Raw genomic sequence first — 56,911 nt, forward strand, 5'->3', positions numbered from 1 at the left:
CTCCCGGGTCTGCACCTTCAAGCAGGTCTCCCGGATGCTGGCCGGCTTCGAGGACGGCCTGGCCGATGAGGGGGTGGGCGCGGGCCCGGCCTCCCTCGAGGGGCTCAAGCTCGCCAAGGAGCGCGGCTGGACCGCGCCCGACGCGGAAGAGACCACGGATCCCTCCACCGAGGACACGACCAGTGACCCCGAGCCGGAGACCGGTGAGGAACACAGCTCGGCGGCGCAGCCGGGCACGGGCGAGGAGAAGGACGCGTGAGCACCCAACTGACTCCGATCCTGACCAAGTTCTGGGACCACCCCACGAGCTGGACCCTGGAGACCTACGAGGCCAACGGCGGCTACCAGGGCCTGCGCAAGGCGCTGCAGACCGAGCAGGCCGACCTGGTCCAGATGGCCAAGGACTCCGGGCTCCGGGGCCGTGGTGGTGCCGGGTTCCCGACCGGGCTGAAGTGGAGCTTCCTGCCCCCGCCGGACGGTGGCCCCCGCTATCTCGTGGTGAACGCCGACGAGGCCGAGCCGGGCACGTGCAAGGACATTCCGCTGCTGTTGGCCGCGCCGCAGTTCCTCATCGAGGGCATGGTCATCACCTCCTTCGCGATCGGCTGCCACCACGCCTTCATCTATCTGCGCGGCGAGGTCGCACACGTGCACCGACGGGTCCAGCGGGCCATCGCCGAGGCGTATGCCGCGGGCTACCTGGGCAAGGACATCCTCGGCACCGGCTTCGACCTGGACATCACCCTGCACTCCGGCGCCGGCGCCTACATCTGCGGCGAGGAGACGGCGCTGCTGGACTCCCTGGAGGGCCGCCGCGGGCAGCCCCGGCTGAAGCCGCCGTTCCCGGCGGTCGCTGGTCTGTACGCCCGGCCCACCGTGGTCAACAACGTCGAGTCGATCGCCTCGATCGCACCGATCGCGGCCAACGGAGCCGACTGGTTCGCCGACATGGGCACCGAGAAGTCCCAGGGCTTCGGCATCTTCAGCCTGTCCGGGCACGTCACCAGGCCGGGGCAGTATGAGGCGCCGCTGGGCATCACTCTGCGCGAGCTTCTCGAGATGGCCGGGGGCATCCGCAACGGCCGGAAGCTGAAGTTCTGGACCCCCGGCGGGTCCTCGACCCCGCTCTTCACCGACCAGCACCTGGATGTGCCGCTGGACTTCGAGTCCGTGGCCGCCGAGGGCTCGATGCTCGGCACGCGCGCCCTGCAGATCTTCGACGAGACGGTCTCGGTCGTGCGCGCGGTCTCGCGGTGGACGGACTTCTACGCCCACGAGTCCTGCGGCAAGTGCACGCCCTGTCGCGAGGGCACCTTCTGGCTCAAGCAGATCATGCACCGACTCGAGGCGGGCACCGGCAGCCAGGACGACATCGACAAGCTCGTGGACATCTGTGACAACATCCTGGGTCGCGCGTTCTGCGCCCTGGGAGACGGTGCGACCAGCCCGATCACCTCGGCGGTGCAGTACTTCCGCGAGGAGTTCGAGGCCGGCATGCACACCCCGGCGTCCGAGCTGTTCCCGCCGGGGCGCTCGACGTTGTTCGCGAAGGAGACGCAGCCAGCATGACCGTCAACACCTCACCCGCATCCGGGGGCAACGCCGTCTCCGACGGCGGCAACGCCGAGGTCCCGGCCGAGCCCGACGTGCCCATGGTCTCGCTGACCATCGACGGGGTCGACGTCAGCGTGCCGGAGGGCACCCTGGTGATCCGCGCCGCCGAGCAGATCGGCGTCCAGATCCCCCGGTTCTGCGACCACCCGCTGCTGGACCCGGTCGGCGCCTGCCGCCAGTGCATGGTCGAGGTGGCCACGCCGGACCGCGAGGGCAACGTCCGGCCGATGCCCAAGCCGCAGACCTCCTGCACCCTGACGGTCAGCGCGGGCATGCAGGTCAAGACCCAGCACACCTCCCCGGTCGCTGACAAGGCGCAGCACGGGCAGATGGAGTTCCTGCTGATCAACCACCCGCTGGACTGCCCGGTCTGCGACAAGGGCGGCGAGTGTCCGCTGCAGAACCAGGCGATGTCCAACGGCCGGCCCACCTCGCGCTTCGAGGACATCAAGCGGACCTACCCCAAGCCGATCAACATCTCCTCCCAGGTGCTGCTCGACCGGGAGCGCTGCATCCTGTGCGCCCGGTGCACGCGCTTCTCCGACCAGATCGCCGGTGACCCGTTCATCGCGCTGATCGAGCGGGGTGCCCTGCAGCAGGTCGGCATCTACGAGGAGAAGCCGTTCGAGTCCTACTTCTCCGGCAACACCGTCCAGATCTGCCCCGTCGGCGCCCTGACCGGCGCGGCCTACCGGTTCCGCTCCCGGCCGTTCGACCTCGTCTCGACGCCGAGCGTCTGTGAGCACTGCGCCTCGGGGTGCGCGATCCGCACCGACCACCGTCGTGGCGTGGTCCTGCGCCGGATGGCGCTGGACGACCCGGAGGTCAACGAGGAGTGGAACTGCGACAAGGGTCGCTGGGCCTTCCCGTATGCCGTGCAGCCGGACCGCCTGCGCGATCCGGTGGTGCGTGACCAGGACGGCAACTACCAGGTCGCCACCTGGGGCGAGGCGTTCGCCGCCGCAGCCGCTGGTCTGGCCGCTGCCCGGGCCGATGGTGGCGCCGGTGTGCTGGTCGGGGGCCGGGCCTCCGTGGAGGACGCCTACGCCTACAGCAAGTTCGCCCGGGTCGCGCTCGGCACCAACGACATCGACTTCCGGGCCCGCCCGTACTCCGAGGAGGAGACCACCTTCCTGGCCTCGCAGGTCGTCCGCCGCTCGGACGTCACCTACTCCGACATCGAGGCCGCGGACACCGTGCTGCTGGTCGGCTTCGAGCCGGAGGAGGAGAGCCCGCTGGTCTTCCTCAGACTGCGCAAGGCCTTCCTGTCCAACTCCACGAGCGTCTACGGCCTGGCGCCCTTCGCCACCCCCGGTCTCACCAAGGCCGGTGGGACGCTGATCCCCGCCGCCCCGGGCACGGAGGCGGAGATCCTGCGTGCGCTCGCCGACGGCCACGCGTCCGCCGACACCGGGGCCGCCTCCGCCGACACCGATGCCACCTCCGCCGCAGCTGACCCGGTGGCGGCTGCCGCAGCCGGGTTGAGCGAGTCCTCGGTCATCCTCGTGGGCGAGCGCCTGGGCCTGGTCCCCGGCGGGCTGTCCGCCGCAGCGGCTCTGGCCGAGGCCACCGGGGCCGGTCTGGCCTGGGTGCCGCGCCGCGCCGGTGAGCGCGGTGCGGTCGAGGTCGGGGCGTTGCCGGGCCTGCTGCCCGGTGGCCGCCCGGTGGCCGACGAGAGCGCTCGCGCCGCCGTGTCGGACCTCTGGGGCACGGGCCTGCCGGAGGCCGGCGGCCGCAGCACCGACGAGATCCTGGCCGCCGCCGCAGACGGCGAGCTGTCCGCCCTGGTGGTCGGTGGCGTCGACCCCGACGACACGGCCGACCCGGCCCTGGCCCGCGCCGCGCTGGCCAGCGCCTTCGTCGTCTCCCTCGAGTTCCGGGAGTCGGCCGTCCACGAGTACGCCGACGTCATACTCCCGGTCGCCCCGCAACAGGAGAAGGCCGGTGCCTATGCCAACTGGGAGGGCCGACTGCGTCCCTTCGAGCAGGCCCTGGAGTCCAACGCGATGAGCGATCACGTCGTGCTGGATCTGCTGGCCGGCGAGATGGGTGTCCACCTGCAGGCCCGTGACCTCACCGCCCTCCGCACCGAGCTGACGGCCCTGGGGTCGTGGGACGGGGTCACCGACCTGCCGCGCGTCGCCGCGGCCGAGCCGGCCCGGCCCGCGCAGGGCGAGGCGGTCCTGGCGACCTGGCACACCTTGCTCGACAACGGGTCGATGCAGGACGGCGAGCCGTTCCTGGCGGGCACCGCGCGCAAGGCGGTGGCGCGCATCTCGGCGGCCACGGCCGCAGCGGTCGGTGCCGCCGCCGACGGGCTGCTGACGGTGAGCACCGACCGCGGCAGCATCACCCTCCCTGTCGACCTCACCGAGATGCCCGACCACGTCGTCTGGGTCCCGACCAACTCGCCGGGGTCCGCGGTGCGGGCCACCCTCGGCGCCGAGGCGGGTGCGGTCGTGCGGATTGCGGCAGCTGACGAGCTCCGGGGCGTCGACAGCACCGGAGGCCACGCCCTCACAGGAGGTCAGGCATGAGCGCGGTGAGCGTCCTCAACGACGTGACGACCCAGGCGCCGACCCTGCTCGCGGCGGTGCCCCTGCCGATGGCGGACGGCCCGCGGGCCGACTTCAGTGACACCCCGTGGTGGCTGTCGCTGATCAAGGCCGTCGGCATCTTCGTCTACCTGCTGCTCTCGGTCCTGGTCGTGATCTGGGCCGAGCGCCGCATCATCGGCCGGATGCAGCAGCGTCCCGGACCCAACCGGTTCGGTCCGTTCGGTGTGCTGCAGACCCTGGCCGACGGGCTCAAGCTGATCATGAAGGAGGACGTCACCCCCAAGAACGCCGACAAGGTGATGTTCATCATCGCCCCGCTGATGGTCGGCTCGCTGGCGTTCGTCTCCTTCGGCATCATCCCGATGGGTGGCGAGGTGTCGATGTTCGGGCACACCACCCCCCTGCAGCTGACCGACATGCCGGTCGCCACGCTGCTGGTGCTGGCCGTCGCCGGCGTCGGCGCCTACGGCTTCGTGCTGGCTGGCTGGTCCTCAGGCTCGACCTACCCCCTGCTGGGCGGCCTGCGCTCGACCGCGCAGGTGGTCTCCTACGAGATCGCCATGGGCCTGTCCCTGGTCGCGGTCTTCCTCTACGCCGGGTCGATGTCCACCAGTGAGATCGTCGCGGCGCAGGACCGCTGGTGGTTCGTGTTCCCGCTGTTCTTCTCCTTCATCGTCTACATCATCACGATGGTGGGCGAGACCAACCGGCTGCCGTTCGACCTCGCGGAGGGCGAGGGCGAGCTGGGTGGTGGCTTCCACACCGAGTACTCCTCGATGAAGTTCGGCATGTTCTTCCTCGGTGAGTACATCAACATGTTCACCGTCTCGGCCCTGGCCACCACCCTCTTCCTCGGGGGCTACAACGCACCCTGGCCGATCGGCGCCATCAACGACGGCATGTTCAACGAGGGCTGGTGGGGTCTGCTCTGGTTCACGGCCAAGATGTGGCTGTTCATCTTCTTCTACGTCTGGCTGCGCGGGTCGCTGCCGCGCGTCCGCTACGACCAGTTCATGAAGTTCGGGTGGAAGGTGCTCATCCCGTTGTCCCTGATCTGGGTGATCGCGGTGATGCTGATGCGGGCCGCCGACCCGAGCATCGGCTACTTCGGTGAGGGCCGCCTGCCGGTCATCATCACCACGGCGCTGATCATCGTCGGCGTCGTCGGCGGCATCATGCTGCTGATGTCGCGGCTGGAGAAGAGGGAGGCCCAGCGACAGGAGGACCGGCGACCCCCCGCTGAGGTCGACCCGTTCGCCGGTGGCTTCCCGGTCCCGCCCATGCCCGGCCAGACCCTGCGGGAGCCGGCGCCCAGGCAGCGTGCCGTCGCCCCGGCCCAACCGTTGTCCGGTGACACGGGCGCCGGTGACGCCGGAGCGACCGAGGCCGGGAGCACGACGACCACCACCACGACCGCCGTCGCGGACCGCGAGGATACGGACGAGACCACAGGCCACACGACCGGGGAGGACACCCGTGACTGAGCGCAAGCAACCCAAGCACTCCCGGGGTGCCGACACGACGCCGGAGGCCGAGCCCGGCACCGAGGTGGCCAGGCTCCCCGAGGAGGAGAAGGCACCGGCGCTGGTCACCCGGCCCGACGGCACCCGGGAGAAGCCCGGCTTCCTCGAGGAGCTGTTCGCTCCCGTCGCCGGCTTCGGCGTCTCCTTCGGCACGATGTTCCGCAAGGTCTACACCGAGGAGTACCCCGAGAAGCCGCGTCCCACCGCGGCCCGGTTCCACGGGCGCCACCAGCTCAACCGGCACCCGGACGGCCTGGAGAAGTGCGTCGGCTGCGAGCTGTGCGCGTGGGCCTGCCCGGCCGACGCCATCTACGTCGAGGGAGCCGACAACACCGACGAGGCACGCTTCTCCCCCGGGGAGCGCTACGGCCGCGTCTACCAGATCAACTACCTCCGCTGCATCTTCTGCGGCCTGTGCATCGAGGCGTGCCCCACGCGCGCGCTGACCATGACGAACGAGTACGAGCTCGCCGACGAGGAGCGGGCACCCCTGATCTATGAGAAGCACCAGCTGATCGCCCCGCTGCGGGACGGCCAGCTGCCCCCGCCGTTCCCGATGGCCGAGGGCGCGAGCGAGCGCGACTACTACCGCGGCACGGTCACTGCGCCGACCCGCGCCCAGCGCGACTACGTCTTCGCCCGCGACAAGGCGGCCCAGCGCGCCGCCGAGGCGGAGCAGGAGCACGACAACGAGGAGGTGACCCGGTGAGCGGTGGTGAGGCCCTGCTCTTCTGGGTGCTCGGACCGACCTGCGTCCTGGGGGCCCTCGGGCTGCTGTTCGCCCGCAAGGCGGTGCACGCAGCGATGGCGATGGCCCTGGTCATGGTCGGCCTGGGCATCTTCTACATCGCGCAGTACGCCGAGTTCGTCGGGATCATCCAGATCTTCGTCTACTCCGGCGCCGTGATGATGCTTTTCCTGTTCGTCATCATGACGGTCGGCACCGAGTCCTCCATCTCCCCGATCGAGACGATCTCCGGACAGCGCGCCTGGGGCTGGATCCTGGTGCTGCTCTTCGGTGGCGTCGCGATGTACGGCGTGGCCCGCGTCACCTTCCCCGAGCCGGTCGGACTGGGGGGCGCGCAGGCCGAGGGCACGGTCACCGCCCTGGCCCGCGAGATCTTCAGCCGTCAGGTGATCAGCTTCGAGGTGCTCGGCTCGCTCCTGGTCATCGCGGTCATGGGCGCGATGGTGCTCGCACACCGGGAGCGGCTGGTGCCGCGCGCCACCCAGCGCGTGCTGGCAGCTGACCGGGTCCGGCGCAACACCTTCGTGGCCGGCAAGCCCGCCCCGGGCGTCTACGCCCGCCACAACGCGTCCGACGTCCCGGCGCTCCTGCCCGACGGGACTCCCGCCGACGTCTCCGTGCCGCGGACCCTGGTCGCCCGCGGCCAGACCGTGCCCGTGCCCTACCGGGGCGTGGACCCGGCCGGGACCCCACCTGACGCCGAGGCGGCGGACACCGCCCCGCCCAGCACCCGGCGGGGGGACCAGGCATGAACCTGACCGCCTACATCTACCTGGCCACGCTGCTCTTCGCGATCGGCGCCCTGGTCGTCCTGCTGCGCCGCAACACGATCATCGTCTTCATGGGTGTCGAGCTGATGCTCAACGCCTGCAACCTCGCGCTGATCACCTTCGCCCGGATGCACGGCTCCCTCGACGGCCAGGTGTACGTCCTGTTCGTCATGGTGGTCGCCGCGGCCGAGGTGGTCGTGGGACTCGCCATCATCATGTCCATCTATCGGGCGCGCCGCTCGGCCTCGGTCGACGACGCCAACCTGCTGAAGCTGTAAGGAGCGAGCTGCGTGTCTGTACTCGAGACATCGGTCGGCCTAGCGCTCGCCGACCCCAGCGCGGTCCGGGCCGTGGAGGCCACGGGGACCTCCGCCCTGGCCTGGCTGCTGATCGCCCTGCCCCTGCTCGGAGCGGCGCTGCTCCTGATCGGCGGTCGCGCCACCGACTCCTTCGGTCCGCTGCTGGCGACCCTGCTCTCCTGGGGCAGCTTCGTGGTGGGGGCGCTGATCGTGCTCCAGCTGTCCGGCCTGGCCGAGGACGAGAGGGCGATGTCGGTCCCGCTCTGGGACTGGGTCACCGCGGGCGACCTGTCGGTTCACGCGGGGCTGCTCATCGACCCGCTCTCGATGGCGTTCGTGCTGCTGATCACCTTCGTCGGCTCGCTGATCCACGTCTACTCCCTGGGCTACATGGAGCACGACCCCGACAAGCGCCGGTTCTTCGCCTACCTGAACCTCTTCGTCGCGGCGATGCTGATCCTGGTGCTCGCCGACTCCTACCTTCTGCTGTTCGTCGGGTGGGAGGGCGTCGGTCTGGCCTCCTACCTGCTGATCGGGTTCTGGAACCACAACCCGGCCTACGCCAGCGCCGCCAACAAGGCGTTCGTGGTCAACCGCATCGGTGACTTCGCCCTGATCATCGCGATGGCCTACATGCTGGCCACCTTCGGCGGGCTGGACTTCGCGACGGTGCACGGCAGCGCCGGCTCGGCGAGCACCACGATCCTGACCATCATCGGGCTGCTCCTCCTGCTCGGCGCCTGCGGCAAGTCCGCCCAGTTCCCGCTCCAGAGCTGGCTCGGTGACGCCATGGCCGGCCCGACCCCGGTCTCGGCGCTCATCCACGCGGCGACCATGGTCACCGCAGGTGTCTACCTCGTGGTCCGCAGCCAAGCGATCTTCGACCTCACACCCGAGGCCCGCCTCGCGGTGGCTGTCGTCGGCGCGATCACGCTGCTCTACGGCGCCATCGTCGGCTGCGCCAAGGACGACATCAAGAAGGCCCTCGCGGCCTCGACCATGAGCCAGATCGGCTACATGATGCTGGCCGCAGGGCTCGGACCGATCGGCTACGCCTTCGCGATCTTCCACCTGATCACCCACGGCTTCTTCAAGGCCGGCATGTTCCTCGGCGCCGGCTCGGTCATGCACGGCATGGCCGACCGGGTCGACATGCGCCGCTTCGGTGGCCTGTCCGGGATGATGAAGATCACCTGGCTGACCTTCATGGCCGGCTGGCTGGCCATCCTGGGGGTGCCGCCGTTCGCGGGCTTCTGGTCCAAGGACAAGATCATCGAGTCCGCCTTCGTCGACCAGGGCAACGGCGCGTGGCAGGCATGGGTCTTCGGCCTCGTCGCCCTCATCGGTGCCGGGATCACCGCGTTCTACATGTCGCGCCTGTTCTTCATGACCTTCCACGGCAAGGCGCGGTGGGAGGACGACGTGGACCCGCACGAGTCACCGCTGACGATGACCGTGCCGATGATCGTGCTGGCCGTCGGCTCGGTCGCCCTCGGCTTCATCCTCAGCTGGAGAGGCACCTTCGCCTCCTGGCTGGAGCCGGTGACCGGACACGTCGAGCACCACGAGCCGGTCCTGTCCGTGCCGGTAATCATGGGCCTGACGCTCGTCCTGGTCATCATCGGCGGGGCCATCGCCTGGCTGCGCTACGGACGGGACGAGGTGCCGGTCGTGGCGCCGGTCGGGTCCTTCGCGACCCGGGCCGCCCGCCAGGACCTGTTCCAGGATGAGTTCAACGAGAACTTCCTCCGGCGCCCCGGTGCCAGCCTGGTGGCTGGCCTTGAGGTCGCCGACGACGACGTGATCGACGGCGGGCTGGTCGGCGGCACCAGCCGCGGCCTGGCCGGTGTGGCCGACGTCGTGCGGAGAGCCCAGAACGGCTTCGTCCGCACCTATGCCCTGACGATGCTGGCCGGCATCGTCGCCATCCTCGGTGCTGTGTGGGTGATTCAGTGATGTCCGACGTGCCCTGGTTGTCGATCCTGCTCGCGGTGCCGGCGCTCGGCGCCCTCGCGCTGGTCCTGATGCCGCGCGGCTTCGCCCGTGCCCGCGAGTTCGCCCTCGGCGTCTCGCTGCTCACCCTGGTGCTGGCAGTCCTGGCCGCGCTCCAATTCACCGTCGGCAGCGGCGGCGAGCTGCAGCTGACCGAGGTCTACAGCTGGATCCCGCAGTTCGGGGTGAGCTTCGCTCTCGGTGTCGACGGGATCGCCCTGTCGATGATCCTGCTCAGCGTGATCCTGGTGCCCGTCTGTCTGGTGGCCGCCTGGAACGACGTGCCCGCCGACGGCACCCGCCGGCTGCAGGGCTACGTCGCGTGGATGCTGCTGCTCGAGGCGATGATGATCGGGGTCTTCGCGGCCACAGACGTCTTCCTCTTCTACGTCTTCTTCGAGGCCATGCTGGTCCCGGTCTACTTCCTGATCGGTCAGTACGGCGGACCGGACCGGGCCCGGGCAGCGACCAAGTTCCTGCTCTACTCGCTGCTCGGCGGGCTGATCATGCTGGTGGCCGTCATCGCCCTGTATGCCGAGGGGCCGGGCGGGACCGACGGGTTCCTGCTGGCGAACCTGACCGGTCTGGAGATCGGTGGTGTCACCGAGAAGCTGCTCTTCCTCGGCTTCTTCATCGCCTTCGCGATCAAGGCACCGATGTTCCCCGTCCACACCTGGTTGCCGCACGCCGCCACCGAGGCGCGACCGGCGACCGCGGTGCTCCTCGTGGGTGTCCTGGACAAGGTCGGCACCTTCGGGATGCTGCGCTTCTGCCTGCAGATGTTCCCCGAGGCGAGTCGCTGGGCGACGCCGGTGGTGCTCGTGCTGGCCGTCGTCTCGATCATCTACGGCGCCCTGCTGGCGATCGGGCAGAAGGACATGATGCGCCTGATCGCCTTCACCTCGATCAGCCACTTCGGCTTCATCGTGATGGGCATCTTCGCGATGACGACCGTGAGCCAGACCGGGTCGACGCTCTACATGGTCAACCACGGCTTCACCACGGCGGCACTGTTCCTCGTGGCCGGCATGCTCGTGGCCCGCAGAGGCTCCCGTCTGATCGCCGACTACGGCGGCTGGCAGCGGGTCACCCCGCTGATCGCGGGGACGCTGCTGCTCTCTGGCCTCTCCGCGCTGTCGCTGCCCGGACTCAACGCGTTCGTGTCCGAGTTCATGGTGATCGTTGGCACCTTCCAGCGCTACCCGGTCTTCGCGATCGTCGGTGCCACGGGTGTCATCCTGGCGGCCCTCTACATCCTGCTCTGGTACCAGAAGATCGCGACCGGTCCGAAGCCCGAGGAGGTGGCGGCGCGCACCCACGACATGTCGGTGCGGGAGAAGTTCGTCATCGCCCCGCTCATCGCGGCCTTCCTGGTGCTCGGTTTCTACCCCAAGCCCGTTCTCGATCTGTTGGAGCCCGCGGTGACCACCACCCTGCAGCACGTCGGCGTCACCGACCCGGCGCCCACCATCTCGGCCGAGGGGAGTGAGGGCTGATGTTCGACGTCCCCGAGATCGACTACCTGGCGATCCTGCCGCTGATCATCGTCTTCGCCGGCGGCCTGATCGGCTGTCTGCTGGAAGGCTTCCTGCACCGCTCGCGGCGCCCGAACGCCCAGCTGTGGCTCAGCATCGTGACCCTGGTCGCGGCACTGGTCGCGGTCGTCTGGGTGGCCCGCGACAACCAGGGCATCACCGCGGCCGGCGCGGTCACCATCGACGGCCCGACCCTGCTGATCCAGGGCCTGGTGCTCATGCTGTCCATCATCGGCCTGCTCGCCATGAGCGAGCGGCTCGGCGGCACGAACCCGGACGCCTTCACCCAGGCCGGTGTCTCTGTGCCTGGCTCCGTGGAGGAAGCCGACGCCGTGCGGCTCGGCGGCACCACGACCGAGGTCTACCCCCTCACCCTGCTGTCCGTCGGCGGGATGATGCTGTTCCCGGCGTCCAACGACCTGCTGCTGATGTTCATCGCACTGGAGGTCCTCTCCCTGCCGTTGTACGTGCTGTCGGGCCTGGCCCGGCGCCGCCGACTGCTGTCGCAGGAGGCGTCGCTCAAGTACTTCCTGCTCGGTGCCTTCTCCTCGGCCTTCTTCCTGTTCGGTGCCGTGCTGCTCTACGGCTACGCCGGCTCGATGCGACTGGACGTGATCGCCGAGGCGATCGGCACCCAGACGGTGATGGACGGGCTGCTCGTGCCCGGCATACTGCTGCTGGCCGTCGGTCTGCTCTTCAAGGTCGGAGCCGTGCCGTTCCACTCCTGGGTCCCGGACGTCTACCAGGGTGCACCCACCACGGTCACCGGCTTCATGGCGGCCTGCACCAAGGTCGCCGCGTTCGGCGCGATGCTGCGGCTCCTCTACGTCGGGGTGGAGGCGGCCCGGCTGGACTGGCAGCCGGTCCTGGCCGCGGTCGCCGCCGTCACGATGGTGGTGGGTGCCGTCCTGACGATCGTGCAGACCGACGTCAAGCGGATCCTGGCCTACTCCTCGATCGCCCACGCGGGCTTCGTCCTGACGGGCCTGATCGCGATGCAGCAGGTCGGGGCGTCGAGCACCATGTTCTACCTCATGGCCTACGGCTTCATGACGATCCCGGCCTTCGCGCTCGTTGCCCTGGTTCGATCGGCCGGCAGCGAGGCGACCCACATCAGCCAGTGGGCGGGCCTGGGCCAGCGCGCTCCGTGGATGGCCGCGGCGTTCTCCTTCCTGCTGCTGGCCTTCGCGGGCATCCCGCTGACCTCCGGGTTCACCGGCAAGTTCGCGGTGTTCGCGGCGGCGATCGCCAACGACTATGCCTGGCTCGCGGTGATCGGTGTCCTGGCGAGCGCGGTCACGGCCTACATCTACTTCAAGCTGATCGTGACGCTCTACTTCGGTGACCGCAAGAACGACACCGTCGTGGTGACCCCGTCCGCGCTGACCACCTTCGCCGTGGTCTCCGGCGTCCTGATCACGCTCGGCCTGGGGATCGCTCCGGCCCCGCTGCTCGACCTGGCGGCCAACGCCGCGCACTTCCTGCGGTGACCGGGCAGGACGTGGCCCCCCAGGTCGTCCCGGGGGTTGACCCCGCCCTCAACGACCGCCTGCTCGCGGGCCTTGACGCGGTCCAGCGCCGGCTGGAGGAGGTCGTGGACCACGACGACGAGTTCATCGCCGGAGCCGCCCGCTACCTGAGCGACGCCGGGGGCAAGCGGTTCCGGCCCCTACTCACGCTGCTGGCCGCCGAGGTCGGTCGCACCTCCCCGGACCAGCCGCTGGCCCCGGAGGTGGTGGACGCAGCCGTCGGCGTCGAGCTGACCCACCTGGCCTCGCTCTACCACGACGACGTCATGGACGTCGCCGAGCTCCGCCGCGGGGTCCCCAGCGCCAACGTCGCCTTCGACAACTCGACCGCGATCCTCGTGGGTGACCTGCTGTTCGGCACTGCTTCCAAGGTGATCTCCCGGCTCGGGGCCGAGGCGGTCGGCATCCAGGCGGACACCTTCGTGCGCCTGTGCGCCGGTCAGATTCGGGACGACCGCCCGGTCCCTCCGGACGTCGAGCCGGTCGACCACTACCTCGGCGTGCTGGCCGACAAGACGGGGGCGCTCATCGCGACCGCCTCGCGCTACGGTGCGATGTTCGCCGGGTGCGACGCCGACACGGTCATCCTGCTCACGGAGTATGGCGAGAAGGTCGGCATGGTCTTCCAGCTCGCGGACGATCTGCTGGACATCGCCTCGGACTCCGAGGACTCCGGCAAGACGCCGGGCACGGATCTGCGGGAGGGCAAGGCCACCCTGCCGGTCCTGATCGCGCGGAGTTCGACCGACCCGGCCGACGACCGGCTCAAGCAACTCCTGAGCGGACCCATCGCCGACGAGGCGGACCTGCAGGAGGCCCTCGGGCTGCTCCGCGCCCACCCGGCCATGGACGCGGCCCGGGCCCACACCCTCCGTGTCGCTGACGAAGCCCGCGCCACCCTGGCTCCGCTGGGCGAGGGCCCCGCGGTGCAGGCGCTGCGCGTCCTGGTCGACGGAGTAGCCCTCCGCTCCACGTAGTCCCCGGCTGCCCGCGACCGCAGACCCAGCTCGGTGTTCTTGCTGGTCAGACCACTGTCAGTGGTCTGTTCTAGCGTGGGCAGTAGTTGGCGAGGAGACTTCGGAGACGGAAGGGGGTGTGGTGCCGTGGAGGTGCTGGAGAGGCACGTCGAGCTGCAGCTGGCTGCGGCGACGGGTGAGTGCCGGCCATCGCGGCTGCGGGCAGAGCGGCAGCGGCGGATCGGGTTCCGGCTGTGCCGCCCCCGACCGGGGGTGCACGTCCTTGTCGAGGGGCCGAGCCTGACGCCCGGGGCCCCCGAGTCGTCTGTCGATGGAGGCGGGGCGCCACGACCGTCCTCCTCGCCCTCGTCCTCCTCGCCCTCGTCCTCCTCGCCCTCGTCCTCCTCGCCCTCGTCCTCCTCGCCTTCGAACTCCTCGCCTTCGAACTCCGCGCCTTCGTCCTCCTTGTCGTCCTCTGCCGAGGGGGAAGTTCGGTTGCGGGCGGCGTTGGCGGGAGTGGGGGTCTCGCCGGAGCTGGTGGAGGACCTGACTCAGGTGGCGCTGGCGTGTGCTGCCGTGGATGGGGTGGATGCGGTGGATGCCTGGGGCCAGCCGTCGGGCTCGGCACCGAAGGCATTGGCGCCGGTGTCTGACGCACCGGCCGTCAGGACCCGGGCACAGGAGTTGCTGTCGGTCGTGGAGGTGGTGACCGGGTTCGGGTGCCGGTTGGACGGGGTGCGGCTGGCCGCCACCCGGCAGCTGACCGAGCGGCTGGGGGTGCTGGCACTTCTCGACCAGGGCAAATCAGATCCGGACGAGCTGTCCAAGACAGCCCGGGCACAGTTGGTTGCCACGGCGCGACGGTTGACCAGGCACGAGATCGAGGCCGCGACCGGGTGGGGAGCTGGTGATGTGACCACCCTGGTAGCAATGGCCAACGCTCCGGCGGCGGTGCGTGGCCCGGTCCACCAGGGACTGGCCAGGGGCGAGGCGTCCTGGCCGTTGGTGCGGTCCTTCTACCGCGCCGCCTCGGGGCTGGACCATGAGGACAGCGCGGCGATCGCTCACGGCCTGTTCGGGGATGACCCGCAGTCGGCGGTCACCGAGCGGACCACTCGGCAGGGGGAGTTCACCGGTGACCCGTGGCGGGCCAAAGAGTTCTACCGCGCCCTCGACCGAGAGGTCCACAAGGTCAAGAACCGCGACCCCGAGGCGGCCAGGAAGACCCGGGACCGGGCTCGGCACGCCGCAGACGTCCGGGTCAGGATCGATGGGGACGGCACCGCCGAGGTGCTCATCGGCACCCGCGCGGCCCACGCCGCTGCCGTCGCCGACCGGATCGAGCGGGCCGCACGTGGAGCCCGCAAGGCGGGGGACAAGCGAACTCTGCGCGAGCTACGGGCCGCGGTCGCGATGTCGCTGTTGCTGCACGGAACCCTGGACTTCTCCGGCATCGGTGATGACCAGGCCACCCTCACCGTGGAACAGTCCGACCAGCTCACCAAGCTGATGTACGCCCTACCCACTGCCGACCTGCAGGTCATCCTGCCCCTGGAAGCCCTCTTCGGCTCGTTCACGCCGAACGCCAGTCCCGACGACACCGGACACAGTCCTGGCTGTCGTCCGGGCACGGGTGGCGACCGGCCAGGCCCGGGCGACGGCACAGCCGACCCTCCCGGCGACGGGCACGATCCCAACGACCGGCACGATCCCACCGACGGGCACGATCCCAGCGACGGGCGCGATCCCAGCGACGGGCACGATCCCAACGACCACGATCTCAACGACCACGATCCCAGCGGCGCTGGGCACGATCCCAGTGCCGTGGGTGAGGTGATCGGGCGTCATCCCTGCTTCCTGGACAGCCGTCAACTGTGGGAGCTGCTGCTGACGCCGGGCTCGAGCCTCTATCGGTTGCTGACCGACCCGGTCACCGGGCGGTGCGTGGAGAAGTCGGCCAAGGGGTACCGGTTCACCGCCGCGCAACGTGCCCAGATCGTGGCAGCCGACGTCTTCTGCCGAGCCGCGGGGTGCCTGGTCCCGGCGTGGTTGTGCCAGATCGACCACGTCCAGGAGTACGGCACCGCCGGCGGGGACACCAGTGAGGCGAACGCCCAGTCGGCGCACGATCCGCATCACGACCTGAAGACGAAGAAGGCTTGGGACGCGACGATCAACGCTCAGCGCGAAGTCACCTGGACCACGCTCCTCAGGCGGATCTACACCACCAAGGCCCATGACCACACGCAGTACACCAAGCTGCTAACGGCCGCCACCGGCTTCGTCACGGCCGCGGAGGGTCCGGACATCTCCACTGGCCTGACCCAGCTCACCGGTGCCGCCGAGCCAGCCAATCCTGCCGACCCAGCCAGTCCCGCCGACGAGAATGTCGCCGACCGCGCCGAGGGCAGGGTGGTGCCGGTGCAGGAAGCCACCAGCGACGGGGCCGACCGCCTGGACCTGGCCGTCTACCAGGCACTGTCCTACCTCCCGCCGGGTGCACCGCTGGAACGCCCCGCGGACTGGGACGACTCTGACGACGTGTTCCACGGGTGGGAGCTCATCACCCTGACCCACCGCGACGCCAACGGCCGACGCGTCTGGCGACCCGATCCCGCCACCGTCCAGGCGGCGCGCCGGGCTCACCACGACAGCGGCGAGGACGCCACCACGACCGGCACGGCGTCTGGTCGGGCATGCACCGACACGAAGGGTGACCAGGCCGACGGGGACCACGCCCTGCTTGAGGGCATCGACCTTTCCCAGTCCATCGACCTGACCACCCTGGACCCCGCCACCCCAGCGCAGGACGACACCCACGGCACGACCACCGACCCCTTTGGGCCTGTGCGCTACAGCCACTGGAGTCTGCACGACGACGACCCCCCGTTCTGACCGCGAGTCAGGTCCCGCGAGTGTGGGGCCGGGTGGAGGCCTGGTGCGTCGGCGCCGTTTATTGTTGCCCTTCGGGGGATTGGGGCCGTCGACGCACACAAGCGGGCGGACATCTCGTGGCGTCACGGAGGACAATGCGTCTGGAGTTGGTATGCCGGGGGCCCGGTTAGCCTGTGCCGGTGACCTCTGTGCGTGCCACCCGCGTGATCGCCGGCATCTGGGCGATGTTCCCGTTCCTGCTCCTGCTGATGGGTGCCACCCTCTGGCAGGCGCCGGAGCGGGTCCCCACGCACTGGACCAGCGACCTGCCGGACGGGTTCAGCACCGGAGCGGGTGTCTTCGCCGTCGCCCTGTCGGTCGCGGGCTTCTGTGCGGTCGGCGCCGCGCTGCTCACCCTCCTGACCGCCTTCCTCCCGGCGGTGCTGAGCCGCTGGCTCACTACCATCCTCGCCGGCGTCGCGGCCACGGCTGCCGGGACCTACGCGGCAGCGGCGTGGGGCACACACCTGGCCGATGGGCCCGAGCACGTCCACGTCGTCTGGGCGCTCGCCCCCTTCGTCGTCGGACCGCTCTGGGCGTGGCTCGCCTACCTGCTTTACCGCCCCGACCCGGTCGACCGCCAGGCAGTGCTCGACACCGTGCCAGAGCGCTCCCGCGTGGTGCCGGTCGGCGCAGGAGACGGAGCGCCGTGGGCGACCCTCGTCACGTCGAGCGTGCTGAACGGGACCGCGGTATTCGTGGGTGTCGTGCTCACGGTGACCACTGTGCTGGCCTGGTGGAGCTCCATCTGGTTGGGGGTGGCGACGGCACTGTTCGCGGTGGCGATGACGCTGTTCGTGCTGGCCTGGTCCCGCGTCGAGGTGCGGGTCGACCGACGGGGCCTGGCGATCCGCTCCACCCTTGCGCTCCTGCCGGTCCACCTGCTGCGGGTCGCGGCCGAGGACGTCGTGGGCGTCGAGACGCGCGACCTGGACCCGATGAAGTGGGGTGGCATCGGGCTGCGGTGGCTCCCTGGCCGGACGGCCTACATCGTCCGCGGCGGACCGGGGATCGTGGTGCACCGGGTCAACGGCCGGGTGCTGGGGGTGGAGGTCAGCGAGGGCGAGGAGGTCGCTGCGGCCGGAGCCCGTGCCCTCCTTCGCTCGGCCGGTCAGGTGATGTCTGCGGGGCGCTCCTCGTAACCGACCAGCACTCGACAGCGGGCAGGAGCCACGGGACGGACGGGGCCTGACCCGCCGAGCGGGGTCTGACCCGCCGAGCTCAGACCGCAGCTCCCTCGGCCGCGCGGGCCAGCCGACGGGACCGGCCAGAGGACACGACGGAGTCCACCGAGAGCACGACGAGGGCCACCCAGACCAGCCCGAACCCGACCCATCGCGAGCTCGGCATCACCTCGCCCAGGACGAGCACGCCGGCCAGCAGCTGGAGGACGGGCGTCAGGAACTGCAGCAGGCCGATGGTCACCAGCGGGACCCGCTTGGCGGCTGCGGCGAACAGCAGGAGCGGGACGGTCGTGGCGACCCCGGCGCTGACCAGCAACAGCGTGTGGCCGGTGCCATGGCCGGTGAAGGTCTGCTCGCCCATGGCCGCGAGCCAGACCAGCAGCCCGATCGCGAACGGGGTCAGCACCACGGTCTCACCGGTCAGTGACTGCAACGCCGACAACGAGGTCCCGAGCCGCTTCTTCAGCAGCCCGTAGCAGGCGAAGCTGCAGGCCAGCACCAGCGAGATCCAGGGGGGTGCGCCGTAGTCGACGGTGAGGTAGACCGCCGCCGCCAGCCCGATCGAGACGGCCACCCACTGGGCCGGGCGCAGGCGCTCACGCAGGATGAGCACGCCGAGCGCCACCGTGACCAGCGGGTTCAGGAAGTAGCCGAGAGCCGCCTCGGTGACGCGCCCGTTGAGGACGGCCACGATGTAGACCGTCCAGTTGACCGCGATCAGCAGCCCGGCCAGCGCCAGGGTGCCGAGTTGTCGCCCGTCGCGGAACATGTCGATCACCCAGCGGGCACGCCGGGTGACCGCCAGGATCAGCAGACACAGCACCAGCGACCAGATGATCCGGTGCGCCAGGATCTCCAGGGCGCCCGCCGGCTTGAGGGCCACGAAGTAGAGCGGGAACGCGCCCCACAGCAGATAGGCCAGGAAGCCGTAGACCGTGCCGCGGCGGGTCGCCGCGGCCTCGCCGGGCGTCGGGGCACCGGCGGTAGTCGGGGCCTCGCCGGGAGTCGGGGCACCGGCAGGAGTCGGGGTCGTCGGAGAGATCGGGGTGCCGGAGGAGGCTGTCGACCTCGGGGACGCCGGTGACCCGCCGGCCGGGACGGGGGTCCCGGCGGCTCGGCTCAAGCCACGGTCCAGGTGTCGCGGCCGCGCAGCAGGGCAGCCAGGTCCTCGTCGTCGGCGGGGCCTCCGGCGCTCGACCGGGCTCCGTCGACCTGGGCCCGCACCTGGTCGTCATAGGTGGGCCGGGAGACGGAGCGGAAGATGCCCATCGGGATGTGCGTCATCGACCCGTCGTCGAGCCGGGACAGGGCGAAGGCCAGCGACGGGTCCTCGTCGCCCGCGTCGTGGACCAGCACCGAGCCGGGCTCCGCCTCGCTCTCGGCCACGACCGCGAGCGCGCCGTCGGCGCGTCGCACCACGACGTGGTCGTTGCCGGCGCGCACCGGCTCGCCGTGGACCAGGTTGAGCACCCTGGCCTCCTTCTCGTCGCGGTCCTTCAGCAGCTGGAAGGCGCCGTCATTGAAGATCGGGCAGTTCTGGTAGATCTCGACCAGGGCGGTGCCCCGGTGCTCGGCGGCGGCCTGCAGCACGGTGGTCAGGTGCGCCCGGTCGGAGTCCATCGTCCGCGCCACGAAGCTGGCCTCGGCACCGAGGGCGAGAGAGACAGGGTTGAACGGGTGGTCCACCGAGCCCACCGGCGTCGACTTGGTCACCGAGCCCACGTCGGAGGTCGGGGAGTACTGGCCCTTGGTCAGCCCGTAAATCTTGTTGTTGAACAGCAGGATCGTCAGGTTGACGTTGCGGCGCATCGCGTGGATCAGGTGGTTGCCGCCGATGCTCAGGGCGTCGCCGTCACCGGTGATCACCCAGACCGACAGATCCTCCCGGCTGGTCGCCAGGCCCGTGGCAATCGCCGGGGCACGACCGTGGATCGAGTGCATGCCGTAGGTGTCGAGGTAGTAGGGGAAGCGCGAGGAGCAGCCGATGCCGGAGACGAAGACGATGTTCTCGCGCTTCAGCCCGAGGTCGGGCAGGAACCCCTGGACCGCCGCGAGCACGGCGTAGTCGCCGCAGCCAGGGCACCAGCGCACCTCCTGGTCGGAGGTGAAGTCCTTCTTGGTCTGCCTCGGGGTGTCCTCCGCCAGCCGCGGCACTCCCTGCGTGCCGCCCAGGGCGGGTATCCCGAGATCTGTGCCGGTCGACATACTCACTGCACTCCTTCCAGGGTCTGCGCGATGCTCTTGTGCAGCACCTCGGCCAGGTCGGCGGCCGGGAACGGCAGGCCGCGGACTGCGGTGTGCGACTGCACGTCGACCAGGAAGTGCCCCCTCAGCAGCAGCGCTAGCTGGCCGAGGTTCATCTCCGGGACGATCACCCGGTCGTAGGCGCGCAGCACCTCGCCGAGGTTCTTCGGGAACGGACTGAGGTGACGCAGTTGGGCCTGGGCGATCGGCAGGCCGGTGGCCCGCACCAACCGGGTCGCCGCGGCGATCGGCCCGTAGGTCGACCCCCAGCCCAGCACCAGGACGCGTGCCTCACCGGAGGGGTCGTCGACCTCCAGGTCCGGGATCGTGTCGGCGATGCGGTCGATCTTGCCCTGCCGCAGGCGGGTCATCTTGTCGTGGTTGTCCGGGTCGTAGGAGATGTGCCCGGTGACGTCGGCCTTCTCGATGCCGCCGATGCGGTGCTCCAGGCCGGCCGTGCCCGGCACCGCCCAGGGGCGGGCCAGCGTCTCGGGGTCGCGCAGGAACGGGTGGAAGACCGGCTCGCCCTTGTCGTCGGTGTCGTTCGGTCCCGTGGCGAACTCGACCTCGAGATCGGGCAGGTCCGCCACGCCGGGCACCCGCCACGGCTCGGACCCGTTGGCCAGGTAGCCGTCGGAGAGCACGATGACCGGGGTGCGGTAGGTCGTGGCGATCCGCACCGCCTCCATGGCGATGTCGAAGCAGTCCGAGGGCGACTGCGGCGCGATGACCGCGACCGGCGACTCCCCGTTGCGGCCGTGGATGGCCTGCAGCAGGTCGGACTGCTCGGTCTTGGTCGGCAGGCCGGTGCTCGGTCCGCCGCGCTGGATGTCGAGTATGACGAGGGGCAGCTCCGTGGACACGCCCAGGCCGATCGTCTCGGCCTTGAGCGCCAGGCCCGGGCCGGAGGTGGAGGTGATGCCCAGTGCGCCGCCGAAGCTGGCGCCCAGCGCCATGCCGACCGCGGCGATCTCGTCCTCGGCCTGCAGAGTTGTCACGCCGTAGCGCTTCATCCCGGACAGCGTGTGCAGGATGTCCGAGGCCGGGGTGATGGGATAGCTGCCGAGCACCAGGGGCAGGCCCGCCCGGTGCGAGGCGCTGACCAGCCCCAGCGCCATGGCGGCGTTGCCGGTGATGGTGCGGTAGGTGCCCGGCGGCATGGTCGCGGGCGCGACCTCGAAGCGGACGGCGAAGTCCTCGGTCGTCTCGCCGTAGTTGTAGCCGGCGCGCAGCGCGGTCAGGTTGGCCTCGAGGATCTCCGGGGCCTTGGCGAACTTGGCCTTCAGGAACGCCTCGGTGCCCTCCAGCGGCCGGGAGTACATCCAGGACAGGAGCCCCAAAGCGAGCATGTTCTTGGCCCGCTCCTTCTCCTTGCGGGTCAGCCCGAAGTCGGCCAGCGCCTCCACCGTGATCGAGGTCAGCGCGATCTCGTGCACGTGCCAGGACTCCAGGCTGCCGTCCTCAACCGGGCTGGCTGCATAGCCGACCTTGGCCAGGTTGCGCTTGGAGAACTCGTCGGTGTTGACGATGATCGTGCTGCCGCGCGGCAGGTCGGCCAGGTTGGCCTTCAGCGCCGCGGGGTTCATCGCGACCAGCACGTCCGGTCGGTCGCCCGGGGTCAGCACGTCGTGGTCGGCGAAGTGCAGCTGGAAGCTGGAGACACCAGGCAGGGTGCCGGCAGGGGCCCGGATCTCGGCGGGGAAGTTGGGCAGGGTCGACAGGTCGTTGCCGAGCGCTGCCGTTTCAGAGGTGAACCGGTCGCCGGTCAGCTGCATCCCGTCGCCCGAGTCGCCGGCGAACCGGATCACCACCCGGTCCAGGCGCTGCAGGGGCTTGCTACTCATACGGTGCGGGTCACCAGATCTCGTGTCGCGGGTTATGTCCTCTCATGGTAGGCCCGTTCGGCCCGCCGATATTCCTTGACCCCGGCGTGGCACGGATCCGCCGCCCCATGTGATGAGGTAGTGCGCATGACCGGATGGGCACGAGGGGATGGGCTCGACGGGACGGACATGAGGGGATGCGCATGAGGGGAATCGTGGCGACTGGGACGGTCGCCGCGCTGCTGGCGCTCACCGGGTGCAGCGCGGACGAGCCCGCCGACCCGGTGACCAGCGACGCGGCGGAGTCCACGGGGGTGCCCGACACGTCCGGCGACATCGCACCGAGCACGTCCGACGACGCGCGCAGCACGCACGTCGCGCCCAGCACGGACGACGCGCCCAGCACGGACGTCGCGCCCCGCGCCGTCGACCTCAGCGCCCTCGACGGTGCCCTGGGTGAGCAGGCCCGCTGGGTGCTGGACCACCTCGACCCCGCGGCGACCGGGCCTGCAGCGAGTGACGTGGAGGAGCGGTTCCACCCGGACTTCCGCGCCGAGGTCCCCGCCGAACAGATCGAGCCGGTGCTGGCGCAGTTCCGGGAGGGGCCCGCGCTGACGCTGACGGCGGTCGGGCCGGTCCAGGAACAGTCGGACGGCGTGCGGTCGGCCGAGCTCACGCTCTCGGGTGACCAGCCCCTGCGGATGACCCTCGCCGTGGACGCCGACGGGCTGATCACCGGCCTCCTCTTTCGGCCGGGGCCGCCACCGGACCTTCCGGAGGTCGCCTCGTGGGAGGAGCTGGACGAGGAGTTCGCAGCCCTCGGCGGGACCACCTCGCTCTACGTCGGCGAGGTCGCCGACGGCAGCTGCACCACGACATACGGCGCCGGCAACGAGCCGGCACCCTCCGGCTCGGTCTTCAAGCTCATCGTACTCTCCGCGGTGGTCGACGCGGTCGCTGCCGGCGACCTGGCCTGGGACGACGAGCTGACCATCACGCCCGAGCGCAAGAGCCTGCCCTCGGGGGAGCTGCAGGACCGACCGGACGGGGATCGGGTGCCGGTGGAGGAGGCCGCCGGCCTGATGATCTCCATCAGCGACAACACCGCCACGGACCTGCTCATGGACGCGGTCGGGCCGGACCGGTTGCGGGACGCGGTCGAGCGGGTCACGACCGACCCGGACCGGCTCATGCCCCTGCTGACCACCAGGCAGTTCTTCGTCCTCGGCTGGGACGCGCCCGAGCTGCGCGAGCAGTGGGCCGGGTCGGACACGGCCGAGCGCACCGCGATCGTGGCCGATCTCCCGGACGACCTCTCCGCGCTGCGCGGCAACCCCTTCGCGGTGACCGACCCCGCCTGGCCCGACGGCGTCGGCTGGTTCCTCACGGGCGAGGAGATCTGCGCTGCGCACGCCGTGCTCCAGGAGCAGGCCCAGACCGAGGCCGGCGACCCGGTGCGCGGGATCCTCAGCGCCAACCCCGGCCTCGCGGTGCCCGACGGTGCGACCTACCAGGGGTTCAAGGGCGGCTCGGCCCCCGGCGTGCTGGCCTACACCTTCTACGTCGAGGCCGGGGACGGCCCCGGTCGCGTGCTCAGCGTCCAGGTCTCCCACGACGGCCAGATCCTGCCCACGGCCTACACCGAGCTCACCCAGGCCGGCCTTGCGCACCTGGTGGAGGACGGGGGCGGCTGAGCGTGCCGGACCGCCGCCACGTCCTCCTGCGCGGGGACTGGCCTGCGCGTTAGGCTCCCAGATGATGACCGACTACCTCGTGGTGCTCGCCGTGACCATGACCGGGATCCTCCTGGTCGTGGCTGCTGCGGGTGCCCGACGGGTCATGGCCCCGCACGACCCCCAGCCCCGCAAGCTGACCACCTACGAGTCGGGGGTCGATCCGGTGGGCTCCGGCTGGGCCCAGGGGGCGGTCCGCTACTTCGTCTACGCCCTGCTCTACGTCGTCTTCGCCGTCGACGTGGTCTACCTGTTCCCGTGGGCGCTGGTGCTGCGCAGCGAGATCGGTCCCGCGTCCCTGGTCGAGATGGGCATCTTCCTCGGTGTCATCCTCGTCGGTCTCGGCCACGTGTGGCGGCGCGGTCTGCTGAGGTGGGTCTGATGACGGTCGACCTGCCCACCCCCCGCGTCGGGCGGGCGGCGGAGGCCGCCCCGCAGGCCGTGCGCGTGGTGCTCAACTGGGGCCGCCGCTACAGCCTGTGGGTGTTCAACTTCGGTCTGGCCTGCTGCGCCATCGAGTTCATCTCCGCCTCGATGGCTCGGCACGACTTCATCCGCCTGGGCGTGATCCCGTTCGCTCCCGGTCCGCGGCAGTCCGACCTGATGGTTGTCTCCGGCACGGTCACGGACAAGATGGCGCCGGCGATCCGCCGCCTCTACGACCAGATGCCCGAGCCGAAGTACGTCATCTCCTACGGCGCCTGCTCCAACTCCGGCGGCCCCTACTGGGACTCCTACTCGGTCACCAAGGGCGTCGACCAGATCATCCCGGTCGATGTCTACGTACCCGGCTGCCCGCCCCGCCCCGAGGCGCTGCTCCACGGCATACTCACCCTGCAGCAGCAGATCGCGGCCGAGACCCCCGGTCACGCCCGCGCCAGGTCCCGGCCCCGCCCGTATGCCGAGGTGCCGGCCTCCGCCGGCGAGGTCACCCGAGGCCTCGTGTCACCTCCCGACACCTCACCGAGCGCACCTGGCGAGGACCGGTCATGACCCCCCAGGACGTGGCGAGCGCCGCGTGGGCCGACCGGGTGCGCGAGGCACGCGACGAGGGCTATGACTTCTTCGACTGGCTCTCGGCCGTGGACCAGACCGACGCCGAGGAGGACCCCGGTTTCGACGTGGTGTGCCACCTGATCCGCACCGACCCGTGGGACCGGGTGCTGCTGCGCACCCGGGTCGGCGAGGACACCCCGCTGGCCAGCCTCACCGCGCTGTTCCGCGGCGCTGCGTGGCACGAGCGGGAGACGCACGAGATGTTCGGCATCGACTTCACCGGCTTCGACGACGGCACCGGTCACGGCCTGCGCCCGTTGCTGCTGCCCGACGGGTTCGAGGGCACCCCGCTGCGCAAGTCCTTCCAGCTGGCGGCCCGGGCCTCCAAGCCCTGGCCCGGTGCGAAGGAACCGGGCGAGGGCGGCGGCGAGCGGCAGGGCGCGGACACAGAGACCCCCGCGCCGCGCAAGCGCGCCCGCCGCCGGCTCCTGCCGCCGGGCGTCCCCGACGAGTCGTGGGGGCCCCGATGAGCGACAGGACTCGCGAGGACACGAGCTTGCGAGGCCCGGAGCGGGTCCGCGGAGCTCATCAAGGAGTGCCACCGATGAGCGACAGGACTCGCGAGGACACGAGCTTGCGAGGCCCGGAGCCCATCAAGGAGGCGCGCTGATGGAGCTCCCGCTGACCGTCGAGATCATCCTCAAGGCCGTGGTCGTCCTGGCCGCCTTCCTCACGCTGCCGCTGGCCATCGGCCAGACCGAGCACAAGGTCATGGCACACATGCAGGGCCGTCTCGGGCCGATGGAGGCCGGACCGCACGGCATCGCCCAGCTCGTGGCCGACGGCATCAAGTTCGTCCAGAAGGAGGACGTGACGCCCGCCGCCGCCGACCGCTGGGTCTTCCGCCTGGCACCGGCCGTCGCGCTGATCCCCTATCTGATCGCGCTCGCCGCGATCCCGTGGTCCGCTGCGTGGGTCGCCGCCGACGTGCCGGCCAGCCTGCTGTTCGTGCTGGCGGTGACCTCGGTCGGCATCTTCGGCACCCTCATGGCGGGGTGGGGCAGCGGCAACAAGTACTCCCTGGTCGGTGGCATGCGCGCCGGGGCGCAGCTGGTCAGCTACGAGCTGCCGATGGTCCTCGCCGCGGCGTCGGTGGCCATGGCGGCCGGCACGCTGTCGTTGACCGGGATCGCGCAGGCCTGGTCGTGGTGGTGGCTGGTCTGGCAGCTCCCGGGCGCCCTGGTCTTCCTCATCGCCGCGGTGGCCGAGCTGCAGCGCGTGCCGTTCGACGCACCGGTCGCCGACGCCGAGGTCGTCTTCGGTCCCTACACCGAGTACTCCGGGCTCGGCTTCGCCTTCTTCCTGCTGGCGGAGTATGCCGGGATCGTGGTCATGTCGTTGCTGTTCACCGTGCTCTTCCTCGGAGGTTGGTCGGGGCCCTGGTCCGACACGCTCGGGCCGGTGTGGACCCTGCTCAAGGCGACCATGGTCGCCATACTCATCCTGTGGTTGCGGATCGCCTGGCCCCGGGTGCGCGAGGACCAGCTGCAGCGGCTGGCCTGGGTCGTGCTGGTGCCGGTGGCGCTGGTCCAGCTGGCCCTGACCGGCGTCGGGGTGGTGGTGTGGGGATGAGCACCCAGGAGAGCCGCGAGCGTGCCCCGGGCGCGCTGGACCTGCTCAAGGGTCTGGGCAAGGGGCTGGCGACCACCGCTCGCACCCTGGCGCGGCCGGCGCACACGCGGCAGTACCCCCACGCCGAGCCCGACCTGCCCGAGCGCTCGCACGGCGTGATCGCGCTGCTCGAGGAGAACTGCACCTCCTGCATGCTGTGTGCCCGCGAGTGCCCCAGCTGGTGCATCTACATCGACTCGCACAAGGAGACCCTCGAGCCCACGACCGAGGGCGGCCGGGCCCGGCAGCACAACGTGCTGGACCGCTTCGACATCGACTTCTCGCTCTGCATGTACTGCGGGATCTGCATCGAGGTGTGCCCGTTCGACGCCCTGTTCTGGGCGCCCGACTTCGCCTACGCCGAGGGCGACATCCGCAACCTGCTCCACGACAAGCCCAAGCTCGGGACGTGGATGGAGAACGTCCCCGACTCGGCGCTGCCGGAGGGCTACGTCCGGCCCGGCGACCCCGCGACGCCGGAGACCGAGGAGTGACCAGTCGCGACGTCCTGTTCGTGGCAGTCGGGTTGATCACCGCTGCCGCGGCCGTGCTGTCGGTCACGAACCGGCGGGTGCTGCACGCCGGGCTCTGGCTGGTGGTGGCACTCGGGGGCCTGGCCGGCTGCTACCTGGTGCTGGGGGCGGAGCTGGTGGCGCTGGTGCAGCTACTCGTCTACGTCGGTGCCGTGGTGGTGCTGGTGCTCTTCGCCCTGATGCTGACCCGCTCAGGGGCCGGTGAGGTCGACACCTCCTCGGCGCACCGCTGGGTCGCCGGGGCCGTGGGCGCGGGGGTGACGGTCCTGCTCGGCGGGACGCTCGTCGCGGCCTACGGCTGGTCGGAGCGAGAGGTCGCCGGGCCGTCCAACGACGCGATCGGTGAGCAGATCTTCGGCACCTGGGTCTGGCCGTTCGAGCTGCTCTCGCTGTTGCTGCTCGCCGCACTCGTGGCCGCGGTCGCGGTCGCGACGACCGGCCACCGGCGCCAGGAGGGGGAGCGGTGAGCCCGGCCCTGCCCCTGCTGCTCGCGGCCATCCTGGCCGGCGTCGGGACCTATGGCGTCCTGGCCAGGCGGCACGCGGTGCTGATGCTGATCGGCGTCGAGCTGATGCTCGGGGCGGCCGGTCTCATCCTGGTCACCGTCGGGCAGTTCGACATCGGGCAGGTCGGCGGCGACCCGCTGGCCTCCGGTGCCGTCCTCACCCTGTTCGTCATCACCATCGCGGCCGCCGAGATCGTCGTCGCGCTCGCCGTGGTGATGGCGATGTTCCGCACCCGCGGCGACGTCGACCTGACCGGTGAGGCGCAGACGGTTGAGGCTGAAGTTCCGGACGAAACCTCCCCAAAAATGGGTGAGGTGCTCGGGTGACCCGCGCCGTCGACTTCCCCTGGCCCGACTGGGAGCTGCCGACCCTGCCCCTGCCGGGCGTGCCGGACATCCCGATCCCGGACCTGCCCGGCACCCCCGCCCAGGCGGCGGTCCTGCTCGCGGGAGCGGCCGGCATACTCGGTCTGGCGCTGTCCAAGCGCTCCTCGCGCACGGCAGCGTGGATCGCGATCGGCTCCGCCGGTCTCGTCCTGCTGGCCTCCCTGTGGCAGATGTACTCCCTGCACGAGGCCGGCGACCCGCGCATCTCGACCACGATCGGGCCGCTGGCCTTCGGTGAGCTGGTCGTCCCGCTGGAGCTCTCCGCCTCCCGGCTCAGCGCGCTCGTCGCCGCGGTCGTCGGGCTGGTCGCCCTCATCGTGCAGGTCTTCGCGCGCTGGTATCTGTGGTTCGACCCGCGCTACCGCCAATTCTCGGCCACCGTCTCGGTGTTCACCGCCGCGATGCTGCTGGTCGTCCTGTCCAACGACGTGCTGCTGACCCTCATCGGGTGGGAGGTGATGGGCTGGTGCTCGTTCCTGCTCATCGGCCACCTCTCGGCCAAGGACTCCGCCAACCGGGCGGCGACCAAGGCCCTGCTGGTGACGCGGCTGGCGGACGTCGGTTTCGTGCTCGGACTGGTGGCGCTCGCCGCCGGGGCGGGGACCACCGCGATCGACGGCATCATCGGGCACTGGGTCACGATCGGGAGCGACATCACGGTCGCGCCGGGCCAGGGCGCCGCGCTGACCCTGGCGATGGTCGGCGTGGTGCTGGGCGTCCTCGGCAAGTCCGCGCAGCTGCCGTTCCAGGACTGGCTCCCCGACGCGATGGAGGGCCCGACCCCCGCTTCCGCGCTGATCCACGCGGCCACCATGGTCGCGGCGGGCACCGTCGTGCTCGCCCAGCTGTTGCCGCTGCTGCAGGCGGCGGCCCCGGCCCGGGTGCTGCTGGCGGTGCTGGTCTCGATCACCATCGTCCTGGCCGCGCTGCTGGCCTTCGCCCAGCCCGACATCAAGCGCCTGCTGGCCTGGTCGACGGTGAGCCAGGTCGGGCTGATGCTCGCCGCCCTGACCGTCGTGCCGGTGGGCACCGGGCCCGACGCGGCCATCATGCACCTGGTGTCGCACGCCTGGTTCAAAGCCCTGCTGTTCCTCGCCGTCGGGTGGATGGGCGTGCTCACCGGTGGCACGGTCGTGCGCTACGTCGTCTCCGCCACCAAGCGCTACCGCACGTTGCGCCGGCCTGTGGGCATCGGCCTGCTGTCGCTGGCCGGGGTGCCGCCGCTGGTCGGGTTCGTCTCCAAGGAGCTGGTCCTGGCCCAGGCCGAGCACGGGGTGCAGCACGGCGCCGGGACGGCGGGCACCATCGTGCTCGCGGCGGTCGGTGCGAGCGTGCCGCTGACCGCGGCCTACTGCATGCGCGCCTGGCTGATCCTGGACCGGGGCCCCCGGCGGCGTGCGGTCCACCAGCCGGGCGCACAGCAGGGACACGAGATCATCGACGACTTCTTCGCCGAGCCGGAGGTGGTCGAGGAGGCCATCGGCATCGAGGAGGCCGAGTCGGCGATCTCGTCCTCGGCCCGGTCCGCCGTCGCGGTCCTGGGGTTCCTGTCCGTGGTCGGTGGCCTGCTGGCGTTCACCCCGCAGCTGGAGCTGGACCTGGTGATCAACCTCCAGCTGCTGGCGGCCGCGCTGCTGCTGATGATCCTGGCCGCGCTCGCGGTATGGGTGGCATCGCGCGGCGTCGGGTCCCGCGACGCCGCAGCCCGGCTGCCGGTCAGCGTCAGCCTCGCGACCGAGCGGGGGCTGGGCTTCGACCGGCTCTACCGCGCCGTCGTGGCCGCACCGGTCCTCCGGCTGGCGCACTGGGTGCAGTGGCTGGACCGTGAGGTCCTCGACGCCTACGTGCGCGCCGCCGTCCCCGCCGCCAAGCTGCTCGGCGGGGCGCTGGAGCAGACCCACCCACGACGTCCGGCCCCGGGCCTCGTGCTGGTGCTGGGCGGCGTCGTGGTCCTGGCCGTCATCGGGGTGGTGGTCTCGTGAACCTCGTCGAGGACCTCGCCCTGCCGGTGCTCGTGCTGGCACCGCTCGTGGGCGCCGTCTGGTTGCTGGTGGCCGACCGGGTGGGGGAGTCACCGCGCCCCGGGGCCAGCCGGACCCTGGCCGTCCTCGCGGCGCTCCTGGCCGCCGCGGCGGCGGGCGTCGTGGTGTGGCGCCGCCCGGAGATCGAGCTCACCTGGATCGAGAGCCTCGGGGTCCAGCTCGATCTGGGCGTCGACGGACTCAGCGCGCCGTTCGTGCTGCTCACCGGTCTGATGGCGGTGGTCGCCACGCTGGTCCCCTATCACGAGCCGCTCTCCGACGCTCGGCTGGCCGAGCCCGGCGGCCACGAGAAGACGGAGCCGATGGCGCTCGGCGAGGTCGTACCCGCCCCGCGCTCGCTGGCCACCTACTACGCCTGTCTCCTGGTCGTCGTGGGCGGCTCGCTGCTGACCTTCCTGACCCGCGACGCGGTGGTCTTCTTCGTCGCCTTCGAGCTGGTGCTCGTGCCGATGTGGGTGCTGGTCGCCCGGCACGGCGACGCCACCACCCGCGCCGACCGGGACGGTGCCGCGATGCGGTTCCTGCTGTTCACCGCCACCGGCTCGATGCTGATGCTGGTCGGCATCCTCGCCCTGTGGGGCGCGACGGGCACGACGGACCTGGTGCGGTGGGCGGAGCTCGCGGGGTCGTCCCTGGACCACGGCACCCAGGTGATCGTGGCCGTCATACTCCTCATCGGTCTCGGCATCAAGGTGCCGGTCTGGCCCCTGCACACCTGGCTGCCCTGGGTGCACGCGACCGCCCCGACGGCCGGGTCGGTGCTCCTGGCGGCCGTCCTGCTGAAGATGGGCGCCTACGGCATGATCCGGCTGGTCGCCGCGCCGCTGCCAGAGGGGCTCGCCGAGGTGGCCCCGGTGCTCGCCGGGCTGGCCGTCACCGGCATCCTGTGGGCCGGGCTCGCGTGCCTGGTCGAGCAGGACCTCAAGCGGCTCATCGCCTGGGCCTCGATCGGCCACCTCGGCTTCGTCGTCCTGGCGATCGCGACCGGCACGGAGACCGGGCTGCAGGCCGCGATCTTCGGCAACATGGCGCACGGCCTGATCTCGGCGCTCCTCTTCGTGCTCGTGGGCTCGCTGAAGCACCAGTGGGGCGGCGCCGACCTGGGCACCGCCCGCGCCGCGCTCCGGGAGGTCTCCCCGCGGCTCGGGTTCGCGCTCGTCCTGGGCATGGCCGCGGCGATGGGGCTGCCGGGCCTGGCCGGGTTCTGGGGGGAGTGGGGCGCGATCTACGCCTCGTGGGCGCCGGGGGCGGGCCGCACGGAGGGGTGGTTCCGGTTCTTCGCGTTGCTCGCCGCGCTGGGTGCGGTCCTGGCGGCGGCGTATGCCGTGCGCGTCCTGCGGGAGGTGTGGGCCGGTGACCGTCGTAGCCCAGCCATCCGGGACGTGCGGGGCACCGAGCTTGGGGTCCTCGTCGTGCTGGGGGTCGGCATCGTGGCGCTCGGGGTCTATCCCGTGGCCCTGCTCGACCTGACCGCCCCGGCGGTGGAGGGCATCATCGCGACCCTGGGGGTCGGCCCGTGACTCTCGAGCTGAACATCTCCGTCCTGTGGCCGGTCCTGGCCCCGGCACTGGCCGCCGTGGTCGTGCTCGTCCTGGACGTGCTCTGGCCGCGGGGCGGTGCCGTGCACCTGTGGTTGGCCGCCGTGGGCCTGGTCGGTGGTGCCGCCGCCACCTGGCCGGCCATCGCCCAGGGCGCGGGAGATGCCACCGGCGCCTTCTGCCTGCCCTCGGGGTCGTGCCTGTATGCCGCCAGCTCGCTCACTGGCGGCCTGCAGCTGCTGGCGCTGGGCAGTGCCCTGGTCGTACTGGTCCTCACCTGGCCAGCGTGGAGCCGCGCCGGTCGAGGGAGCGCGACCAGCGCGCCCACGGTCGTGCTCGTGGCGCTCTTCCTGGCGGCCACGGCGGGGGTCACGGCGGTCCCTGCCGCCCGGGACCTGGGCACGCTCCTGGTCTCTCTCGAGCTGGCCACGCTGCCCGTCGTGGCGCTGGTGGCCCTGGAGCGCCGGGCCGCCCGGTACCGCGGCGCGGTCGCCGGTGCGGTGGCCCTGCTGACCACGTCCCTCGTGTCGTTCGCGCTGCTCGCGCTGGGGGCCGCGCTGTGGGTGGCCGCCACCGGCACGGCGCTGCTGTCACCCGAGGCCGCGGCCGAGGCGGCAGCGGTCCCGGAACGCTCCGCGCTCCTGCTGCTGGCCGCGGTCCTGGTGCTGGCGGGTCTCGGGTTCAAGATCTCGGCGGTGCCGTTCCACGCGTGGACCCCGCTGACCTACGCCACCGCGCCGCTGCCGGTCACCACCTACCTGGCGGGGACGTCCAAGGTCGCGGCGCTCGGCGGCATGATCGTGCTGGTGCAGGCGCTGGCCGGGACCTCCGGCTTCGCCCTCGTGGCGGTGGCGGTGATCGCCGCGCTGACCATGACGCTCGGCAACGCGATGGCGCTGCGTCAGGTGGACCTGGTGCACCTGCTGGCCTGGTCGGCCGTGGCACAGGCCGGCTGGCTGATGCTGCCGCTGGCCTCCTTGTCCTCCCGCGCGGTCCACGCCGCCGGTGGATACCTCGCGGTGTATGTCGTGGCGACCGTCCTGGCCTTCGTCGTCGTCCTGACCGTGGCCCGCCGACCGGACGGCGGGGTGCTGCTCTCCGACCACCGCGGCCTGGCCCGGCACCAGCCGCTCACCGCGGCCGCACTGGGGCTGGCGCTGCTGACGTTGGCCGGGCTGCCGCCGGCGATCATCGGCCTGGTCGCCAAGGTCGTGGTGCTGCGGCCGGTCGCCGCCGACGGCACGTGGTGGCTGCTCATCGTGGCGACGCTGAACATCGCGCTCGGCATCGCCGTCTACGTGCGCTGGCTCGCGGCGCTCATCGAGCGGACGGCCGGTGAGGAGGTCCTGGTCCCGGCCCCGGCCGCGGAGGCGGCCGCGCAGACCCAGCCCCGGGGAGACCGTGGCGCGACCGCGGCGCCCAGCCACGCGGCATACCAGATGCCGGTGCGGCACCGGGTGCTGATCGGCGCGCTCGCCGCCCTGCTCCTGCTCGGTAGCATTGCCCCTGTCGGGATCTTCTGAGCGGATCTGCGGCGGAACACCAGCACCGGACGGAGCGTTCCACGAGCATGCACAAGCACTTCAACGGCCTGAAGACCGCGCTGCTCTTCGGCGCGATCTGGGCCCTCCTGCTCGGGGTCGGTGCCCTCGTCGGCAACGGTCGCTACATCTGGCTGTTCGCGATCATCGGCGTGGCGACCACGGCCTACGGCTACTGGAACTCCGACAAGATCGCGATCAAGGCGATGAAGGCCTACCCGGTGACGCCCGAGCAGCAGCCGGCGATGTATCGCATCGTCCACGAGCTGTCGACGCGCGCCGGGCAGCCGATGCCGCGGCTCTATGTGAGCCCGACGGCCGCGCCGAACGCCTTCGCCACCGGACGCAACCCGCAGAACGCCGCGGTCTGCTGCACCGAGGGCATCCTGCACCTGCTGGACGAGCGCGAGCTGCGCGGTGTGCTCGGACACGAGCTGATGCACGTCTACAACCGCGACATTCTCACCGGTTCGGTCGCCGCGGCGCTCGCGGGCATCATCACCTCGGTCGCGCAGATGATGCTGTTCTTCGGCGGCGGTGGCGGGGAGAACCGCCCCAACCCGATCGCGATGCTCGCCATGGCGCTGCTGGCCCCGCTGGCCGCCTCGCTCATCCAGCTGGCCATCACCCGCACCCGGGAGTATGACGCGGACGAGGACGGCGCCACCCTCACCGGCGACCCGCTCGCCCTGGCCAGCGCGCTGCGCAAGATCCATCTCGGCACCCAGGCCGCGCCGCTCGCGCCCGAGCCCCAGCTGGTCAACGCCAGCCACATGATGATCGCCAACCCGTTCCGCGCCAAGGACGTCCAGAGGCTCTTCGCCACGCACCCGCCGATGGAGGACCGCGTCGCCCGCCTGGAGGCGATGGCGGGGCGCCAGCCCTCCTGACCCGAGCTCAGGGCTCGCCGCGCACCGCCGTGGCGGGCGGCCGGTCACCGCGGATGCTGGCCACCATGTCCACCACGCGGCGGGTCGCCCGCACGTCGTGCGCGCGGAAGACGGTGGCACCCAGCCAGGCCGCGACCGCAGTGGCGGCGAGAGTGCCCTCGAGCCGGTCATCGGCCTCGAGGTCGAGGGTCTCGCCGACGAAGTCCTTGCGGGAGAGCGCCTGCAGGATCGGGTAGCCCAGCCCCGCCAGGTCCCCCGTGTGCCGCAGCACCGTCAGGCTGTGCCGGGTGGTCTTGCCGAAGTCCAGGGTCGGGTCGATCAGGATCCGCTCGGCGGGCACGCCTGCCTCCCGCGCGCCGGCCGCGCCGTCCGCCAGTCGGCGCAGCACGTCCCGCACGACCGCCAGCTCGTCCGCCCCCTGCACGTCGGCATACGTGACCGCCACCGGGTCCGTCCGCGGGGGGAGCCCGCCGGTGTGCGACACCACCACCCCGGCGCCTATCTCGGCCGCGACGTGCACCAGCTCCTGGTCGTGCCCCGCCCAGGTGTCGTTCACCAGGTCGAGCCCGACGTCGGCGGCCGCGCGGGCCACCTCGCTGCGCCAGGTGTCCAGGCTCAGCACCAGGTCCGGGAACTCGCTGCGGGCGGCCTCCAGGAAGGGCACCACGCGCCGGATCTCCTCGGACGCGTCGACGACCGCACCCTCCTGGCCCGCCCGGACGCCACCCACGTCGACGATGTCGGCTCCTGCGGCCACGGCGTCCCGCAGGGCCGCGATGGCCGAGTCGAGCTCGGTGTGCCGGTTGCCGCCCCAGAAGGAGTCGGGCGTGCGGTTGACGATCGCCATCACGGCTGGGTGCCCGTTGTCGAACGTGCGGCCCCGCAGGCGCAGCGGGGGAGTAGGCCGGAGCTCCGGCGGGTGCGGTCCCGTGGGTGTGCGTGAGGTCACGGATTCATCGTTGCATCCCCGCCGCGCGGGCGGGCGCCCCCCTTGCCAGGAGCCCAGGATGCCGTGAGGATCGGGGGATGAGGATCGGCGTGCCGCGGGAGCTGAAGAACCGTGAGTACCGGGTGGCGCTCACGCCGGTCGGTGTCCACGAGCTGGTCTCGCACGGCCACGAGGTGGTCGTGGAGGAGGACGCGGGCGCCGGGTCGGGCATCTCCGACGAGGACTACGCCGCCGCGGGGGCGCGCCTGCTGGGGCGGGCGGAGGAGGTGTGGGAGGCAGCTGAGGTGCTGCTCAAGGTCAAGGAGCCGGTGCCGGAGGAGTATGACCGGATGCGGGAGGGCCAGGTGCTCTTCACCTTCCTGCACCTGGCCGCCAACGCCGAGCTCACCCGCGAGCTGGTCGATCGTCGGGTGACCGCGATCGCCTATGAGACCGTCCAGCTGCCGTCCGGCGGGCTCCCGCTGCTCTACCCGATGTCGGAGGTGGCCGGGTGCCTCGCGCCGCAGGTCGGCGCCCATGCGCTGCTGCGTGCCAGCGGGGGACGCGGCGTGCTGATGGGCGGGGTCGGCGGCGTGGCCAACGCCAAGGTCGTGGTCCTGGGGGCCGGGGTCGCGGGGCAGAACGCCGCCAACATCGCGCTCGGCATGGGCGCCGACGTCACCCTGCTCGACACCGACCTCGACAAGCTGCGGATGTCGTTCTGGCGCTACAACAACCGCGTCCACGGGATCGCCTCGTCTGAGCTGGCGGTGCAGCAGCAGGTGCTGGAGGCCGACCTCGTGATCGGCGCAGTCCTGGTCCCGGGGGCCGCCGCCCCCAAGCTCGTCAGCAACGACCTGGTGTCCCAGATGAAGCCGGGGTCGGTGCTCGTCGACATCGCCATCGACCAGGGTGGTTGCTTCGAGGACAGCCACGTGACCACGCACGACGACCCGACCTATGTCGTGCAGGACTCGGTCTTCTACTGTGTCGGCAACATGCCGGGGGCTGTCCCGCACACCTCGACCTACGCGTTGACCAACGCCACCTTGCCGTATGTCGTGGCGCTGGCTGACAAGGGGTGGGAGCGGGCGTTGCGCGAGGACCGGTCGCTGGCGCTCGGCCTGAACACCCACGCCGGGCAGTTGACCAACGCTGCCGTGGGGGCGGCGGTCGGGCTGGAGTCGGTCTCGGTGGAGAGCGTCGTCGACGCGGGCTGATGTCCATGTCCTCCCTCACCCGGGCCGACGCAGAGCGGCGCGCACAGACCGTCGATGTGACGGCATACTCCGTTGACCTCGACCTGACCGGCGGGGACGACCCCGAGCACACCTCGTTCGGGTCGCGCAGCACGGTCAGCTTCACCGCGACGCCAGGGGCCAGCACCTTCCTGGACGTCAAGGCCGTCGAGGTGCACTCGATCGAGCTGAACGGCAGGGCGGTCGACCCGGCCACCGTGGCCGACGGGCGGGTGACGCTGACCGACCTGGCGGCGGACAACACGGTCGTGGTCGAGGCGACCATGGGCTACAGCAAGGACGGGCAGGGGCTGCACCGCGCCGTGGACCCCGCCGACGCGCGGGCCTACGTCTACGGCCACCTCTTCCTGGACGCGGCGCCCAAGGTCTTCGCCTGCTTCGACCAGCCCGACCTCAAGGCGCCGTTCACCATCACGGTGACGGCGCCGCAGGACTGGATCGTGCTCGGCAACGGGGCCGCGCTCCCGGCCGGCCCGGGGCGCTGGGAGCTCGCCACGACCAAGCCGCTGGCCACCTACTTCGTGACCGTGTGCGCCGGGCCGTACGAGTCGGTGACCGACGAGCACGACGGCATTCCGCTGGGCGTCCACGCGCGCGCCTCGCTGGGCCGGGAGCTGGCCGAGCAGGCACCGGAGATCCTGCGGGTGACCAGAGAGGCCTTCGACTACTACCACGAGCTGTTCGGGCTCCGCTACCCGTTCGGCTCCTACCACCAGGTCTTCGTCCCGGAGTTCAACGCCGGGGCGATGGAGAACCCTGGCTGCGTCACCTTCCGCGACAGCATGATCTTCCGGGGCGCCGCCACCGAGGACGAGCGGCTCGGCCGCGCCAACGTCATCTGCCACGAGATGGCCCACATGTGGTTCGGTGACCTGGTCACCATGCGGTGGTGGGACGACCTGTGGCTCAACGAGAGCTTCGCGGAGTACATGGCGCACCGGACGCTCGCCGTGACGACCGGTTCGGACGACGCGTGGGTCGACTCGACGGTCTCCAAGGGGTGGGGCTACGCCGCGGAGCGGGCGCCGTCGACACACCCGGTGGCCGGGTCGCCGGCTCCCGATGCCGACTCGGCGTTGCAGAACTTCGACGGCATCTCCTACGCCAAGGGGGCCGCCGTGCTGCGTCAGCTCATCGCCCACCTGGGCGACGACGCCTTCGTCACCGGCATCGCGGACTACCTGCAGCGGCACGCCTACGGCAACGCGACGCTGGCCGACTTCCTCGGCGCCATGGAGTCCGCCTCGGGCCGCGACCTCACCCAGTGGGCCGCGGCCTGGCTGACCACCGCGGGGGTCGACGCCATCGCGGCGCAGACCGTGACCGGTGGCGTGCACGTCACCCGGACCCCGCCGGCGGACCGGCCGGCCGACCGCGCGCACACGCTGGACGTGGCCGGGTGGACCGACGGCCACCTGGTGCTCGAGGTGCACGCGACCGTGGACCGCGACGAGGTCACCGTCCCGGCGAGCCATGCCGAGCCGGCCCTGCTCATCCCGAACGCGGGCGACCTGACCTGGGCCCACGTCGTGCTCTCGGAGCAGAGCCTCGCGGCCCTGCCGGAGCAGCTCCCGCTCGTCGGCTCGGCCCAGCACCGGGCCGTGGTCTGGGTCGCCCTGATCGACGGGCTGGCCACCGCCGCCGTCGACCCGCGGCTGGTCGTCGAGACCTTCGCCGCGGCCTGGCCGAGCGAGGACAACCCCTCGATCCTGAGCCGTTCCGGGTCGCTCCTGTCGGTCTCGGTGCTGGGGGAGTACCTCCCCGACGACGCGGTCCCGACCGCGCAGGACACCGTGTCGGCGGCGGCGATGGCGCGGCTCGACTCCGCCGAGCCGGGCTCGACCCAGGCGCTGGCGGCCGCGCGTGTGGTGGCCGCGACCACGCGGGACACCGACCTGCTGGGCCGCTGGGCCGCGGGGGACGGGCTGCCCGGGGGACTGGCTGGCGACCGGGACTTCCGCTGGCTGGTGCTGCGCTCCCTCGCGGTGGCCGGCTCCGTCTCGGTCGAGGAGCTGGAGGCCGCACGGGCGGCCGACGACTCGCTCCAGGGCAACCTCGGGGCGCTGACGGCCCGCGCCGCACTGCCCACCGAGGCCTCCAAGGCCTGGGCCTGGGACCAGCTGGTGGGTGACCACGGCCGGTCCAACCACGAGCTCAACGCGCTGGCCGGCGGCTTCTGGACCGGTCGGCATACTGACCTCGTCCGAGAGTATGTCGCGCGCTTCCACCGCGACATCCCCGCGCTGGAGGGGCGGGTCGGCCAGGACGCGCTCGCCCGGGTGGCCTTCCTCGCCTACCCCCGCACGGTGGTGGAGGAGGCGACGGCCGCCGCGACCGACGAGCGGCTCGCCGCCGGCGACCTGTCCCCGGCGGTGCGACGGGCGCTGGTCGACCAGCAGTCGGTGCTGCGCGAGGTGATCACCTCACGGAGCATCTTCGGCTGAGCTCCCTGCGCGGCCGCGCCCCGCAGTCAGGGGGTGAAGTCCAGAGCCTCCTCGGCCAGGCCGAGGACCTGCCAGCTGTTGCCGCGGTCGTCGGTGAGGTGGTAGACGGGCGCGACGAACTCGGTGCCGTCCCACAGGCTCACCACACCGGAGTGCAGCTCGGCTGCGGTGACCTGCGACTCGGAGAGCGGGTAGGGGATGGGCTCCCCGGCCACCAGTGGCGGCAGCGGCTCCGGCTCGGTCCAGTCCTCGTCGTAGGTCGCCTCCATCTCCAGGTCGGGGATGTAGGCGCCGATCTGCTGGAACCGGGTGTCGTTGACCCGATCGACCGCCTCCGCCGGTGAGATGACCTCGTAGTCGCCCATGGGGACCAGGTCGCCGAGCTGGAAGCTGGCGTAGGCCACGCCCTGGTCGGTGACCCCGAAGTACCAGGACCGGTAGCTCGGCATCGGACTGTCCGTGCGCTCCGCGGTGACCGACACGTCGCGGACGTCCTCGTTGCTGAACTGCGACCCCCACTCCTCGAGGTAGTCCTGGACCATGGCGTCCGGGACGGCCGTGGCCTCGGCGGCGTCACCCGTGCCGTCGGTGCCGGCGTCGGCGTCGGGGGCGGAGGTCGCGCCGGACTCGTCGAGGAGCTCCTCGTAGCCCTCGCCGTAGGCGATCATCGGATCGAAGTTGTCTGCCCGGAACTCATAGCCCGCGTCGTCGATGCCCAGGGTGTCCGCGAACTCCTGCGCCAGGGCGATGGCCGTGCCCTCCTCGGGCGCCTCGCCCGGAGGGAGGCAGGTGATGGACTCGGGGCCCTCCTCGCCGAACCACCCGCCCCCGGGCTCGGACATGTACTCCTGGCAGTAGGGATCGAGAGCGGGGTCGGAGTAGTCGATGGAGGCCATGCTGCCCTGGACGTAGACGTGCAGGTTGCGACCGTCTGTGGTGTCCGTGACGTAGGCCGAGTAGGGGTCGGACTCGACCGTGCCCTCGATCCCCAGCGCCCCGGCATACTCCTCGAGCACCTCGCCCGGGTCCGGAGCGCCATCGCTGTCGTCCGCCGCGAAGACGGGTCCCGTGGTCCGCTCCGTCGACAGCCCCTCGCCGGCCACCGGCACGACCGGGCCGGCGTAGCCGCCGCCCATCCCGTCGTCGCCGTAGACCCCGCCCTCGGACGCGGCCATCTCCTCGGACGCGGCCATGTCCTCGGAGGAGGCCATGTCCTCCGCAGCGTCCGCGACGTCCCTGCGCTCCTGCTCCTCGTCGGTGCTCGCCACCGTGGTCGACCCGTCGCGGTCATCGCCGCTGCTGGCGACGCCCGCGACGTAGCCACCGCCCCCGAAGGCGAGCGCGGCGACCGAGGCCGCGACCACGAAGCCCACCCGGCTCGTGCGGCTGGCCGGATCGTTGACCCGGACGGCGGTCTCGCTGGTGTCGGAGAAGCTGTAGCCGGTGCTCGTGGCGTAGCCGCCCGCCGACTGGCTGCCGAGCGGGGTCCGCCCGCGCAGCCGCTGGGAGATCCGGTGCAGGTCGGGGTGCGCGCCGGTGGCAGGGTCCGCAGCCCGGAGCCGGGCCAGGGCCTCCTCGTCCTGGTAGTCGTTCATCGTGCGTCCTCCCTGCCGTGCCGCCCCCGTGGGCGGCTGCCTGCCTGATCAATGTCCCCGATAGCGCGGCTGTTGCTGCCACGTGGTGCGGTGCTCATGTGGCCCACGCCTCCCGGAGGCGGGACCGGGCGCGGGAGAGCGCGGCCGCCGCGCCACCTCTGGTGACGCCGAGCGCCTTGGCCAGCCCCTCGCCGTCCAGACCCTCCCAGGCGTGCAGCATCAGGACCTTCCGGTCGCGCGGGCTGAGCCGGGCCAGGGCGGTGCGGACGTCGTCGTCCTCGACGATCAGGTCCGCCGGGTCCATGCTGCGGCTGCGCTCGTCCGACGGCGTGCCGACGTCGGCCAGCAGTGTCAGCGTCGGCTTGCGCCGGTGGTTGGACAGCACGTAGGAGGCGGTCTTGTAGAGCCAGGGGAGCACGAAGTCGTCCGGGATGCTCTCTCTGCGGCGCCAGGCGACCGCGAAGACCTCGGCGACCAGGTCCTCGGCCTCCTGGCGGGGTGCGCGGCGCACGAAGTAGCGGTGCACCGACACGGCGTGCTCGGCGAACAACTGGTCGAACCACGCGGCGTCCCGGGTCGGTGGACCCACGCCGCTCCCCTCTGTCACGCCGAACACCATCGTTGCTCCCGTCGCTCTGGCGGCCCACGACGGCGTGGGGCCTTTACCCCCTCATTGTCAGGCAGCTCGCAGGTGTTGCACCCGCCCTGGTCGAAGGGCGGGACGAATCCCCTCACGGCACCGACAGACCCGGCAGGATGAGCGCCGACGAACCTAGGGTGAGGTCTATGACCACTTCGCAGGCCCGAGCCATCCCCGAGGGACTGGCGTCCCGCACCCGCGCCTTCATCCATGAGCACGTGCTGCCGGTGGAGGAGGAGCACGACGGAGACGTCGAGGCGGCCGGTGGGGACGAGCTGCGCGTCCGGCTCCAGGGGCTCGCCCGGGAGCATGGGCTGCTCGCCCCCCACGCCCCCGTGGACTGCGGGGGCCTCGGGCTGTCGATGACCGAGCGCTCGCCGGTCTTCCAGGCCGCCGGCCGCTCGCTGTTCGGGCCGATGGCGCTGCACCTGGGTGCCCCGGACGAGGGCAACGTGCACCTGCTCGACAAGGTGGCCACGCCCGCCCAGCGGGAGCGCTACCTGAGGCCGCTCGCCACCGGGGCGATCCGGTCCGCGTTCGCGATGACCGAGCCCTCCCCGGGTGCCGGGGCCGACCCGACGCGGCTGACGACATCGGCGGAGCGGGTCGACGGGGGCTGGGTGGTCCGGGGCCGCAAACGCTTCATCACCGGTGCAGCCGGTGCCGGGATGTTCATCGTCATGGCGCGGACCAGCGGCGAGCCCGGAGAGCGGGACGGCGCGACGATGTTCCTCGCCCCAGGTGATGCACCGGGCATCGTGGTCCGGCGCCACCTGCGGACCGTGGACCGGGCGATGATCGGCGGTCACTGCGAGGTCGACTTCGAGGGTCTCTTCGTGCCCGATGAGGACGTGCTCGGCGAGGTCGACCTCGGGTTCCGCTACGCCCAGGTCCGGCTCGGTCCGGCACGGATGACCCACGTCATGCGCTGGCTGGGTGCGGCGACCCGGGCGCACGAGGTGGCCGTGCGCTACTCCGCCGAGCGCGAGGCGTTCGGCGGCCGGCTCGCGGACCTCGGCATGGCGCAACAGCTCATCGCCGACAACGAGATCGACCTGGCCGCGACCCTGGCCCTGCTGCGGGAGGCCTGCGACGAGCTCGATGCAGACCGGTCGGCAGCCCGGTCGACCGCGATCGCCAAGACGTTCGCCGCGGAGGCGCTCTGGCGGGTCACCGACCGCGCCACCCAGCTCTGCGGAGGCCTCGGCGTCTCCGCGGACCTGCCGGTGGCCCGGATCGCCCGCGAGCTGCGCCCGTTCCGGATCTATGACGGACCCTCGGAGGTCATGCGGTGGTCGATCGCCCGCCGCGCGGTCCGCACCGTCCTCGCGCAGAGCGACGATGACTGAGAGACCGACGATGACTGAGCTGTCCGCGCGCGAGCTCGACGGGGTCGCCGGTCTCCTGCGCGAGGCGGGGTCGGAGGTGGTGGGGGCACTCACGGCAGAGCCTGTGCTGGGCGGACGGTCGAACCAGACGTTCGCGCTGACCGACGGGCGCTCCTCCTGGGTGCTGCGGACCCCTCCCCGGGTCGGTCGCACCCCGTCGGCGCACGACGTCGGTCGGGAGTTCCGGGTGACCTCCGGCCTGGCGCAGGCGGGTGTGCCGGTGCCACCGCCGGTGCTCTTCCACGAGGACGAGGGCCTCCTCGGCGGACCCTTCGCGATCGCGGAGTTCGTCCGCGGTCACACCATCCAATCCCGGGACCAGCTCGACGACCTCGCCGACGAGACCGTCGCCGCGGTCGTCGGAGAACTGGTGTCGACCCTCGCGCGCCTGCACCGGGTCGACCACGTCGCGGTCGGGCTCGAACGCTTCGGTCGCCCCGACGGCTATGCGCAGCGCCAGCTGAGCCGGTGGTCCGGGCAGTGGGAGCTCGTTGGCGACCCGGCGCTGGGTCCCCTGGCGGCGGAGGTGGTCGCGGGCCTGACCGCCCACCTCCCGCGGCAGGCCGCGACCTCGGTCGTGCACGGCGACTACCGCCTGGACAACACGATCCTGGATCTCGACGGGTCCGCACCGCGGGTCGCAGCCGTCGTGGACTGGGAGCTGTCGACCATCGGCGACCCGGTGGCTGACGTGGCGCTCATGGGCGCCTACCGGGCCGCCCCCGTCGACCTCGTCATCGGGTCGCCCACGGCCTGGAGCAGCCCCCGGCTGCCCGACGCGGCTACCCTCGCTGCCGCCTACGAGGCGGCAGGCGGTGCCGACCTGCTGGACTGGGACTCTCACCTGGCACTAGCCCGCTTCAAGATCGCCGTCATCGCCGCGGGCATCGCCCACCGGCACCGCGCCGGGGCCACCTCCGGCCCCGCGTTCGCGAACGCCGGCGAGGCGGTCGAGCCCTTCCTCGAGCTCGCCCGCGACAGCCTCCGGGCGGCGAAATGAGGCCCGCGCCAGTCAGTGGCGGGAGGGCGTGAGGCGGGCGCCGGTCAGCGGTAGTTCGTGAACTGAACCGCGAAGTCCAGGTCGGCACCCTTGACCAGGCGCTGGACCTCCTGCAGGTCGTCGCGGGACTTGGAGGTGACCCGCAGCTCGTCTCCCTGGATCTGGGCCTTGACGGACTTGGGCCCCTCGTCCCGGATCAGCTTGGACACCTTCTTGGCGTTCTCGCTGCTGATGCCCTCGGTGAGCGCGGCGTCCAGGCGGTACTCCTTGCCGGAGGGCCGGGGCTCGCCGTCATCGGAGTACTTCAGGGACTTCAGGGAGACGCCGCGCTTGACGAGCTTGGTCTGCAGGACGTCCAGGACGGCCAGGCAGCGCTCCTCGCTGTTGGCCTTCATGGTGATCGACTCACCGGACAGTTCTACGGACGCCCCGATGTTGCGGAAGTCGTAGCGCTGGCTGATCTCCTTGGCGGCCTGGTTGACGGCGTTGGCGACCTCCTGCTTGTCGACCTTGCTGACGATGTCGAACGACGAGTCGGCCATGGTGCTGCTCCTTGCGTGTGGTCCCGGCTGGGTTCGGATCTGTGGTCTGACGCTGTTATCCTTGCACCCGCAGTTCACGGCAGGTTGTCCGAGTGGCCAATGGAAGCGGACTGTAAATCCGTCGGCGTACGCCTACGCAGGTTCGAATCCTGCACCTGCCACCATGTCAAGGGCCCGGTCTCACGACCGGGCCCCACGCATTTCCCATGCATTTCCGTCGTGCTGTCGTTGCTCCCACGCGCCCGTGCGCAGTGGTTTCGTTGAACCCGTTCACGCGCGGCTGCCGATGTCGGTGCCCGCCCCTAGCGTGGAACCAACGACTACCGCTGGAGGCACCATGACCACCACCGACTGGCACGGACTCGCGCTCGAGCAGCTGTCCTGGCACTGGGAGCAGCAGGCCCGGCCACGACTCGACGGACTCTCGGATGAGGAGTACCTCTGGGAGCCGGTCGCCGGCGCCTGGAACATCCGGCCACGGGGCACCGGCGCCACGTCACAGGCGGCGGGCGGCGGCGACTGGGAGATCGACTTCGCCTTCCCCGAGCCGGACCCGGCCCCGGTCACCACGATCGCCTGGCGGCTCGGTCACGTGATCGTGGGTGTCCTGGGGGCGCGCGCGGCCTCGCACTTCGGGTTCCGGGAGTGTGACTACTTCACCTGGGAGTATGCCGGGACGGCAGCGGGTGCACTGGCGCAGCTGGACGAGACCTACGGGGCGTGGGCGGCGGGGGTGCGCGGGCTCGACGCCGCGGCACTCGCCCGTCCCGTCGGGGAGGCGGAGGGCTCCTTCGCCGAGCACCCCATGGCCGAGCTCGTGCTGCACATCAACCGTGAGGTGATCCACCACCTGGCGGAGGTCGCGCTGCTGCGTGACCTGTGGGCCAACGGGCTGAGGTCATAGCCGCGGCCGGCAGCGTCGGGGGGGTGAACCACGGCGGGTTCAGGTGAACGGATCGGCTGCACGGCCCGCTGCACGGACAGGTGCCCGGTGGCCCTACCCTTGCTCCATGACCGACACCACCTCGTCCCTGCAGACCAACGCAGCGTTCATCGAGCTCGAGGACCGCGTCGCGGCACACAACTACTCCCCGCTCCCGGTCGTCGTGGCCGAGGCAGAGGGCGTGTGGGTGACCGACGTCGAGGGCAATCGATACATCGACGCGCTCGCCGGCTACTCCGCCCTGAACTTCGGCCACCGCCATCCCGGCCTGATCGAGGCTGCCAAGACGCAGCTGGACCGGTCGACCCTCACCAGCCGCGCCTTCCACAACGACCAGCTCGGTCCGTTCTGCCGCGACCTGGCGGCCCTGGTCGGCAAGGACATGATCCTGCCGATGAACACCGGTGCGGAGGCCGTCGAGACCGCGATCAAGATCGCGCGCAAGTGGGGCTACCGCGTCAAGGGTGTCGAGCAGGGCAGGGCCAACATCATCGTGATGGACGGCAACTTCCACGGCCGCACCACGACGATCATCAGCTTCTCCGACGACCCGGAGGCGCACGACGACTACGGCCCCTACACCCCGGGCTTCACGCCGGTGCCCTATGGCGACCTCGCGGCCATCGAGGCCGCCATCACCGACGACACCGTCGCGGTCCTAGTCGAGCCGATCCAGGGCGAGCAGGGCGTGCAGATCCCCAAGGAGGGCTTCCTGCCGGGCCTGCGCGAGCTGTGCACCGATCGCAACGTGTTGATGATCGCCGACGAGATCCAGTCCGGCCTGGGACGCACGGGCACCACGCTCGCCTGCGGCTACGAGGGCGTGGAGGCCGACATCTACACCCTGGGCAAGGCCCTGGGTGGCGGCATCATCGCGGTCTCTGCGGTCGCGGCCGACGAGGACGTCATGGGCGTCATCACGCCAGGCACCCACGGCTCGACCTTCGGCGGCAACCCGCTGGCGGCCGCCGTCGGCCACGCGGTCGTCAAGCTGTTGGAGTCCGGCGACCCGCAGCAGCGTGCCGCGGACCTGGAGCCGGTCTTCCGTGACGAGCTCGAGGCGCTGATCGGCAAGGGCGTGGAGAGCGTCCGCGTGCGTGGCCTCTGGGCCGGCATCGACATCGACCCCGCACTGATGTCCGGCAAGGACGCCTGCAAGGCACTGGCCAAGAAGGGCGTCCTGGCCAAGGACACCCACGGCTCGACGATCCGGCTGGCCCCGCCGCTGACCATCACCGAGGCCGAGCTGCGCCAGGTGACCGACGCGCTCGCGGCCGTGCTGGCCGAGGCCAACGCCTGAGGCTGCGGCTGACGACGGAGCAGACGTGATGCGACGGGTGCCACACCAGGGGCGGCACCCGTCGTGCTGTCCCGGGACGCGCTCAAGGACCAGCCCGTGAGTGAGATCCTGCTCGCCGTCCTGGTCGGGATCGTGGTGGGCACTGTCATGGGCTCACTGGGCGGGGGCGGCGCCATCGTCGCGGTGCCGGCCCTGGTCTACCTCCTCGACCAGTCCCCCCTGGAGGCGACGACGACGTCGTTGGTGGTCGTCGGTGTGACCGCGGTCGTGGGTGCCGCGCAGTACGCCCGGCAGGGCCTGGTCAACGTCACCGACGCGATCGCCTTCGGTGCGCTCAGCATCGTCGGCGCGGTGGTCGGGGCGCGGATGGCGCTGGTGGTGGACGGTGACCTGCTGATGCTGCTCTTCGCCGCGCTGCTGGTGGTGGTGGCCTGGCTGATGTGGACCCGGGCGGGCGGACAGCAGGCCGAGGAGGAGGTGGCCCACCACTGGCTGCAGCTGCGGCCGTTCCACCTGGACCGCCGCCGAGCCGTCCGGGTGGCCCTGGTCGCCACCGGCATCGGCTGGCTGACAGGGTTCTTCGGGGTGGGCGGAGGCTTCGCGATCGTGCCGGCGCTGGTGCTGCTGCTGGGACTCCCGCTCCGGCGTGCGGTCGGCACCTCCCTGCTGGTCCTGGCGATGACCAGCCTCGTCGGGCTGGCCACCAGGGCGACGGCGGCCGTCCACCTGGACTGGCCGCTCATCATCGCCTTCACCACCGCGGCCGTGGTGGCGAGCCTGCTGGCCGGTCGGTTCAGTGCGCGGTTGCGACCCGAGAGACTCAGCCGGGGCTTCGCGGTCTTCCTGGTGGCGGTGGCCCTCTACACGCTCGTCAACAGCATCGCCGCGCTGACCGGCTGACCGCGGCCCGCTCGGTCCGCCCGGCGGCGGGCGTGCGACCAACCTGCCCCTCGACATACTGATCGAGCAGTATGCCGAGGGCCGGGCGAGCAGGCAGGTTCAGTCCTCGAGCATGGCCGACTGCAGCAGCTGCTCCGGGACGCCCATCCCCTCGACGAGGGGGAGGGCGAGGGGGCGCAGCTCCTGGCACAGCTGGTTGAGGGCAGGGACGATCGCCTTAGCCCGGACCGTCGACATCCGTCCGTGCTCCTGGAACCAGCCGCGGTCGCCGGCGAGGTTCTCCAGGACGTAGAGGTCGCAGAGCTTGTTGAGCACCGCGGCGGTCGCCTCGTCCTCGCAGGCTTCGATGCCGGCGATGAATGCCTCCAGGACGACCCGGTCCATGTGGGTCCGGGCAGCGAGCAGCTGGTGGTCCTGCGTGGCGTTGAACGCCTCGAACGCCCTGGACTCGTCCTGGCCGGCCGTCCGGAGACGCTGCGCCAGGCTGTCGAGCACGTGCTGCTCGCGCTCCTCGAACATCGTCACGTGCCAGCTGCGCTCGAGCACCGTCTCGGAGTCGGACTTGCGCTGCGCGGTGGCCATGATCCGCTCGATGGCGGGGCGGGCGGCGGTGCGCTCGATCACCGTGCCGGTGAAGGTCCGCGCCGCAGCCTGGACCATGCCGAGCATGTCCAGATCGCCCCACATCGCCTTGTAGTTGGTCAGCAGCCCCTTGGCCACCAACTGCAGCAGCACCGTGTTGTCGCCCTCGAAGGTGGCGAACACGTCGGCGTCGCGGCGCAGCTCGGTCAGGCCGTTCTCGGCCATGTAGCCCGCCCCGCCGCACGCCTCCCGGCAGACCTGGATCGTGTCGTTGGCGAACCGCGTGCTCACGGCCTTCAGCCCCGCCGCGCGGGTCTCCAGCTCGCGCTGCGCCTTCTGGTCGCGCTCGCCGACCGGCCTGGACTGCACCGACTGCAGGGTGTCGACCAGCTCGTTCTGGGCGAAGGAGAGGGCGTAGGCGGTCGCGATGGCGGGCAGCAGCTTGCGCTGGTGCGCCAGGTAGTCCAGCAGCAGCACCTCATCCTCCCGTCCGGGTGCCTCGAACTGCCGGCGCTGGAGGCTGTAGCGCGTGGCGATCGACAGGGCCTTGCGGGCCGCCTGGGCAGCGGCGCCCCCGACGCAGATCCGGCCCCGGACCAGCGTCCCCAGCATGGTGAAGAAGCGACGGTTCGGGTTGTCGATCGGGGACTCGTAGGTGCCCTCGTCGGTCACGCCGCCGTAGCGGCTGAGCAGCATCGTGCGGGGCACCCGGATCTGGTCGAAGCTCAGGGTCCCGTTGTCGACGCCGTCCAGGCCGCCCTTGGCGCCGTTGTCGCCGATGGTGACACCAGGAAGGGAGTCGCCGGAGTCGTCGCGCAGCGGCACGAGCACGACGTGGATGCCGTGGTTGGTGCCGGCGACCTCGAGCTGTCCAAAGACGGCGGCCATCCGGCCGTCGGCGGCGGCGTTGCCGATGTAGGTCTTGGTCGCCGAAGGGCCGGGGGAGTGCACCACGATCTCGTCGGTGTCGGCGTCGTAGGTCAGGGTCGTCTCCAGCGCCTGCACGTCACTGCCGTGCCCGACCTCGGTCATCGCGAAGCAGCCCGGCAGATGCAGGCTCATCACCTGGGGCACGAACTCCTGGATCTGCTCCTCGGTGCCGAGGTTGGAGATCGCCCCGCCGAATAACCCGAAGTGCACGCCGACCTTGACGGTCAGCGACAGGTCGGCCAGGGCGAGCATCTCGAAGTTGACGACCGAGCTGGCCACCAGGCCGTCGCCGCCGACGGAGGTCGGGAAGCCGGCACCGCCGTGCCCGGCGTCGACGATGCCCTGCAGGGCGTTGCTCGTCCATGCGCGGGCCTCGGGCACGCTCAGCGACGGGTCCCGCAGGAAGTCCCCGCCCGTGAGCATGGCCCGCAGGTCCCTGCGGACGTCTCGGAAGGTCCCGTCGAGCGCCGTGCGCAGGCTCCTGCCGAGCGGGGTGAGCTGCTCGGCGCCGGTCTCGGGCGCTCCGGTATGTTCCTGCGTGGTGTCTCCCCTGGCGGCCTGCTCCTGGCCGAGGGCCGCCTCGACGGCTGCCTCGAAAGCGGTGTCTGTCTGAGTGCTCATCAGTCTGCGTCCTCGGGGTCGGTGTGTTCGGTGGTCGGGTCGGGGGTCGTCTGGTGGGTCGTCACGGAGTCGCGGGAGTATGCCGTGGGTCCGGGTGCGCGTCCGGGCCAGGGTGCGCGTGCGGGCCAGGGTGCGCGTCCGGTCCGGCTGCGGCCAGGGCGGGGGCGAAGAGGGTGGTCACGTCCGCGACGACGGCGCTGCGCGGGCGGGCCATGTCGGAGCTGAGCCAGTGGTCGGCGGCGGCGCGGACGAAGCCGACCAGGCCGTGGCCCCAGATCGGGGCGCAGGAGGCATCTCGGCCCTGCCGTTCCAGGTGGGCCTCGAGTGCCCGAGAGACCTGCTCGCCGATCCGGTCGGCGAGCCCGGCCACCGGGTCGACCTCGACGGGTCCGTCGACCAGGGGGCGAGTGACCACGAAGCGGTAGATCTCGGGGTCCTTCTCCACCAGCACCAGGAAGGCGTCCACCATGGGCGCGACCAGCGAGAGCGGGTGCTCGGAGGCGGGGTCGCGGCCCGCGGTGGCGGCGCCGAGGCTGTCCAGGATGCGCTGGTCGACGGACTCGACCACCGCGGCGTAGAGCCCGGTGCGGTCCCGGAAGTGCCGGTAGACCACGGTCTTGCTGGTGCCCGCCTCCGCGGAGATCTCGTCCATCCCGACGGCCGGTCCGTGACGCCGGATCGCGCGCAGGGCGGCCTCGACGAGCTCGCGGCGCCGCTGCGCCCGGTGCTGGGCCCACCGGGTGTCCCGGCCGTCGACGTTGGTGCTCATGCCAGACACAGTACCTAGTACCTGGCGTACCTGCTACTGTCGGTATCGGATATCCAGCGTCGTGCCACAGGGGCGACGTGTCACACGATCCCCACACAGGAGTGCCTGATGGCTCAAGCCCGCAACGCCGTGATCGTCGGCGGCAACCGCATCCCGTTCGGCAAGGCCGGCGGGGCCTACGCATCGGTGTCCAACCAGGACATGCTCACCGCCGCGCTGGACGGGCTGGTCGCCCGCTTCGGCCTGGCCGGCCAGCGGGTCGGGGAGGTCGCCGCCGGTGCCGTGCTCAAGCACAGCCGAGACTTCAACCTCACCCGCGAGACGGTGCTCGGCTCCGCCCTCGACCCGACCACCCCCGCCTACGACCTGCAGCAGGCGTGCGGCACCGGCCTGGAGGCGGTGATCCAGGTCGCCAACAAGATTCAGCTGGGTCAGATCGACAGCGCGATCGCTGGTGGTGTCGACAGCGCCAGCGACGCCCCGATCGCCGTGGGCGAGGGTCTGCGCCGGGCGCTGCTCAGGGCCAACCACGCCAAGACCACGGCGCAGCGGATCCAGGCGTTCGCCTCGATCCGCCCCGGAGACCTCGCGCCGGAGACGCCCCGTAACTCGGAGCCGCGCACCGGCCTGTCGATGGGGGAGCACCAGGCGCGCACCGCCAAGGAGTGGGGGATCAGCCGGGAGGCCCAGGACGAGCTGGCCGCGGCCAGCCACCACAACATGGCCCGCGCGTGGGACGAGGGCTTCTTCGACGACCTCGTCACCCCCTTCCGCAAGCTGAGCAAGGACCAGGGGTTGCGCCCCGAGACCTCCGTGGAGAAGCTGGCCAAGCTGTCCCCGGTGTTCGGCAAGGGCGAGGGTGCGACCATGACGGCCGGCAACTCGACGCCGCTGTCCGACGGAGCCGCCCTCGTGCTCGTCTCCTCGGAGGAGTGGGCCGCAGAGCGCAACCTGCCGGTGCTGGCGCGCTTCGTGGACGCGGAGGTTGCCGCAGTCGACTACGTCAGCGGCGACGAGGGTCTGCTGATGGCGCCGGCGTATGCCGTGCCCCGCCTGCTCGCCCGTCAGGGCCTGAGCCTGCAGGACTTCGACCTCTACGAGATCCACGAGGCGTTCGCCTCGACCGTCCTGACCACGCTCGCGGCGTGGGAGGACGAGGAGTTCGCCGCCGAGCGCCTGGGGCTGGACGCACCGCTCGGTGCCATCGACCGGAGCCGGCTCAACGTCAACGGCTCCTCCCTGGCGGCGGGTCACCCGTTCGCCGCGACCGGCGGGCGGATCGTCGCCTCGCTGGCCAAGATGCTGTCCGACAAGGGGCCGGGCTCCCGTGGCCTGATCTCGATCTGTGCTGCCGGCGGCCAGGGCGTCGTCGCGATCCTGGAGGCTGTGTGATGACCAAGGTGCTCGATGTGCTGACCGGCAACCCCGTGGCCAAGGCCGTGGGCAAGCAGCTGGGCGTGCCCCAGGCGACCGAGCTGCGTCGGGGGCGCTCCCTGCCCACCGGCGACGTCGTGCTCGCCGTCCTGGCGGGCTCCGGCGCCACCAGCAGCGCGACCCGCGAGGCACTCAAGGGTCTCGGCGTGACCCCGGTCGACGCGGTGCGCGACGAGCCGGCCGCCCGCACGACGGGCGAGGACGGGAGAGCCGTCCCCCCGGCATACTCCAGCAAGATCGGTGCAGTGGTCCTCGACGCCACCGCGCTGGCCACCGTCCCCGAGCTCGAGGGCGTGCGCGCGGTCCTGCGCCCGGCGCTGCGGGCGCTGGGGTCCAGCGGTCGCGTGATCGTCGTCGGCACGGCTCCGGAGCTGACGGACAGCCCCGAGGCTGCCGCCGTCCAGCAGGCGCTGGAAGGCATCACCCGCAGCGTCGGGAAGGAGCTGCGCAAGGGTGGGACCGCCAACCTGGTCCTCGTCTCCACCGAGACCACCGGTGCGGCGCTGTCCTCGACGCTCTCCTTCCTGCTCGAGGGCCGCTCGGCCTATGTCTCGGGGCAGCCGTGGCGGGTGCTGGGCGCCGAGGCGGGGCAGGTGCCGTCCGACCCGGCGGCACCGTTCGCAGACAAGGTGGTCGTGGTCACCGGGGCCGCCCGCGGCATCGGCGCGGGCATCGCCGAGGTCTTCGCCCGGGACGGCGCGTCCCTGGTGGTCGTGGACATCCCGGCCGCGGGCGAGGCGCTCACCAAGGTCGCCAACCGTCTGGGTGGCACCGCCCTCCAGCTGGACATCACCTCGCCCGACGCGGGCCAGAAGATCGCCGCGCACGTCGCCGCCCGCCACGGCAAGGACGCACGCATCCACGCGATCATCCACAACGCCGGCATCACCCGGGACAAGCTCCTGGTCAACACCGACGAGGACCGTTGGGGCAGCGTGCTGGAGGTCAACCTGGCCGCCGAGATCCGGATCAACGAGGTCCTGCTGGACGCCGACGTCGCCGGTGGGCTGGCCGAGGGCGGCCGCATCGTCGGGGTGGCGTCCACCTCGGGCGTGGCCGGCAACCGCGGCCAGACCAACTACGCCGCCAGCAAGGCCGGCGTGATCGGTCTGGTCCGGGCCGAGGCGCCGGTGGTGGCCGACCGCGGCATCACCGTCAACGCCGTCGCGCCGGGCTTCATCGAGACCGAGATGACCGACAGGATCCCGTTCGCGACGCGCGAGTTCGCCCGGCGGTTCAACAGCCTGAGCCAGGGCGGCAAGCCGGTCGACGTCGCCGAGACGATCGCCTACCTGGCGGCACCCGACAGCGGTGCGGTCACCGGTCAGGTCATCCGGGTCTGCGGCCAGTCCCAGATCGGAGCCTGAGCATGGCCTCCGAGGAGGACGTCGACGTCGAGCTACTCGACACACTGCCCGGCATCGGTGTCGAGATCGCCCGCGCCCTGGTGCCGACCAGGCGCGGCGGCCCGGACGGGCAGCTGCCCACGCGTCGGGTGATGATCACCGACCTGGAGCAGGACGCGGAGCGCTTCACGGCATACTCCCGGGTCTGTGGGTTCACGCTGCGGGACAGCGTGCCGGCGACCTGGCTGCACGTGCTGACGTTCCCGCTGCAGGTGCACCTGATGGCCGCGCCGGACTTCCCGCTGGCCCTGGCCGGCCTCGTGCACGTGTCCAACGAGATGCGGCTGCACCGGCCGGTCGACATCGGAGAGCGGCTGACCCTGTCCAGCAGCGCTGCGGATCTGCGGGCGCACCGCTCGGGCACCCAGCTGGACCTGCTCGGGGAGGCGCGCGTCGGCGACGAGGTCGTGTGGACCGGTCGCAGCACCTATCTGGCCCGCGGGAAACGCCCCAGCGGCAGCCCTGAGGACGCTGGATCCCTCTCCGCCGGCGCGGAGGCGCCGGCTGACCCGCAAAACCCCTACGAAAAGGCGGGGGAGGCCAGCAAAACCGCTACGAAAATTGGGGAGGTCCCGACCGCACTGTGGCGCCTGCCCGGCGGCCTCGGGCGGGAGTATGCCGGGGTGTCGGGCGACGTCAACCCGATCCACCTGACGCCGCTGACCGCGAAGGCGTTCGGGTTCCCGCGCACCATCGCGCACGGCATGTGGACCCATGCCCGCGCGCTGGCGGCGCTGGAGGGTCGCCTCCCGGGCGCCTACGAGGCCTCCGTGGAGTTCCGCAAGCCCGTCCTGCTGCCCTCGACGGTCGGTTTCTCCTTCGCCCGGGAGGGCGAGGACCTGGCCTTCCGGGTCACCTCCAGGGACGGCAGCAAGGTCCATCTCGCAGGCACCGTGGCCTGACCGCGGTCCACCCGGCCCTCGATTTCGTGGAGGCCGGGTGGGCCGTGTAAAGTCTGCGGAGCGTTCCACGCCCGGGCCACGTCCCAGGGTCGCGGGAACACGCCCCCCTAGCTCAGTCGGCAGAGCGTCTCCATGGTAAGGAGAAGGTCAACGGTTCGATTCCGTTGGGGGGCTCAGGGAAGCCACCCGCTCCGGGAGGCACCGCCCGAGGCGGGATAGCTCAGCTGGTTAGAGCGCACGACTCATAATCGTGAGGTCGCGGGATCGAGCCCCGCTCCCGCTACTGGTCGCGATTCGGTCGACAGCCGAAGTTCGCGTATCCTTGAGTGCTGCTGCCCGCCGCCGTCTTTGCTGCGGCGGGCGTCGCACGCATCACCACCACCATCGTTTCGAGAGCAGGTTGCCCCGTGGCTACTAAGAGCGCCGACGTCCGCCCGAAGATCACTCTGGCGTGCACGGAGTGCAAGGAGCGCAACTACATCACCAAGAAGAACCGCCGCAACAACCCCGACCGGGTCGAGCTGGCGAAGTTCTGCTCGCGCTGCGGCAAGCACACCGCGCACCGCGAGACCCGCTGACGCACTCCGGCACCCGCCGGACTGGAGGCCGTCACCCCGAGAGGGTGGCGGCCTTCGTCGTGCCCGGGCTGGGTCGTCGGCATTGCAGGTGGCGCGGGGCGTCTGGTCGGGTGGCCTGGCGCTGTGAGTCGCCGTAGGTCGGGGGACAGGTGCCCGGCCGATAGGCTGCCCGGTATGGCAGTCAACCCCGACTACGCCGGCCGTGAGTATCCGCCGGCCGGCCCCTTCCAGGTCACGCGCGAGCAGATCGAGGCGTTCGCGGACGCGATCGGCTCCACCAGCCCGGCCCACCGCGATCCCGCGGCCGCCCAGGCGCTGGGCCACGGTGACGTCGTGGCGCCGCCGACCTTCGCGGTGAGCCTCTCCCAGCAGTGCGAGGCCCAGCTCATCCGCGACCCGGAGGCGGGCATCGACTTCTCCCGGGTCGTGCACGGCGAGGAGGGCTTCACCCACCACCGTCCGATCACCGCGGGGGACTCCCTGACCGGTGTCCTGCACGTCGACCGCATCCGGGAGGCCGGCGGGCACGGCATGGTGTCCACCCGTGTCGAGCTGCGCGACGCGGACGGTCAGCCGGTGACCACGGTGACGTCCACCATCGTCGTGAGGGGGGAGTCCTGATGGCCGAGCTGACCACCGACCCGGGTGCCCTGACCCGCACCGTCACGGTCGACCGGGCCCAGCTGGTCGACTACGCCAACGCCTCCGGCGACCAGAACCCCATCCACCAGGACGCCGAGTTCGCCCGGTCCGTCGGTCTGCCCGACCTGATCGCGCACGGCATGTGGACCATGGGCGCGGCCCTCGACGTCGTCACGGCGTATGTCGGCGGCGACCCCGGCCGCGTGCTCTCCTGCTCCACCCGGTTCACCGGCATGGTCGTCGTCCCGGAGGGAGAGACCGTCGAGGTGCTTGTCGAGGGCGTCGTCAGGAAGACCGACGAGGAGGCCGGCACCCAGACCGTCGAGCTCACCGCCACCTGCGCTGGCGAGAAGGTCCTCGGGCGCTGCCAGGCCGTCGTCCGCGCATGACGGATGGCGGGGCCAGCCCCACGGCATACTCCCTCGCCGAGCTCACCACCATGCGGGTCGGCGGGCCACCCCGGCGTAGCGTCACCGTCACCTCCGAGTCCGAGCTGATCGAGGCGGTCCGCACCACCGACGAGGCCGGGGAGCCGCTGCTCGTGGTGGGCGGCGGCTCCAACCTGCTGGTGGCAGACGATGGCTTCCCCGGCACGGCGGTCGTGGTCCGCACCTCCGGGATCGAGGTGCCCGACGCCTCCGCCTGCGGTGGGGTGACGGTGACCGTCGCCGCCGGTGAGGTGTGGGACGACGTGGTCGCCCGCGCCGTCGAGGAGGCGTGGTCCGGGATCGAGGCGCTCTCCGGCATACCGGGCAGCGCGGGGGCCACCCCGGTGCAGAACGTCGGCGCCTACGGACAGGAGGTCGCCCAGACGATCGCCCAGGTCCGGGTCTGGGACCGCGTGGAGCAGCGGGTGCGAACCATGTTCGCCGCCGACCTGCGGTTCTCGTACCGGCACTCGGTGCTGAAGGACTCGATCGTCGGCCCGGACGCCCCCGCCGGGGCCGTCACGCCCCGCCACATCGTGCTCTCGGTGACCTTTTCGCTGCGCCCCACTGAACTGTCCCAGCCGGTGCGCTACGCCGCACTCGCCGACGGCCTCGAGGTCGAGCTGGGGGCGCGCGTGCCGCTGGCGGAGGCCCGCGAGGCGGTGCTCCAGCAACGTCGCAACCGGGGCATGGTGCTCGACCCGGCCGACCACGACACGTGGAGCTGCGGGTCCTTCTTCACCAACCCGATCCTGCCTGCGCACGAGTATGCCGAGCTCGTCACCCGGGCCGCCGAGCGCCTGGGCCCGGACGTCCCGCCCCCGCCGCAGTACCCCTCGGCCGAGGGCACGGTGAAGACGTCGGCCGCCTGGCTGATCGACCGTGCCGGGTTCGGGAAGGGGCACGGCCTGCCCGGTCCCGCGGCGCTGTCGAGCAAGCACACGCTGGCGCTGACCAACCGTGGGTCGGCTCGTGCCGCCGACCTCGTGGCGCTGGCCCGCGAGGTGCGGGACGGCGTGCGGGAGGCCTTCGGCGTCACCCTGGTCAACGAGCCGGTCCTGGTGGGCCTCTCCCTCTAACGACCGAGCGCACCATGTTGCGAGCCACGACCCCACCGGGCGCACGGTCTTGCGAGAATCCAGACTTCTGAGCGCGCGGTGGCTGTGTGTCCGTCGTAGGTTCGGGTCATGGGCAGCGTGCTCCCTGACAGCGTGGATCTGGATCGCTGGGACGAGCCGAGTCCGGGAGTTGACCTCCGGCAGCGCTTGGTGCAGTGGCTCGGCTACCAGCGGCATGAGTTCCAACGGAAGTGGCGTGACCTCTCGGCGGAGCAGCTGGCCAGCTGGTCAATCCCGCCCGTCGAGCTGTCCGTGCTGGGGCTCATCCGGCACATGCAGCAGATGGAGCATGTGTACCTCAGCTGGGGGCTGGGTGGTGGCGACCAGGTGGAGACCTACGGCGATGACGACTACGCCGGTGGTTCGGCGCAGACCGTGCAGGAGGACGTGCGGCTCTACCTTCAGGAGGTCGACCGGGCGGACGCGGCGATCGGGCTCATGCCCGCGCTGGACAGCCTCGGTCTCGGCCATGGTGACCCGCTCGGGCACACCCTCGTCAAGATGATCGACGAGTACGCACTCCACAGCGGTCAGGCGCACATGCTCCGCTTCGCAGCACTGGGCACGCTACGAAGGTAGCCGCTCGACAGGGTCCTGGTATGCCTCCTGTGGAGGGTGCACAACCACTACGGGAATGCGTGCAGGCCCGCAAGAGCACTACGAGACGCGTGCAAGGCGGGCACACCATTATGTTTCTTGGGAGAGCCAGGCGTCGACGTCGGCCAGCAGCCCGGTCCTGACCGCGTCGGGAGCCTGGCTGCCGCGGATCGAGCTGCGGGCCAGCTCGGCCAGCTCCTCGTCGGTGAGGCCGTGGTCGGCGCGGGCCGACTCGTACTGCGCGAGCAGCCGGGAGCCGAACAGCAATGGGTCGTCGGCCCCCAGAGCGATGCTGGCCCCGGCGTCGACCAGCTGCCGCAGCGGCACCTCGGACAGCTCGTCATAGACGCCGAGCGCCACATTGCTGGCGGGGCACACCTCGAGGGTGATGCCCCGGCGCACCAGCGCGTCCAGCACGGC

The 56,911-nt window shown here is 71.3% G+C and carries 50 protein-coding genes and 3 tRNA genes (2 of these 53 only partly in view); 43 read left to right on the plus strand and 10 right to left on the minus strand.

The annotated features are described in order from the left end of the window. The 13 genes from nuoE to MWU75_RS01850 all read left to right on the plus strand — a co-directional run. A protein-coding gene (gene nuoE, locus MWU75_RS01790) for an NADH-quinone oxidoreductase subunit NuoE (RefSeq protein WP_247087847.1) crosses the window boundary here: on the plus strand, positions 1–259 show its final stretch. Its footprint begins 566 nt before the window's first position; 259 of the gene's 825 nt are visible here — the last part of the coding sequence; its start codon lies beyond the left edge, outside the window; the stop codon is at positions 257–259. After that, complete coding sequence (gene nuoF, locus MWU75_RS01795) at positions 256–1,569, plus strand: NADH-quinone oxidoreductase subunit NuoF (RefSeq protein WP_247087848.1); 1,314 nt, start codon at positions 256–258, stop codon at positions 1,567–1,569. The genes nuoE and nuoF overlap by 4 nt, the downstream gene beginning before the upstream one ends. Beyond that, positions 1,566–4,151 carry an NADH-quinone oxidoreductase subunit G gene (locus MWU75_RS01800; protein ID WP_247087849.1) on the plus strand — a complete coding sequence of 862 codons (2,586 nt, stop codon included), beginning with the start codon at positions 1,566–1,568 and terminating at the stop codon, positions 4,149–4,151. The genes nuoF and MWU75_RS01800 overlap by 4 nt, the downstream gene beginning before the upstream one ends. Positions 4,152–4,219: 68 nt before the next feature. Continuing rightward, the gene (gene nuoH, locus MWU75_RS01805; RefSeq protein WP_247088117.1) at positions 4,220–5,656 is read left to right on the plus strand and encodes an NADH-quinone oxidoreductase subunit NuoH; all 1,437 of its coding nucleotides are present in this window, start codon (positions 4,220–4,222) and stop codon (positions 5,654–5,656) included. Positions 5,657–5,756: 100 nt separating this feature from the next. After that, complete coding sequence (gene nuoI, locus MWU75_RS01810) at positions 5,757–6,404, plus strand: NADH-quinone oxidoreductase subunit NuoI (RefSeq protein ID WP_247088118.1); 648 nt, start codon at positions 5,757–5,759, stop codon at positions 6,402–6,404. Next, positions 6,401–7,195 (plus strand): NADH-quinone oxidoreductase subunit J, encoded by a 795-nt coding sequence (locus tag MWU75_RS01815; RefSeq protein WP_247087850.1) that lies wholly within the window; start codon positions 6,401–6,403, stop codon positions 7,193–7,195. Before nuoI ends, MWU75_RS01815 begins: the two co-directional genes overlap by 4 nt. Then, complete coding sequence (nuoK, locus tag MWU75_RS01820) at positions 7,192–7,491, plus strand: NADH-quinone oxidoreductase subunit NuoK (protein WP_247087851.1); 300 nt, start codon at positions 7,192–7,194, stop codon at positions 7,489–7,491. Before MWU75_RS01815 ends, nuoK (MWU75_RS01820) begins: the two co-directional genes overlap by 4 nt. A gap of 72 nt (positions 7,492–7,563) precedes the next feature. Further along, positions 7,564–9,468 carry an NADH-quinone oxidoreductase subunit L gene (gene nuoL / locus MWU75_RS01825; RefSeq protein ID WP_247088119.1) on the plus strand — a complete coding sequence of 635 codons (1,905 nt, stop codon included), beginning with the start codon at positions 7,564–7,566 and terminating at the stop codon, positions 9,466–9,468. After that, positions 9,468–11,000, plus strand: a complete 1,533-nt coding sequence (locus MWU75_RS01830) for an NADH-quinone oxidoreductase subunit M (protein ID WP_247087852.1) — start codon at positions 9,468–9,470, stop codon at positions 10,998–11,000. Before nuoL ends, MWU75_RS01830 begins: the two co-directional genes overlap by 1 nt. Further along, positions 11,000–12,529: an NADH-quinone oxidoreductase subunit NuoN gene (nuoN, locus tag MWU75_RS01835; protein WP_247087853.1), complete on the plus strand. Its 1,530-nt coding sequence runs from the start codon at positions 11,000–11,002 to the stop codon at positions 12,527–12,529. The genes MWU75_RS01830 and nuoN overlap by 1 nt, the downstream gene beginning before the upstream one ends. Continuing rightward, entirely contained in the window at positions 12,526–13,545 is a 1,020-nt protein-coding gene (locus MWU75_RS01840) for a polyprenyl synthetase family protein (RefSeq protein ID WP_247087854.1), read from the plus strand. The genes nuoN and MWU75_RS01840 overlap by 4 nt, the downstream gene beginning before the upstream one ends. 624 nt (positions 13,546–14,169) lie before the next feature. Next, positions 14,170–16,419 (plus strand): hypothetical protein, encoded by a 2,250-nt coding sequence (locus tag MWU75_RS01845; RefSeq protein ID WP_247087855.1) that lies wholly within the window; start codon positions 14,170–14,172, stop codon positions 16,417–16,419. Between the two features lie 179 nt (positions 16,420–16,598). Then, positions 16,599–17,600, plus strand: a complete 1,002-nt coding sequence (locus tag MWU75_RS01850; RefSeq protein WP_247087856.1) for a hypothetical protein — start codon at positions 16,599–16,601, stop codon at positions 17,598–17,600. 79 nt (positions 17,601–17,679) lie between these two features. On the opposite strand, the gene rarD is transcribed toward MWU75_RS01850, so the two are convergent. From rarD to MWU75_RS01865, 3 genes are read right to left on the minus strand one after another with little or no spacing between them, the layout of a single operon-like run. Further along, a complete protein-coding gene (rarD, locus tag MWU75_RS01855; protein WP_247087857.1) occupies positions 17,680–18,765 on the minus strand; it encodes an EamA family transporter RarD in 1,086 nt (361 codons plus the stop codon). Further along, positions 18,762–19,847 (minus strand): 2-oxoacid:ferredoxin oxidoreductase subunit beta, encoded by a 1,086-nt coding sequence (locus MWU75_RS01860; RefSeq protein WP_247087858.1) that lies wholly within the window; start codon positions 19,845–19,847, stop codon positions 18,762–18,764. Before MWU75_RS01860 ends, rarD begins: the two co-directional genes overlap by 4 nt. 2 nt (positions 19,848–19,849) lie before the next feature. Continuing rightward, on the minus strand, positions 19,850–21,730 hold the full coding sequence (locus tag MWU75_RS01865; RefSeq protein ID WP_247087859.1) for a 2-oxoacid:acceptor oxidoreductase subunit alpha: 1,881 nt from the start codon (positions 21,728–21,730) through the stop codon (positions 19,850–19,852). A gap of 182 nt (positions 21,731–21,912) precedes the next feature. Here MWU75_RS01865 and MWU75_RS01870 point away from each other — a divergent pair, with 182 nt between their 5' ends. The 12 genes from MWU75_RS01870 to htpX all read left to right on the plus strand — a co-directional run bounded on the left by MWU75_RS01870 (position 21,913) and on the right by htpX (position 33,545). Beyond that, complete coding sequence (locus MWU75_RS01870) at positions 21,913–23,403, plus strand: serine hydrolase (protein ID WP_247087860.1); 1,491 nt, start codon at positions 21,913–21,915, stop codon at positions 23,401–23,403. 64 nt (positions 23,404–23,467) lie between these two features. Next, the gene (locus MWU75_RS01875; RefSeq protein ID WP_247088120.1) at positions 23,468–23,824 is read left to right on the plus strand and encodes an NADH-quinone oxidoreductase subunit A; all 357 of its coding nucleotides are present in this window, start codon (positions 23,468–23,470) and stop codon (positions 23,822–23,824) included. After that, positions 23,824–24,435: an NADH-quinone oxidoreductase subunit B gene (locus MWU75_RS01880; protein ID WP_247087861.1), complete on the plus strand. Its 612-nt coding sequence runs from the start codon at positions 23,824–23,826 to the stop codon at positions 24,433–24,435. Before MWU75_RS01875 ends, MWU75_RS01880 begins: the two co-directional genes overlap by 1 nt. After that, positions 24,432–24,968 (plus strand): NADH-quinone oxidoreductase subunit C, encoded by a 537-nt coding sequence (locus MWU75_RS01885; protein WP_247087862.1) that lies wholly within the window; start codon positions 24,432–24,434, stop codon positions 24,966–24,968. The genes MWU75_RS01880 and MWU75_RS01885 overlap by 4 nt, the downstream gene beginning before the upstream one ends. Positions 24,969–25,107: 139 nt before the next feature. Further along, positions 25,108–26,070, plus strand: a complete 963-nt coding sequence (gene nuoH, locus MWU75_RS01890; RefSeq protein WP_247087863.1) for an NADH-quinone oxidoreductase subunit NuoH — start codon at positions 25,108–25,110, stop codon at positions 26,068–26,070. Next, on the plus strand, positions 26,067–26,603 hold the full coding sequence (locus tag MWU75_RS01895) for an NADH-quinone oxidoreductase subunit I (protein WP_247087864.1): 537 nt from the start codon (positions 26,067–26,069) through the stop codon (positions 26,601–26,603). The genes nuoH (MWU75_RS01890) and MWU75_RS01895 overlap by 4 nt, the downstream gene beginning before the upstream one ends. After that, complete coding sequence (locus tag MWU75_RS01900) at positions 26,600–27,109, plus strand: NADH-quinone oxidoreductase subunit J (RefSeq protein WP_247087865.1); 510 nt, start codon at positions 26,600–26,602, stop codon at positions 27,107–27,109. Before MWU75_RS01895 ends, MWU75_RS01900 begins: the two co-directional genes overlap by 4 nt. Next, positions 27,106–27,474, plus strand: a complete 369-nt coding sequence (gene nuoK, locus MWU75_RS01905) for an NADH-quinone oxidoreductase subunit NuoK (protein WP_247087866.1) — start codon at positions 27,106–27,108, stop codon at positions 27,472–27,474. The genes MWU75_RS01900 and nuoK (MWU75_RS01905) overlap by 4 nt, the downstream gene beginning before the upstream one ends. Further along, on the plus strand, positions 27,471–29,516 hold the full coding sequence (locus tag MWU75_RS01910; RefSeq protein ID WP_247087867.1) for an NADH-quinone oxidoreductase subunit L: 2,046 nt from the start codon (positions 27,471–27,473) through the stop codon (positions 29,514–29,516). Before nuoK (MWU75_RS01905) ends, MWU75_RS01910 begins: the two co-directional genes overlap by 4 nt. Next, entirely contained in the window at positions 29,513–31,096 is a 1,584-nt protein-coding gene (locus MWU75_RS01915) for an NADH-quinone oxidoreductase subunit M (RefSeq protein WP_247087868.1), read from the plus strand. Before MWU75_RS01910 ends, MWU75_RS01915 begins: the two co-directional genes overlap by 4 nt. Continuing rightward, on the plus strand, positions 31,093–32,637 hold the full coding sequence (locus tag MWU75_RS01920; RefSeq protein WP_247087869.1) for a proton-conducting transporter membrane subunit: 1,545 nt from the start codon (positions 31,093–31,095) through the stop codon (positions 32,635–32,637). Before MWU75_RS01915 ends, MWU75_RS01920 begins: the two co-directional genes overlap by 4 nt. Positions 32,638–32,684: 47 nt before the next feature. Continuing rightward, positions 32,685–33,545, plus strand: a complete 861-nt coding sequence (gene htpX / locus MWU75_RS01925; RefSeq protein ID WP_247087870.1) for a zinc metalloprotease HtpX — start codon at positions 32,685–32,687, stop codon at positions 33,543–33,545. A gap of 7 nt (positions 33,546–33,552) precedes the next feature. Here the strand turns inward: htpX and folP are convergent, their stop codons facing one another. Continuing rightward, positions 33,553–34,494: a dihydropteroate synthase gene (gene folP / locus MWU75_RS01930; protein ID WP_247087871.1), complete on the minus strand. Its 942-nt coding sequence runs from the start codon at positions 34,492–34,494 to the stop codon at positions 33,553–33,555. Positions 34,495–34,571: 77 nt separating this feature from the next. Here folP and ald point away from each other — a divergent pair, with 77 nt between their 5' ends. Continuing rightward, positions 34,572–35,693, plus strand: coding sequence for an alanine dehydrogenase (gene ald, locus MWU75_RS01935; RefSeq protein ID WP_247087872.1), 1,122 nt, complete (start codon positions 34,572–34,574; stop codon positions 35,691–35,693). Further along, a complete protein-coding gene (gene pepN / locus MWU75_RS01940) occupies positions 35,693–38,176 on the plus strand; it encodes an aminopeptidase N (protein ID WP_348647719.1) in 2,484 nt (827 codons plus the stop codon). The genes ald and pepN overlap by 1 nt, the downstream gene beginning before the upstream one ends. 26 nt (positions 38,177–38,202) lie before the next feature. On the opposite strand, the gene MWU75_RS01945 is transcribed toward pepN, so the two are convergent. Beyond that, complete coding sequence (locus MWU75_RS01945) at positions 38,203–39,771, minus strand: hypothetical protein (RefSeq protein WP_247087873.1); 1,569 nt, start codon at positions 39,769–39,771, stop codon at positions 38,203–38,205. Positions 39,772–39,865: 94 nt separating this feature from the next. Further along, entirely contained in the window at positions 39,866–40,360 is a 495-nt protein-coding gene (locus MWU75_RS01950; RefSeq protein WP_247087874.1) for a sigma-70 family RNA polymerase sigma factor, read from the minus strand. 197 nt (positions 40,361–40,557) lie between these two features. Here MWU75_RS01950 and MWU75_RS01955 point away from each other — a divergent pair, with 197 nt between their 5' ends. Next, a complete protein-coding gene (locus MWU75_RS01955; RefSeq protein ID WP_247087875.1) occupies positions 40,558–41,760 on the plus strand; it encodes an acyl-CoA dehydrogenase family protein in 1,203 nt (400 codons plus the stop codon). 10 nt (positions 41,761–41,770) lie between these two features. Continuing rightward, on the plus strand, positions 41,771–42,799 hold the full coding sequence (locus MWU75_RS01960) for a phosphotransferase family protein (protein ID WP_247087876.1): 1,029 nt from the start codon (positions 41,771–41,773) through the stop codon (positions 42,797–42,799). A gap of 44 nt (positions 42,800–42,843) precedes the next feature. On the opposite strand, the gene MWU75_RS01965 is transcribed toward MWU75_RS01960, so the two are convergent. Then, positions 42,844–43,341 carry a YajQ family cyclic di-GMP-binding protein gene (locus MWU75_RS01965; protein ID WP_247087877.1) on the minus strand — a complete coding sequence of 166 codons (498 nt, stop codon included), beginning with the start codon at positions 43,339–43,341 and terminating at the stop codon, positions 42,844–42,846. A gap of 78 nt (positions 43,342–43,419) precedes the next feature. On the opposite strand from MWU75_RS01965, the gene MWU75_RS01970 reads away from it, so the two are divergent. The 4 genes from MWU75_RS01970 to MWU75_RS01985 all read left to right on the plus strand — a co-directional run bounded on the left by MWU75_RS01970 (position 43,420) and on the right by MWU75_RS01985 (position 46,484). Continuing rightward, a tRNA-Tyr gene (locus MWU75_RS01970) sits at positions 43,420–43,505 on the plus strand. Positions 43,506–43,678: 173 nt separating this feature from the next. Then, a complete protein-coding gene (locus MWU75_RS01975) occupies positions 43,679–44,245 on the plus strand; it encodes a DinB family protein (protein ID WP_247087878.1) in 567 nt (188 codons plus the stop codon). A 106-nt stretch (positions 44,246–44,351) separates the two neighbouring features. Next, complete coding sequence (gene rocD, locus MWU75_RS01980) at positions 44,352–45,584, plus strand: ornithine--oxo-acid transaminase (RefSeq protein ID WP_247087879.1); 1,233 nt, start codon at positions 44,352–44,354, stop codon at positions 45,582–45,584. Positions 45,585–45,680: 96 nt separating this feature from the next. Next, positions 45,681–46,484, plus strand: coding sequence for a sulfite exporter TauE/SafE family protein (locus MWU75_RS01985; protein WP_247087880.1), 804 nt, complete (start codon positions 45,681–45,683; stop codon positions 46,482–46,484). Positions 46,485–46,583: 99 nt separating this feature from the next. On the opposite strand, the gene MWU75_RS01990 is transcribed toward MWU75_RS01985, so the two are convergent. Next, a complete protein-coding gene (locus MWU75_RS01990) occupies positions 46,584–48,617 on the minus strand; it encodes an acyl-CoA dehydrogenase (protein ID WP_247087881.1) in 2,034 nt (677 codons plus the stop codon). 61 nt (positions 48,618–48,678) lie between these two features. Further along, positions 48,679–49,386 carry a TetR/AcrR family transcriptional regulator gene (locus MWU75_RS01995; protein ID WP_247087882.1) on the minus strand — a complete coding sequence of 236 codons (708 nt, stop codon included), beginning with the start codon at positions 49,384–49,386 and terminating at the stop codon, positions 48,679–48,681. A 108-nt stretch (positions 49,387–49,494) separates the two neighbouring features. On the opposite strand from MWU75_RS01995, the gene MWU75_RS02000 reads away from it, so the two are divergent. The 10 genes from MWU75_RS02000 (at position 49,495) to MWU75_RS02045 (ending at position 56,473) form a co-directional block, all read left to right on the plus strand. Beyond that, the gene (locus MWU75_RS02000) at positions 49,495–50,778 is read left to right on the plus strand and encodes an acetyl-CoA C-acetyltransferase (RefSeq protein ID WP_247087883.1); all 1,284 of its coding nucleotides are present in this window, start codon (positions 49,495–49,497) and stop codon (positions 50,776–50,778) included. Next, a complete protein-coding gene (locus MWU75_RS02005) occupies positions 50,778–52,187 on the plus strand; it encodes a 3-oxoacyl-ACP reductase (RefSeq protein WP_247087884.1) in 1,410 nt (469 codons plus the stop codon). The genes MWU75_RS02000 and MWU75_RS02005 overlap by 1 nt, the downstream gene beginning before the upstream one ends. Before the next feature lie 2 nt (positions 52,188–52,189). Beyond that, complete coding sequence (locus MWU75_RS02010; protein WP_247087885.1) at positions 52,190–53,128, plus strand: MaoC/PaaZ C-terminal domain-containing protein; 939 nt, start codon at positions 52,190–52,192, stop codon at positions 53,126–53,128. A gap of 101 nt (positions 53,129–53,229) precedes the next feature. Next, positions 53,230–53,302: transfer RNA gene (locus MWU75_RS02015), tRNA-Thr, on the plus strand. Positions 53,303–53,337: 35 nt separating this feature from the next. Continuing rightward, positions 53,338–53,411: transfer RNA gene (locus MWU75_RS02020), tRNA-Met, on the plus strand. A 124-nt stretch (positions 53,412–53,535) separates the two neighbouring features. Continuing rightward, positions 53,536–53,706 (plus strand): 50S ribosomal protein L33, encoded by a 171-nt coding sequence (gene rpmG / locus MWU75_RS02025; protein WP_143782438.1) that lies wholly within the window; start codon positions 53,536–53,538, stop codon positions 53,704–53,706. 174 nt (positions 53,707–53,880) lie between these two features. Next, on the plus strand, positions 53,881–54,327 hold the full coding sequence (locus MWU75_RS02030; protein WP_247087886.1) for a MaoC family dehydratase N-terminal domain-containing protein: 447 nt from the start codon (positions 53,881–53,883) through the stop codon (positions 54,325–54,327). After that, positions 54,327–54,737 (plus strand): MaoC/PaaZ C-terminal domain-containing protein, encoded by a 411-nt coding sequence (locus tag MWU75_RS02035; RefSeq protein WP_247087887.1) that lies wholly within the window; start codon positions 54,327–54,329, stop codon positions 54,735–54,737. The genes MWU75_RS02030 and MWU75_RS02035 overlap by 1 nt, the downstream gene beginning before the upstream one ends. After that, entirely contained in the window at positions 54,734–55,855 is a 1,122-nt protein-coding gene (locus MWU75_RS02040; RefSeq protein ID WP_247087888.1) for a UDP-N-acetylmuramate dehydrogenase, read from the plus strand. Before MWU75_RS02035 ends, MWU75_RS02040 begins: the two co-directional genes overlap by 4 nt. A gap of 108 nt (positions 55,856–55,963) precedes the next feature. Continuing rightward, positions 55,964–56,473 (plus strand): DUF664 domain-containing protein, encoded by a 510-nt coding sequence (locus MWU75_RS02045; RefSeq protein ID WP_247087889.1) that lies wholly within the window; start codon positions 55,964–55,966, stop codon positions 56,471–56,473. Between the two features lie 108 nt (positions 56,474–56,581). Here MWU75_RS02045 and MWU75_RS02050 read toward each other — a convergent pair whose 3' ends face one another. Then, a protein-coding gene (locus MWU75_RS02050) for an adenosine deaminase (RefSeq protein ID WP_247087890.1) crosses the window boundary here: on the minus strand, positions 56,582–56,911 show its 3' end. Its footprint extends 699 nt past the window's final position; 330 of the gene's 1,029 nt are visible here — the last part of the coding sequence; its start codon lies off the right edge, out of view; it ends in the stop codon at positions 56,582–56,584.

Source organism: Ornithinimicrobium sp. F0845 (assembly GCF_023015765.1).
Classification (GTDB): Bacteria; Actinomycetota; Actinomycetes; order Actinomycetales; family Dermatophilaceae; genus Ornithinicoccus.

What these genes read in the sequence shown, in the direction of transcription:
- MWU75_RS01800 (WP_247087849.1), top strand. Translation starts at nt 1,566, where the DNA reads ATGACCGTCAACACCTCACCCGCATCCGGGGGCAACGCCGTCTCCGAC.
- nuoH (WP_247088117.1), top strand. Translation starts at nt 4,220, where the DNA reads ATGGCGGACGGCCCGCGGGCCGACTTCAGTGACACCCCGTGGTGGCTG.
- nuoK (WP_247087851.1), top strand. Translation starts at nt 7,192, where the DNA reads ATGAACCTGACCGCCTACATCTACCTGGCCACGCTGCTCTTCGCGATC.
- MWU75_RS01830 (WP_247087852.1), top strand. Translation starts at nt 9,468, where the DNA reads ATGTCCGACGTGCCCTGGTTGTCGATCCTGCTCGCGGTGCCGGCGCTC.
- nuoN (WP_247087853.1), top strand. Translation starts at nt 11,000, where the DNA reads ATGTTCGACGTCCCCGAGATCGACTACCTGGCGATCCTGCCGCTGATC.
- MWU75_RS01860 (WP_247087858.1), bottom strand. Translation starts at nt 19,847, where the DNA reads ATGTCGACCGGCACAGATCTCGGGATACCCGCCCTGGGCGGCACGCAG.
- MWU75_RS01865 (WP_247087859.1), bottom strand. Translation starts at nt 21,730, where the DNA reads ATGAGTAGCAAGCCCCTGCAGCGCCTGGACCGGGTGGTGATCCGGTTC.
- MWU75_RS01870 (WP_247087860.1), top strand. Translation starts at nt 21,913, where the DNA reads ATGAGGGGAATCGTGGCGACTGGGACGGTCGCCGCGCTGCTGGCGCTC.
- MWU75_RS01875 (WP_247088120.1), top strand. Translation starts at nt 23,468, where the DNA reads ATGACCGACTACCTCGTGGTGCTCGCCGTGACCATGACCGGGATCCTC.
- MWU75_RS01880 (WP_247087861.1), top strand. Translation starts at nt 23,824, where the DNA reads ATGACGGTCGACCTGCCCACCCCCCGCGTCGGGCGGGCGGCGGAGGCC.
- MWU75_RS01885 (WP_247087862.1), top strand. Translation starts at nt 24,432, where the DNA reads ATGACCCCCCAGGACGTGGCGAGCGCCGCGTGGGCCGACCGGGTGCGC.
- nuoH (WP_247087863.1), top strand. Translation starts at nt 25,108, where the DNA reads ATGGAGCTCCCGCTGACCGTCGAGATCATCCTCAAGGCCGTGGTCGTC.
- MWU75_RS01895 (WP_247087864.1), top strand. Translation starts at nt 26,067, where the DNA reads ATGAGCACCCAGGAGAGCCGCGAGCGTGCCCCGGGCGCGCTGGACCTG.
- htpX (WP_247087870.1), top strand. Translation starts at nt 32,685, where the DNA reads ATGCACAAGCACTTCAACGGCCTGAAGACCGCGCTGCTCTTCGGCGCG.
- ald (WP_247087872.1), top strand. Translation starts at nt 34,572, where the DNA reads ATGAGGATCGGCGTGCCGCGGGAGCTGAAGAACCGTGAGTACCGGGTG.
- pepN (WP_348647719.1), top strand. Translation starts at nt 35,693, where the DNA reads ATGTCCATGTCCTCCCTCACCCGGGCCGACGCAGAGCGGCGCGCACAG.
- MWU75_RS01945 (WP_247087873.1), bottom strand. Translation starts at nt 39,771, where the DNA reads ATGAACGACTACCAGGACGAGGAGGCCCTGGCCCGGCTCCGGGCTGCG.
- MWU75_RS01955 (WP_247087875.1), top strand. Translation starts at nt 40,558, where the DNA reads ATGACCACTTCGCAGGCCCGAGCCATCCCCGAGGGACTGGCGTCCCGC.
- MWU75_RS01960 (WP_247087876.1), top strand. Translation starts at nt 41,771, where the DNA reads ATGACTGAGCTGTCCGCGCGCGAGCTCGACGGGGTCGCCGGTCTCCTG.
- MWU75_RS01965 (WP_247087877.1), bottom strand. Translation starts at nt 43,341, where the DNA reads ATGGCCGACTCGTCGTTCGACATCGTCAGCAAGGTCGACAAGCAGGAG.
- MWU75_RS01975 (WP_247087878.1), top strand. Translation starts at nt 43,679, where the DNA reads ATGACCACCACCGACTGGCACGGACTCGCGCTCGAGCAGCTGTCCTGG.
- rocD (WP_247087879.1), top strand. Translation starts at nt 44,352, where the DNA reads ATGACCGACACCACCTCGTCCCTGCAGACCAACGCAGCGTTCATCGAG.
- MWU75_RS01990 (WP_247087881.1), bottom strand. Translation starts at nt 48,617, where the DNA reads ATGAGCACTCAGACAGACACCGCTTTCGAGGCAGCCGTCGAGGCGGCC.
- MWU75_RS01995 (WP_247087882.1), bottom strand. Translation starts at nt 49,386, where the DNA reads ATGAGCACCAACGTCGACGGCCGGGACACCCGGTGGGCCCAGCACCGG.
- MWU75_RS02000 (WP_247087883.1), top strand. Translation starts at nt 49,495, where the DNA reads ATGGCTCAAGCCCGCAACGCCGTGATCGTCGGCGGCAACCGCATCCCG.
- MWU75_RS02005 (WP_247087884.1), top strand. Translation starts at nt 50,778, where the DNA reads ATGACCAAGGTGCTCGATGTGCTGACCGGCAACCCCGTGGCCAAGGCC.
- MWU75_RS02010 (WP_247087885.1), top strand. Translation starts at nt 52,190, where the DNA reads ATGGCCTCCGAGGAGGACGTCGACGTCGAGCTACTCGACACACTGCCC.
- MWU75_RS02030 (WP_247087886.1), top strand. Translation starts at nt 53,881, where the DNA reads ATGGCAGTCAACCCCGACTACGCCGGCCGTGAGTATCCGCCGGCCGGC.
- MWU75_RS02035 (WP_247087887.1), top strand. Translation starts at nt 54,327, where the DNA reads ATGGCCGAGCTGACCACCGACCCGGGTGCCCTGACCCGCACCGTCACG.
- MWU75_RS02040 (WP_247087888.1), top strand. Translation starts at nt 54,734, where the DNA reads ATGACGGATGGCGGGGCCAGCCCCACGGCATACTCCCTCGCCGAGCTC.
- MWU75_RS02045 (WP_247087889.1), top strand. Translation starts at nt 55,964, where the DNA reads ATGGGCAGCGTGCTCCCTGACAGCGTGGATCTGGATCGCTGGGACGAG.